This is a genomic window from Segniliparus rotundus DSM 44985 (genome assembly GCF_000092825.1).
GTDB classification, from domain to species: Bacteria; Actinomycetota; Actinomycetes; order Mycobacteriales; family Mycobacteriaceae; genus Segniliparus; species Segniliparus rotundus.
On the sequence record NC_014168.1, the window covers coordinates 1,908,515 to 1,966,185 of the forward strand.

Annotated in this window: 52 protein-coding genes and 1 tRNA gene (1 of these 53 cut by a window edge); 29 read left to right on the forward strand and 24 right to left on the reverse strand. The window is 66.1% G+C overall.

The annotated features are described in order from the left end of the window. Positions 1-869 carry the 3' portion of a homoserine O-acetyltransferase MetX gene (gene metX, locus SROT_RS09445; RefSeq protein WP_013138801.1) on the forward strand. 274 nt of this gene lie to the left of the window's left edge, so the window shows 869 of its 1,143 coding nt (coding positions 275-1,143); its start codon lies off the left edge, out of view; its stop codon occupies positions 867-869. Here metX and SROT_RS09450 read toward each other — a convergent pair. Further along, positions 866-1,204, reverse strand: a complete 339-nt coding sequence (locus SROT_RS09450; protein ID WP_013138802.1) for a DUF3017 domain-containing protein — start codon at positions 1,202-1,204, stop codon at positions 866-868. The two genes, metX and SROT_RS09450, sit on opposite strands and share 4 nt — an antisense overlap. Beyond that, positions 1,201-2,061, reverse strand: coding sequence for a bifunctional methylenetetrahydrofolate dehydrogenase/methenyltetrahydrofolate cyclohydrolase (locus SROT_RS09455; protein WP_013138803.1), 861 nt, complete (start codon positions 2,059-2,061; stop codon positions 1,201-1,203). Before SROT_RS09455 ends, SROT_RS09450 begins: the two co-directional genes overlap by 4 nt. Positions 2,062-2,112: 51 nt before the next feature. Between SROT_RS09455 and SROT_RS09460 the strand changes: the two genes are divergently transcribed. Then, on the forward strand, positions 2,113-2,577 hold the full coding sequence (locus SROT_RS09460) for a tRNA (cytidine(34)-2'-O)-methyltransferase (protein WP_013138804.1): 465 nt from the start codon (positions 2,113-2,115) through the stop codon (positions 2,575-2,577). A 3-nt stretch (positions 2,578-2,580) separates the two neighbouring features. Here the strand turns inward: SROT_RS09460 and SROT_RS09465 are convergent, their stop codons facing one another. Further along, complete coding sequence (locus tag SROT_RS09465) at positions 2,581-3,999, reverse strand: aldehyde dehydrogenase family protein (RefSeq protein WP_013138805.1); 1,419 nt, start codon at positions 3,997-3,999, stop codon at positions 2,581-2,583. Positions 4,000-4,591: 592 nt separating this feature from the next. Here SROT_RS09465 and SROT_RS09470 point away from each other — a divergent pair. From SROT_RS09470 to SROT_RS09485, 4 genes are read left to right on the forward strand one after another with little or no spacing between them, the layout of a single operon-like run. Beyond that, positions 4,592-6,061 carry a DUF4185 domain-containing protein gene (locus tag SROT_RS09470; protein ID WP_013138806.1) on the forward strand — a complete coding sequence of 490 codons (1,470 nt, stop codon included), beginning with the start codon at positions 4,592-4,594 and terminating at the stop codon, positions 6,059-6,061. 31 nt (positions 6,062-6,092) lie between these two features. After that, positions 6,093-6,587: a hypothetical protein gene (locus SROT_RS09475; RefSeq protein ID WP_013138807.1), complete on the forward strand. Its 495-nt coding sequence runs from the start codon at positions 6,093-6,095 to the stop codon at positions 6,585-6,587. Positions 6,588-6,607: 20 nt separating this feature from the next. Next, on the forward strand, positions 6,608-7,111 hold the full coding sequence (locus SROT_RS09480; protein WP_013138808.1) for a hypothetical protein: 504 nt from the start codon (positions 6,608-6,610) through the stop codon (positions 7,109-7,111). Further along, on the forward strand, positions 7,108-7,401 hold the full coding sequence (locus tag SROT_RS09485; RefSeq protein WP_245535280.1) for a hypothetical protein: 294 nt from the start codon (positions 7,108-7,110) through the stop codon (positions 7,399-7,401). Before SROT_RS09480 ends, SROT_RS09485 begins: the two co-directional genes overlap by 4 nt. A gap of 855 nt (positions 7,402-8,256) precedes the next feature. Here SROT_RS09485 and SROT_RS09490 read toward each other — a convergent pair. Both SROT_RS09490 and SROT_RS09495 read right to left on the reverse strand, forming a co-directional pair. After that, a tRNA-Gly gene (locus SROT_RS09490) sits at positions 8,257-8,330 on the reverse strand. Positions 8,331-8,428: 98 nt separating this feature from the next. After that, positions 8,429-8,893, reverse strand: a complete 465-nt coding sequence (locus SROT_RS09495; protein ID WP_013138811.1) for a ribose-5-phosphate isomerase — start codon at positions 8,891-8,893, stop codon at positions 8,429-8,431. Positions 8,894-9,090: 197 nt separating this feature from the next. On the opposite strand from SROT_RS09495, the gene SROT_RS09500 reads away from it, so the two are divergent. Then, positions 9,091-10,179, forward strand: a complete 1,089-nt coding sequence (locus tag SROT_RS09500) for a M48 family metallopeptidase (protein ID WP_148223580.1) — start codon at positions 9,091-9,093, stop codon at positions 10,177-10,179. Here SROT_RS09500 and SROT_RS09505 read toward each other — a convergent pair. After that, positions 10,176-10,826 carry a mycothiol-dependent nitroreductase Rv2466c family protein gene (locus SROT_RS09505; protein ID WP_013138813.1) on the reverse strand — a complete coding sequence of 217 codons (651 nt, stop codon included), beginning with the start codon at positions 10,824-10,826 and terminating at the stop codon, positions 10,176-10,178. The genes SROT_RS09500 and SROT_RS09505 overlap by 4 nt on opposite strands. 203 nt (positions 10,827-11,029) lie before the next feature. Here SROT_RS09505 and pepN point away from each other — a divergent pair, with 203 nt between their 5' ends. The 7 genes from pepN (at position 11,030) to SROT_RS09540 (ending at position 19,355) form a co-directional block, all read left to right on the forward strand. Then, positions 11,030-13,603 carry an aminopeptidase N gene (gene pepN, locus SROT_RS09510; protein WP_013138814.1) on the forward strand — a complete coding sequence of 858 codons (2,574 nt, stop codon included), beginning with the start codon at positions 11,030-11,032 and terminating at the stop codon, positions 13,601-13,603. A 26-nt stretch (positions 13,604-13,629) separates the two neighbouring features. Then, complete coding sequence (locus SROT_RS09515) at positions 13,630-15,312, forward strand: sulfatase-like hydrolase/transferase (protein WP_013138815.1); 1,683 nt, start codon at positions 13,630-13,632, stop codon at positions 15,310-15,312. Positions 15,313-15,418: 106 nt separating this feature from the next. Next, entirely contained in the window at positions 15,419-15,751 is a 333-nt protein-coding gene (locus tag SROT_RS09520; RefSeq protein ID WP_013138816.1) for a type VII secretion target, read from the forward strand. Further along, positions 15,748-17,451: a hypothetical protein gene (locus tag SROT_RS15680; RefSeq protein ID WP_013138817.1), complete on the forward strand. Its 1,704-nt coding sequence runs from the start codon at positions 15,748-15,750 to the stop codon at positions 17,449-17,451. Before SROT_RS09520 ends, SROT_RS15680 begins: the two co-directional genes overlap by 4 nt. Then, entirely contained in the window at positions 17,448-18,050 is a 603-nt protein-coding gene (locus tag SROT_RS09530; RefSeq protein ID WP_013138818.1) for a hypothetical protein, read from the forward strand. The genes SROT_RS15680 and SROT_RS09530 overlap by 4 nt, the downstream gene beginning before the upstream one ends. Before the next feature lie 103 nt (positions 18,051-18,153). After that, a complete protein-coding gene (locus tag SROT_RS09535) occupies positions 18,154-18,702 on the forward strand; it encodes a hypothetical protein (protein WP_041407153.1) in 549 nt (182 codons plus the stop codon). A gap of 44 nt (positions 18,703-18,746) precedes the next feature. After that, positions 18,747-19,355 (forward strand): hypothetical protein, encoded by a 609-nt coding sequence (locus SROT_RS09540; protein WP_013138820.1) that lies wholly within the window; start codon positions 18,747-18,749, stop codon positions 19,353-19,355. Positions 19,356-19,454: 99 nt separating this feature from the next. Here the strand turns inward: SROT_RS09540 and metE are convergent, their stop codons facing one another. From metE to SROT_RS09560, 4 genes are all read right to left on the reverse strand, one after another. Beyond that, on the reverse strand, positions 19,455-21,767 hold the full coding sequence (gene metE / locus SROT_RS09545; RefSeq protein ID WP_013138821.1) for a 5-methyltetrahydropteroyltriglutamate--homocysteine S-methyltransferase: 2,313 nt from the start codon (positions 21,765-21,767) through the stop codon (positions 19,455-19,457). Between the two features lie 84 nt (positions 21,768-21,851). Continuing rightward, on the reverse strand, positions 21,852-22,730 hold the full coding sequence (locus tag SROT_RS09550) for a 3-hydroxybutyryl-CoA dehydrogenase (RefSeq protein ID WP_013138822.1): 879 nt from the start codon (positions 22,728-22,730) through the stop codon (positions 21,852-21,854). A gap of 97 nt (positions 22,731-22,827) precedes the next feature. Beyond that, positions 22,828-24,114, reverse strand: coding sequence for an isocitrate lyase (gene aceA, locus SROT_RS09555; protein ID WP_041407877.1), 1,287 nt, complete (start codon positions 24,112-24,114; stop codon positions 22,828-22,830). A gap of 389 nt (positions 24,115-24,503) precedes the next feature. After that, positions 24,504-25,190, reverse strand: coding sequence for a hypothetical protein (locus SROT_RS09560; RefSeq protein ID WP_013138824.1), 687 nt, complete (start codon positions 25,188-25,190; stop codon positions 24,504-24,506). Between the two features lie 73 nt (positions 25,191-25,263). On the opposite strand from SROT_RS09560, the gene ramB reads away from it, so the two are divergent. After that, positions 25,264-26,679 carry an acetate metabolism transcriptional regulator RamB gene (gene ramB / locus SROT_RS09565; RefSeq protein ID WP_013138825.1) on the forward strand — a complete coding sequence of 472 codons (1,416 nt, stop codon included), beginning with the start codon at positions 25,264-25,266 and terminating at the stop codon, positions 26,677-26,679. A gap of 714 nt (positions 26,680-27,393) precedes the next feature. Here the strand turns inward: ramB and SROT_RS09570 are convergent. Further along, complete coding sequence (locus SROT_RS09570; protein ID WP_148223408.1) at positions 27,394-28,980, reverse strand: hypothetical protein; 1,587 nt, start codon at positions 28,978-28,980, stop codon at positions 27,394-27,396. Positions 28,981-29,081: 101 nt separating this feature from the next. Here SROT_RS09570 and SROT_RS09575 point away from each other — a divergent pair, with 101 nt between their 5' ends. After that, entirely contained in the window at positions 29,082-30,215 is a 1,134-nt protein-coding gene (locus SROT_RS09575; protein ID WP_041407155.1) for a hypothetical protein, read from the forward strand. 395 nt (positions 30,216-30,610) lie between these two features. Here the strand turns inward: SROT_RS09575 and hemQ are convergent, their stop codons facing one another. From hemQ to hemE, 3 genes are read right to left on the reverse strand one after another with little or no spacing between them, the layout of a single operon-like run. Continuing rightward, positions 30,611-31,309: a hydrogen peroxide-dependent heme synthase gene (gene hemQ, locus SROT_RS09580; protein ID WP_013138828.1), complete on the reverse strand. Its 699-nt coding sequence runs from the start codon at positions 31,307-31,309 to the stop codon at positions 30,611-30,613. 27 nt (positions 31,310-31,336) lie between these two features. Then, entirely contained in the window at positions 31,337-32,689 is a 1,353-nt protein-coding gene (hemG, locus tag SROT_RS09585; protein ID WP_013138829.1) for a protoporphyrinogen oxidase, read from the reverse strand. After that, positions 32,686-33,774, reverse strand: a complete 1,089-nt coding sequence (hemE, locus tag SROT_RS09590; RefSeq protein ID WP_013138830.1) for a uroporphyrinogen decarboxylase — start codon at positions 33,772-33,774, stop codon at positions 32,686-32,688. The genes hemG and hemE overlap by 4 nt, the downstream gene beginning before the upstream one ends. 64 nt (positions 33,775-33,838) lie before the next feature. On the opposite strand from hemE, the gene SROT_RS09595 reads away from it, so the two are divergent. Together SROT_RS09595 and SROT_RS09600 are read left to right on the forward strand one after the other, a co-directional pair. Continuing rightward, positions 33,839-34,423 (forward strand): DUF3000 domain-containing protein, encoded by a 585-nt coding sequence (locus SROT_RS09595; protein ID WP_148223409.1) that lies wholly within the window; start codon positions 33,839-33,841, stop codon positions 34,421-34,423. Beyond that, positions 34,420-35,832, forward strand: coding sequence for an HRDC domain-containing protein (locus SROT_RS09600; RefSeq protein ID WP_013138832.1), 1,413 nt, complete (start codon positions 34,420-34,422; stop codon positions 35,830-35,832). Before SROT_RS09595 ends, SROT_RS09600 begins: the two co-directional genes overlap by 4 nt. Before the next feature lie 258 nt (positions 35,833-36,090). Here the strand turns inward: SROT_RS09600 and aroB are convergent, their stop codons facing one another. From aroB to SROT_RS09620, 4 genes are all read right to left on the reverse strand, one after another. Then, positions 36,091-37,203: a 3-dehydroquinate synthase gene (gene aroB, locus SROT_RS09605; protein WP_013138833.1), complete on the reverse strand. Its 1,113-nt coding sequence runs from the start codon at positions 37,201-37,203 to the stop codon at positions 36,091-36,093. Continuing rightward, positions 37,200-37,733 carry a shikimate kinase gene (locus SROT_RS09610; RefSeq protein WP_013138834.1) on the reverse strand — a complete coding sequence of 178 codons (534 nt, stop codon included), beginning with the start codon at positions 37,731-37,733 and terminating at the stop codon, positions 37,200-37,202. The genes aroB and SROT_RS09610 overlap by 4 nt, the downstream gene beginning before the upstream one ends. 14 nt (positions 37,734-37,747) lie before the next feature. Then, positions 37,748-38,950, reverse strand: coding sequence for a chorismate synthase (gene aroC / locus SROT_RS09615; protein WP_049773425.1), 1,203 nt, complete (start codon positions 38,948-38,950; stop codon positions 37,748-37,750). A gap of 74 nt (positions 38,951-39,024) precedes the next feature. Beyond that, positions 39,025-39,612: a prepilin peptidase gene (locus SROT_RS09620; RefSeq protein WP_013138836.1), complete on the reverse strand. Its 588-nt coding sequence runs from the start codon at positions 39,610-39,612 to the stop codon at positions 39,025-39,027. Between the two features lie 89 nt (positions 39,613-39,701). On the opposite strand from SROT_RS09620, the gene SROT_RS09625 reads away from it, so the two are divergent. Genes SROT_RS09625 through SROT_RS09640 form a run of 4 tightly spaced genes read left to right on the forward strand, consistent with a single transcriptional unit; the run spans position 39,702 to position 43,508 of the window. Continuing rightward, the gene (locus tag SROT_RS09625) at positions 39,702-40,517 is read left to right on the forward strand and encodes a crotonase/enoyl-CoA hydratase family protein (RefSeq protein WP_013138837.1); all 816 of its coding nucleotides are present in this window, start codon (positions 39,702-39,704) and stop codon (positions 40,515-40,517) included. Continuing rightward, positions 40,511-41,389 (forward strand): carbohydrate ABC transporter permease, encoded by an 879-nt coding sequence (locus SROT_RS09630; RefSeq protein ID WP_013138838.1) that lies wholly within the window; start codon positions 40,511-40,513, stop codon positions 41,387-41,389. Before SROT_RS09625 ends, SROT_RS09630 begins: the two co-directional genes overlap by 7 nt. After that, positions 41,376-42,203, forward strand: coding sequence for a carbohydrate ABC transporter permease (locus SROT_RS09635; protein WP_013138839.1), 828 nt, complete (start codon positions 41,376-41,378; stop codon positions 42,201-42,203). Before SROT_RS09630 ends, SROT_RS09635 begins: the two co-directional genes overlap by 14 nt. A 30-nt stretch (positions 42,204-42,233) precedes the next feature. Next, positions 42,234-43,508, forward strand: coding sequence for an ABC transporter substrate-binding protein (locus SROT_RS09640; protein WP_013138840.1), 1,275 nt, complete (start codon positions 42,234-42,236; stop codon positions 43,506-43,508). 77 nt (positions 43,509-43,585) lie between these two features. On the opposite strand, the gene SROT_RS09645 is transcribed toward SROT_RS09640, so the two are convergent. From SROT_RS09645 to SROT_RS09670, 6 genes are all read right to left on the reverse strand, one after another. Next, on the reverse strand, positions 43,586-45,058 hold the full coding sequence (locus SROT_RS09645; protein ID WP_148223583.1) for an amino acid permease: 1,473 nt from the start codon (positions 45,056-45,058) through the stop codon (positions 43,586-43,588). Positions 45,059-45,223: 165 nt separating this feature from the next. Beyond that, entirely contained in the window at positions 45,224-46,816 is a 1,593-nt protein-coding gene (locus SROT_RS09650; RefSeq protein WP_013138842.1) for an amino acid permease, read from the reverse strand. Positions 46,817-46,933: 117 nt separating this feature from the next. Then, entirely contained in the window at positions 46,934-47,749 is an 816-nt protein-coding gene (locus SROT_RS09655) for a serine/threonine-protein kinase (RefSeq protein WP_245535282.1), read from the reverse strand. A gap of 55 nt (positions 47,750-47,804) precedes the next feature. Further along, positions 47,805-48,110, reverse strand: coding sequence for a putative quinol monooxygenase (locus tag SROT_RS09660; protein WP_013138844.1), 306 nt, complete (start codon positions 48,108-48,110; stop codon positions 47,805-47,807). A gap of 90 nt (positions 48,111-48,200) precedes the next feature. Beyond that, positions 48,201-49,562, reverse strand: coding sequence for an L-lysine 6-transaminase (gene lat / locus SROT_RS09665; protein ID WP_013138845.1), 1,362 nt, complete (start codon positions 49,560-49,562; stop codon positions 48,201-48,203). Positions 49,563-49,650: 88 nt separating this feature from the next. After that, a complete protein-coding gene (locus SROT_RS09670) occupies positions 49,651-50,148 on the reverse strand; it encodes an Lrp/AsnC family transcriptional regulator (RefSeq protein WP_013138846.1) in 498 nt (165 codons plus the stop codon). 16 nt (positions 50,149-50,164) lie between these two features. Here SROT_RS09670 and hglS point away from each other — a divergent pair, with 16 nt between their 5' ends. The 7 genes from hglS (at position 50,165) to SROT_RS09705 (ending at position 57,622) form a co-directional block, all read left to right on the forward strand. Next, positions 50,165-51,490, forward strand: a complete 1,326-nt coding sequence (hglS, locus tag SROT_RS09675; RefSeq protein WP_013138847.1) for a 2-oxoadipate dioxygenase/decarboxylase — start codon at positions 50,165-50,167, stop codon at positions 51,488-51,490. Further along, on the forward strand, positions 51,487-53,043 hold the full coding sequence (gene amaB / locus SROT_RS09680) for an L-piperidine-6-carboxylate dehydrogenase (protein ID WP_013138848.1): 1,557 nt from the start codon (positions 51,487-51,489) through the stop codon (positions 53,041-53,043). The genes hglS and amaB overlap by 4 nt, the downstream gene beginning before the upstream one ends. A 56-nt stretch (positions 53,044-53,099) precedes the next feature. Beyond that, positions 53,100-54,065, forward strand: a complete 966-nt coding sequence (locus tag SROT_RS09685) for a hypothetical protein (RefSeq protein ID WP_148223410.1) — start codon at positions 53,100-53,102, stop codon at positions 54,063-54,065. A 133-nt stretch (positions 54,066-54,198) separates the two neighbouring features. Next, positions 54,199-54,615, forward strand: coding sequence for a YraN family protein (locus SROT_RS09690; RefSeq protein WP_013138850.1), 417 nt, complete (start codon positions 54,199-54,201; stop codon positions 54,613-54,615). Then, the gene (locus tag SROT_RS09695; protein ID WP_013138851.1) at positions 54,615-56,123 is read left to right on the forward strand and encodes a YifB family Mg chelatase-like AAA ATPase; all 1,509 of its coding nucleotides are present in this window, start codon (positions 54,615-54,617) and stop codon (positions 56,121-56,123) included. The genes SROT_RS09690 and SROT_RS09695 overlap by 1 nt, the downstream gene beginning before the upstream one ends. Continuing rightward, a complete protein-coding gene (locus SROT_RS09700) occupies positions 56,120-56,740 on the forward strand; it encodes a DNA-processing protein DprA (protein WP_049773340.1) in 621 nt (206 codons plus the stop codon). Before SROT_RS09695 ends, SROT_RS09700 begins: the two co-directional genes overlap by 4 nt. Positions 56,741-57,106: 366 nt before the next feature. After that, positions 57,107-57,622 (forward strand): hypothetical protein, encoded by a 516-nt coding sequence (locus SROT_RS09705; RefSeq protein WP_013138852.1) that lies wholly within the window; start codon positions 57,107-57,109, stop codon positions 57,620-57,622. The last annotated feature ends 49 nt before the right edge of the window (positions 57,623-57,671 follow it).

Below are 57,671 nucleotides of genomic sequence, written 5' to 3' on the forward strand. Positions count from 1 at the left end.
CAGGAGCTGTGCTCGACACCCGGCGCTGGTGCGTCATCGCCGCCAACGTGCTCGGCGGGTGCTGCGGTTCAACCGGGCCGTCGTCTCCTGGCCCGGACGGCAAGGCGTGGGGCTCGCGTTTCCCCCGGATCACCGTCCGCGACCAGGTGCGCGCCGAAGCCGCCCTCGCCGACGCCCTCGGCGTGCGACGGTTCGCCAGCGTCATCGGCGGCTCGATGGGCGGCGCGCGGGCGCTCGAATGGATCGTCGGCTATCCCCGGCGCACCGCCAGCGGGCTCGTCCTCGCTGTCGGCGCGCGGGCCTCAGCAGACCAAATCGGCACACAGACCGCGCAAATCCAAGCGATTCAGGCCGATCCCGACTGGCACGGCGGGGACTACCACAGCACAGGCCGAGCCCCCCTCGCGGGCATGGGGATCGCGCGCCGGTTCGCGCATCTGACCTACCGATCCGAAGCAGAGCTGGACGAACGGTTCGGCAACGAGGCGCAAAGCGGCGAGGAGCCCCTGTGGCGAGGGCGGTACGCCATCACCAGCTACCTCGACCATCAAGCGCGCAAACTCGCCACGCGGTTCGACCCCGGCAGCTACGTCGCGCTGTCCGACTCGCTCAACCACCACGATGTGGGCCGGGGGCGGGGCGGGATCGAAGCGGCGCTCGGCGGCTGCGACGTGCCGACTGTGGTGGCCGGGATCGACAGCGACCGGCTCTACCCGCTGCACCAGCAAGAGGAAATCGCCAAACACCTCGCGGGCTCCTCCCCGTTGCGCGTGATCCACTCCAAATACGGCCATGACGGTTTCCTGGTCGAAGCCGAAGCGGTGGGCGAAGTGATCGAAGAGACGCTGGCCCGCGCCGAGCGCGGCTAATTCCGCCCGGTGCCCAGCGGGTTGATCGTCCACGACACCCAGAGAATTGCCGCGCCGACCAGGGCGAGCACCGCGACGTCGAAGACGCGGCTGCGCACCGCGAGCAGACCGGCCCGGTTCGTCGGCAGCACAGCCCGCAAGACCGCGGCGACGATCACGGCGAAGCCGATCACGGCTCCGCCGCGCCGCCATCGGTCGATTTCCACAAGCACAGCCGCCACGAGCAGCAAGAGCACCACCGCGGCAAAAGGCGCTTGGTTGAGCGCCTGGCGCATCCGCAACGCCTTGCGGTGCCCCTCGGCCCCTGCGTGGCGCCCGTGCGCGTCGTCGGTCACAACGACTGCCCTGTCTGGCGTTCGGCGAGCTCCACCACGTTCGCGAGCAGCATGGCCCGTGTGAGCAGCCCGACCCCGCCCGGATTCGGCGACACCGCCCCTGCGACCTCGCGCACATCCGGGCTCACATCCCCGACCAGTCCGTGCGCCGTGCGGGTGAGGCCGACGTCGATGACGACCGCGCCCGGCCGGACCATGTCTTTGGTGATGAAGCCGGGGCTCCCGACCCCGGCCACCACGATGTCGGCTCGGCGCAGATGCTCGGCGAGGTCTTTCGTTTTGCTGTGGCAGACCGTGACCGTCGCGTTGTGGGGCGGGCGGGACAACAGGACCGACAGCGGGCGTCCCACGGTCACTCCCCTGCCAACGATCACCACGTCCGCCCCGGCCAAGGGGGTGTGCGACGCGGCGAGCAGGCGCACGATCCCCTTGGGCGTGCAGGCCTGCGGCGCGGGGATGCCGAGCGCGAGACGGCCGAGGCTCGTAGGATGCAAACCGTCCGCGTCTTTGTCCGGGTCGATGCGCTCCAGCGCGGCGCTCTCGTCCAGGTGGCCCGGCAGAGGCAGTTGCACGATGTAACCGGTGCAGCCCTGATCGGCGTTGAGTTCGTCGATCACCGCGGCCACTTGGCCGAACGTCGCGTCCGATGGCAGCTCCCGCGCGATAGAGCTGATCCCGAGCGCCGCGCAGTCAGCGTGCTTGCCCCGCACATAGGCGTGACTGCCCGGATCGTCGCCGACGATGACCGTGCCGAGGCCCGGAATCACACCATTTTGAGTGAGGTACGCAACACGTTTGGACAGATCGTCCATGATCTGATCGCGAACGGACCGGACATCAAGCACAATCGCAGTCATGCACCTAGTGTCTCAGACCGCCGTCGTACGACCGTCCAACAGGGGGTCGGCATGTTCCGAGTGATGCTCTTCGAGCCGAGGATCGCGGGCAACACCGGCAGCCTCATCAGAGTTTCCGCAGCGACCGGCTGCGAGCTGCACCTCGTCGAACCCTTGGGCTTCGGCCTCTCAGAACCGAAACTGCGCCGGGCCGGCTTGGATTACCACGACCTCGCGCATGTGGTCGTGCATCCTGGGTTCGACGAAGCTTTGGCGGCCGTGCCGGACGCGCGGATCTTCGCCTTCACCGTCGCCGGCTCAACCCGCCACGACAACATCGCCTACCAAGCGGGGGACGTGCTGCTGTTCGGCCCCGAGCCGACCGGGCTGCCCGCAGAGGTGGCGCACCACCCCAGGGTGTCGGACCGGGCGCGTATCCCCATGTTGGCTGGCAGGAGGTCGTTGAACCTGGCGAACGCCGCGACGATCGCGGTGTACGAGGCCTGGCGCCAGCACGGTTTCGCGGGCGGTTCCTGACCCCTAACGGAGCATCACGCGCACGAGCTGGCGTTTGGCGCGAGTGAACGGCGGGTAGAGCAACGGCAGATCCGGCCAGGTCTTCAAGGACAACACCGCGCGCAAATGGCTGAAAGCGCGGAAGGCGAACTCGCCCTTGGCGAGGCCGTACCCGCTCGCCCCGACGCCGCCGAACGGCAGCATCGGCATGCCGAAATGGAAGACCGCGCAATTCACCACCGCTGCTCCGGAGCTCGTCTCGGCCATCACCTGCTCCTGCACTGTTTTGGACTCGCTGAAGATGTTGACCGCGAGCGGGTGCGCCCGCTCGCGCACGAACGCCGTCGCCTCAGCGAGGGACCCGACGGACAGCACCGGCAGGATCGGCCCGAAGATCTCCTCGTTCATGAGCGGCGAACTCGGTTCGGGGTTCACGATGACGGCAGGTTCGACCCGGAGGCTCTCCAGGTCCACCGCTCCTTCCAGGACGCGCTCGCCGCCGCTGGACTCCAACAGCCGGGCGATGTGCTCTGCGTGTTTGCGGTTGACGACCCGGACGTCGCGGCCCGCGTCCGTTCGTTGCTTTTTGAACTCGGCGACGAGTTTGCGCACGAACTCGTCCGCCACCGGCTTCTCCACCAGCACGTAGTCCGGGGCGATGCAGGTCTGTCCGACGTTGATGAGCTTGGTGGAGACGATGCGCCGCGCCGCCACGTCCAGATTCGCGTCTTTCGCGACGATCGTCGGGCACTTCCCGCCGAGCTCAAGGGTCACCGGAGTGAGGTGCTCCGCGGCGGCCGCGGCGACGATTTTGCCGACTCGCCCGCTCCCGGTGAACATGATGTAGTCCACCTTCTGCCCGATCAGCGCCTGCGTTTCCTCCGGGCCGCCTTCGACCACACGGACCGCGTCCTTGTCGAGATAGCGCGGCACAAGCTCCGCGAGGACCCGGGACGAGGCGGGCGTCATCTCAGAAGGCTTCACAACCACGGTGTTGCCTGCGGCGAGCGCCCCGATCAGCGGGCCGAGCGACAGGTTGATCGGATAGTTCCACGGGCCGACGACCATGACCACGCCACGAGGCGTGGGCGCGTAGCGCGCTTTGCCGAGCGCCTTGAACGAGAGCGGCAGAGCGACTTTCGTCGGCTTCACCCATCGGCGCAGGCGCTTGCGCGTGAACGCGATTTCCATAGTGACCGCCTGGATCTCGACCATCCAGGTGTAGAACGCGTCCCGGCCCAAGTCTTGTTCGACTGCGTCCGCAATGGCCTTTTCGTTCTCGACGAGCAAGCGCTCCAAGGCGTCCAGCTGGCGCAACCGCCAGTCGACGCTCTTGGTGCGCCCGGAATCGAACGTGGCGCGCAGGTCCGCGACGACGCTTTTCGAACTGCGCGCGGAGAGCGTTTCTTGGATGTGGCCATTCGTGCGGACAGTCGCAGTCATATCGTCCCTTTCATGCTGGTCGGCAAGGAGTGATCCAGCGCTGTAGCGCATAGCACATGTATAGTCTACGCCACATTTTCGGCAATCAGCTCAGGTCGGACACATCTGGCAGGGCGAAAGCGTGGCAGGAAAACGAAGGCTGGGGAACGAGAGGGGACCTGCGCCGAGCGCTTAACAGACGCCCGGGAAACATGGGAGCGGATGACGGGAATCGAACCCGCGTCATCAGTGTGGAAGACTGCGGCTCATTGCTGATGAAAAATAACCGAGCATGTGTTTTCTCTGCAGAGAACACACAACTGCAGCCTCTGTTGTCGCCAAGAGAGCGAGCTTCAACAGCGACGGGTTGCCTGAACCTCCCGCGACCGTCACGACCTGGTCGTCAGAACGCAAAAACCGCCCCGACTTGCGTGGGGGCGATGACAGTAGGTGACAGTAAAAGCCAGCCGCCCGCCCTGGGGCCGTGATCGTGCGGCACTCCCGCGAAAACCGGGGATGAAGCGTCGGAGACCTCGCTCTCAAAGCCGGGGGCGCAACCTTTTCCGCCCACGAAGCCGAGACGAACCCCCTCACCGCCAACGCGGGCGACCTCATGAAGATCACCGACACGCTGCATTTCGACCTCGATGCAGTGCTCACCGGCCAACGCCAGGACAACCCTGCCGAAGAACTGGACGACAGCCACGCCGAGACACAGGAGTATCCTGTTCCCGCGCAGACGGAGGAACGAATGGGACAACCGCTGAACGCCGACCAAGAGGTGATGCTGGCGTACGCCGAGCAGACAGAGCAGATGGCGCTCATGCTCGACGGCACCATCGCGTTCGACCCGAGCGTGTTCCAGGGCATGATGATGACCGCCCTCGGCCCGGTCGGAGCCCCGTTCGCCGCAGCGTTCACAGCCGCGATCACCAACCAGCACATCAACGCCCACGAGGTCGCAGCGGCCTTGCACGCGCACGCCCAAGCCACCCGCGAATCCGCCCTGCACTACCAGACCACAGAAGAACTCAACGCCGCCGAACTCGCCGCCGACAAAGACCTCGCTGAAGAACTCGGCGACCAACTCGACAGCGTCAAGAGCGAAGCGGCCCTCCCTGCCTTCCTCAAAGACCAGCTCGACCCCCTGGAACCAGGCCAGACGCAATTCGTGGGCGACATCGCCTCCACCCGTCATGAATTAGAGAAGGCAGGGATCAAAGGCGCGGACCTCGGCATACCCGCCAAACTCGCGGACGGCACCCCCATCATGCTCTTCGGAGATTCCAACAAGCCAGGCGAGACGGCCGGGTACAACGGCGGGATCGTCGCTGCGAAAGTCGAGAACACGCCTGAAGGAGTAAAAGTCACAGCCATCGAGGGATGGGGACCGGGGCAGCTTTTAGCCGACCACCAACTCGCGCCCGAGCACCAATACTACCCAAGCGGGGTTATCACCCTCTCGGACGGACGACAGTTCCTCAACGTCGCCAACGTGTATGTGGGTGACAACCCGGACGGCTCTCCCCTCTTCGAGCCGCAGTATTCCCACCTGGTGCAGATCGGTGGTGCGGATGGAAACTGGCCGACCGTCAGCGCGGACACCCCTTCCGGAAACTTCCTCACCTACGCGACGGGAATGCAGTTGGATGACCATGTGTGGGTAGCTGCGACGGAGAACACCAACGGCCCGATCAGCCTCTACAACATTCCCGTTGACGAGATCACGGACATGGGCAGTTGGTCGCAGTACCAAGTGGGAGATCCGATCACCAACGACGGGGGCGCTACACCGAACATGATCCGCGTCGGAGATCAGTACGCCCTCTCCTACATGGGCGACGGCGGTCTTCACGTCATGCTTGCTGACAACCCCGGAGATTTCGCCGGGGTGCAAGCCCAACTCGTGGACTTGGAACACAACGACTATCCCAAACCACCCGGATTCGGCCAAGCATACGGCGGCTACATCCTCCCCGACTCCCAGCCAGACGACCTGCGCTTCGCAGTCAGCTACTGGGACACAGAGGGCAAGGGCAGCGAGCCCTACGGGGTTGGGGAATGGCGGTACCGCCCGCAGTGAACATACAGCTAATAGAGCTAGGATCGACCCCATGAGGACTTTGCCGAAAGCCTTGATCGCCGCTGCCGCCGTGTTCGCGGCAGCACAGCAAATCGCGTTAGCCAAGCCAGCCGCACCCGACTTCGGGCAATACGCACAGGAAAGCGCGGACGACTACACCCTGTGCTCGGGCGCGGACCACGGGCCAAAGCATTGCGTCGTCGCTTTCAAATCCTCGGATGACACCAGCGGCTACCTCTGCTACATGATCCCCTCGACCACCTCAGCTCGGTGCGTGAACATAACCGGCCCCACGGTCGAGGGCCGGGTCCAATCGACGGGATCTTCGCAAGTATCCAACTCGTCGGCTGAACGCGACGGGACCGCAGAGGCGGTGCAGGAATTGCAACCGCTACACAAACTCGTCATCGAAGGCTCCCCCGAAAACCATCTCGCGTGCGGCGCGGGCGAGGATGGTTCTGTCGCGTGTCAGAACGCGACTGGGCACGGGTTCGTTCTCTCCCACGACAGCGCACGGACCTGGTGATACCAGAGACAGAGCCCACGATGGCTAAGACCAAAAAAGTCCTCCCGTGGGTGTTTGGGATCGCCATCGGCATTCTGATTTCCATCCTCGCCATCGGCGCGTTTACCTGGTACTCGTTCGAGCAGTCCGCGAAACCGGACCACGACGCAGCGCGGGCTGAGGAACTCGCGAAAAAGTACGGCGGGATCGTCCTGCCGTCAAGCGCGACTGTCGTCCAAGCCACGACACGGGAGGACTTCCAAGGCGGACAGGACTCCGTGATTATCACCAGAATTCCCCAACAGGATGTCGAAGCGTTCGCCAAAAACTCCAAAATCGAGTCCTGGACAAGCGCGGCGCCGAGCAGTGTCGACGCGGACTGCACAGGCATGGCCCACTCCTGGGAGGGGTACGTCATGACCAACAAAAACGGTGGCAAATGCCTCCTCGACCACGCCTTCAACGGCTACAGCGAACGGAAACTCGCCCTCCAACCCCAACCAGACGGCACCGCCCTCGTCTTCATCGCCGTCGCCAATCCGTGACCCAGCATATGCAATCGGCCAAATTTCCCGCTGTGTCGTGGGCGGCTGCGACGTGGAGCGCGCCAATTATCACAGCGGTTTGCGAAATCCTGTATTCGATCATCGGCTACTTCCTCCCCCACGAAGCCGCCAGCCAACGCCCCGCGCTCATCATGAACTTCTCGGTCATGGCGTGCGCAGCGCTGCTGCTGCCCCTGATATGGAGAACCCCCCGATGGCGCGGAGCGGCCATAGGCCGCCTCATCGTGCCAGTCGTGCTCGCCGTGCTGAGAGAGAACGTGACATTTTGAACGACAAGACCAAACCCGAGAACAACGCGCCAGCGGACAGCCCCGTCAGCTTCCTCTCATGCCTGCTCGCCAGCGGAATTCTCATCCTCTAGGATTCACCCTCGAATCAAAATTCGGGTTCATCCTCCTTGCCTCGCTCGGAGTGGGCGTCTACATGTTCAGGGCAGATGAGCGATGGCGTAACACCGGAAGAGGGGTCATGGCGGCTTCACTGGCCGGCATGGTCTTCTGCTTCGGCTGGCCGGTCTTCTCCATCAGCATCCCCGCCGCGTTCTTATCAATTCTGCACCACTGAGACGGTTCCAGCTATAGCGGTTGCGCTCTGCGCTCTCAAGAGCGCTGAGCGCGCCATCACGCCACCCAGCACCAACAGCACCGCCGCAAAATCTCAGGATCAGCAGCAGGACGACCCCGAGCCGAAGCGTCTTAGCCCCAGATAGGGGTGGATTGCTCCGGGCCAGCCGCTTCGCCCCGCTCCGCTTTGGAGAAATGCTCGCTGGCGAGGGGGTAGAGCACCACGTGGACGGCGCGTTGCATCTGCGTCATCCCGACCAGAACCGACGCGGTCCTTGCTCATGACCTGAACGCGCCGCCTGCTGCCGTCCTCGTCCGGGGGAAGCTCGCGACCCCTCACCCACATGAGATCTGAGTCAGGCTTGTAGAAAAAACACTCGCCTTTGAGCCGTCGAGGTTTCGGGCGTTCCGCCTTCGTTCTGCCTGCAATTCCCACTCATCCCGATTGTCGCGACGCCCCGACGGCCTATGGCGGCGGCACCTAACGGCAACCAGCGGAAACGCTAGACGGAGCAAAATGGGCTGAACTGGTATCACTTTCGTCGTGAACTGGGATTTCCTTGGAGCGGATGACGGGAATCGAACCCGCGTCATCAGTTTGGAAGACTGAGGCTCTACCATTGAGCTACATCCGCGACAGCCCGCTCGGGGCAGGCCATGTCGATACTACAGACAACGTCAAATCAGCGTAGGCCTCGTGAAGTTCGATCGGCCAAGTCCGAGCGTTCGGGAGCTACGCCTTCTCCAACTCGCCAGTGCGCTCGTAATGGGCCAGTTGGTCGATGCGCCTCTGGTGGCGGGGCTCGCCGGACCATTGCGCGGCGAGGAAGGCGTCCACGATGGCCAATGCTTCCTCTTCGGTGTGCATACGCCCGCCGATGCCGATGAGCTGGGCGTTGTTGTGCTCGCGGGCGAGCTGGGCGGTCTGGGGGCTCCACGCGAGCGCGCAACGCGCGCCCGGCACTTTGTTCGCGGCGATCTGCTCGCCATTGCCGCTGCCGCCGAAGACGACCCCCAAGCTGCCGGGGTCGGCAACGACCTGTTGGGCGGTGTCGACGCAGAACGACGGGTAGTCGTCCTGCGGGTCGTACTCGTACGCGCCACAGTCGAAGACCTCGTAGCCTTTGTCGAGGAGGTGGCGTTTCACAACGCTTTTGAGCTCAAAACCGGCATGGTCGCCGCCGAGGTAGATACGCACCGATCCAGTCTTGCAGACATCGGACGGCAGCGGGCGGGCACCCCCGAGGACACTGCTCCGACCCCGGCGGCGCAATTTCAGCTGAACCATATGTTCCGCTGCTAGGCTCCTGCGCTGTGACGGACTTTTCACACAGCGGCGGCTCGGGCCACCACCCTCGCTTCGCCCAACCGCAGACGTACCAGCACCCTGACGCCATGCGCCCGGCGCACCAGCAGCGATTCACGATCCCGCGCCACCCCGGCGAGATCCCCTTGCTCGTCATCACGATCTTGTTCGTGCTGTTCGTGTTCGTGTTGGTCTTGGTCCTCGCCGTGTTCGCCTATCTGGGGGTGCAAGACAAGGCAGCGGTGGACCACGGCATGATCGTCATCGCCCATCCGCGGCTCACGGAGCGGCTGGGGGCGGTCGCCCCGTTCTTCTTCATCATGCTCACACCGCTGCTCGTGCTGTTCGGCCGAGGCGTGCTCTGGGGCATTCGGCGCTCGCAAGCCGTCGAGATCACACCGACGCAATTCCCGCAGGCGTATCAGATGGTGGTGCACGCCGCGCAGCACTACGGGCTGAAGAAAATCCCCGAGGCCTATGTCATGTCCGGCAACGGGTCGATCAACGCGAACGCCTCAGGCCACGGCTTCCGCCGGTTCATCACCGTCTACAGCGACCTGTTCGAAGTGGGCGGCGAGGCCCGCGACCCGGACGCGCTCGCCTTTGTCATCGGACACGAGTGCGGCCACATCGCGGCCGGGCACACAAGCTACTGGCGGATGCTGGTCTTCCAAATCGCGCAGTACTTCCCGCCCCTGCAGATGGCGCTTTCCCGAGCGCAGGAGTACACCGCCGACAACCACGGCTACAGCGTCTACCCGCAAGGCGCCATGGGCACCATGCGTCTGCTGTCGGGCGGCAAATACCTCAACCACCAGGTTGATGTGGACGCCTACGCCGACCGCGCGGCGAGGGACCGCGGGTTCTTCGTGTGGTTCGTGAACTTCCTCGCGAGCCACCCGATTGGGACGTGGCGCGCTTGGGCGCTGCGCGACCGTTCGAAAGCGGGCAAGCTGTTCTTCGCGCCGAAATTCGTCCCCGGCGTGGTTGCGCCGAGATCCCCGCAACCAGCCACGCCACCGCCAGGAGCCATCCCGTCGGTGCCGTTCGGCCGTGTTGCGGCTTCCGTCGCCACGTCGCACGAAAGCACGGCGCAACCGCGACACGGCGACGTCCGCCCGGAGCCGACAGGCCAATGGGCGCCGCCGCACGGCCAAGGCCCGACCCCGCCCGCTTAGAAATCGAACTGCGGCCCTTCGGTCCGGCTGCGCTTGAGCTCGTAGAAGTACGGGTAGTTCGCGAGCGCCACCGCGCCGTCCCACACCGCCCCGGCCTCCTCGCCCTTGGGGACGCGCGAGAGCACGGGGCCGAAGAACGCGACGCCGTTGATGTGGATCGTCGGCGTTCCGACGTCGGGCCCCACCTTGTCCATGCCCGCATGATGGCTGGCACGTATTGCCTCGTCGTGCGGACCGGATCCGAACGGCTCCGTGTTCGCCGCGTCGATCAGCTCGGCGGGCAAACCGACCTCGGCGAGCGCCGCTGGAATGAGGTCGCGTTGTTCGGGGCGCGGGGCGTCCTCGGGGCGGTTCTGATGGATACGCGAGCCGATCGCGGTGTAGAGCGGGGAAACGATCTGCTCGCCGAACTTCTCGCGAGCCGCCTCGATGACGCGGACGGCGGGAAGCGTCTTCGGCATCCGCTCGCGGTAGAAGTCGGACAGGCCTTCCCTGCCTTCGTTGAGGACGTACAGGCTCATGATGTGGAACTTCACTTCGACGTCGCGGACCTTCTCGACTTCGAGGATCCACCGGGACGTGAGCCAGCACCACGGGCACGCCGGGTCGAACCAAAACTCGATCAGGTCTTTCTTGTTCTCTGGCACGGGGCTCCTCCTGGTGTTCTCTGTGACGCTGTTCTCGGTGACAGTTTTCTTGATCGGCCATTTTCCAGTGGCGCTGTGCGCGCCCGGCCGATGCGCGATACCACATCGGCAACTTTTTCTACAACGCCACTGCCTCGGCGCGCATTCCCACCCGGTCAGTAGTCTGTCAGCAACCGACCGGCGACCCCAGGAGGCGACGAAACGTGGCGAAGGCAAACCTCACCCGCACAAAGGCCCAGGAGCGCGCCGCGCTGCTGGAAACCGAGCACTACCTGATCGAACTGGACCTCACCGGCGCGAGCGAGACGACGTTCGAGTCGAAGACGACCGTGGCGTTCCGATCCAAAAACCCGGGAGCTGAGACGTTCATCGAGCTGATCGCGGAGGAAGTGCGCTCGGCCACGCTGAACGGCGCCGCCGTGGACGTGAGCGCCTACTCGCAGGACAAAGGCCTCGTCCTCTCGAACCTCGCCGAGCACAACGAACTCGTCGTGGACGCCGTCTGCCGGTACTCGCGCAGCGGCCAAGGCCTGCACCGCTTCGTCGACCCCGCCGACAACAGCGTCTACTTGTACACGCAGTTCGAGACCGCGGACGCGAAGCGCATGTTCGCCTGCTTCGACCAACCGGACCTCAAAGCAGTCTTCGAGCTCAAGGTCAAAGCCCCGGCCGAATGGGAAGTCGTCTCGAACGCCGAGCTGGCGAGTGTCGAAGAGGACGGCGCGCTGCGCGTTTTCGCGCCCACCAAGCGGCTTTCCACCTATCTCGTCGCGCTGGTCGCCGGGCCCTACGCGAAATGGACGGACAGCTACGAGGACGAGCACGGCACGATCCCGCTCGGCGTGTACTGCCGTTCCTCGCTCGCCGAGTCCATGGACGTCGAGCGGGTCGTCGAGCAGACCAAGCAAGGCTTCGGTTTCTACCACAAGCACTTCGGCTTCCCGTACCCGTTCGGCAAGTACGACCAGCTGTTCGTGCCGGAGTTCAACGCGGGCGCGATGGAGAACGCGGGCTGCGTCACCTTCACCGAGGAATACGTGTTCCGGTCCAAAGTGACCCAGGCGGCCTACGAGCGCCGCTGCGAGACGATCCTGCACGAGATGGCGCATATGTGGTTCGGCGACCTGGTGACCATGCGCTGGTGGGACGACCTGTGGCTCAACGAGTCTTTCGCGACCTTCGCCTCGGTGCTCTGCCAGGCGGAGGCGACGGAGTACGCGGACGCGTGGACCACTTTCGCCTCTGCCGAGAAGGCGTGGGCGTACCGCCAGGACAACCTGCCCTCCACGCACCCGATCGCCGCCGACATCCCGGATGTGGAGGCCGTGGAGGTGAACTTCGACGGCATCACCTACGCGAAAGGCGCGAGCGTGCTCAAACAGCTCTTCGCCTATGTCGGACGCGAGCCCTTCCTCGCGGGGCTGCGCGAGTACTTCCAAACCCACGCCTACGGCAACGCCGAGTTCAAAGACCTCGTCGCGTCTCTGGAGAAGTCGAGCGGACGCGACCTGTCCGGCTGGGGCGGGCAGTGGCTGAAGACCACCGGGATCAACCCCATCGGCCCTTCGTTCGAACTCGACGGAGAGGGGCGCTACGCCTCGTTCGCGGTCGAGCAGGGCGGCGCCGCCCCCGGCGCGGGCGAGACCCGCACGCACCGGCTCGCAGTCGGCGTCTACGGAGACGAGGACGGCCGGCTCGTGCGCGCCAAGCGGGTCGAACTCGACGTGGAAGGCGCGCGCGCCGAGGTCGCCGAACTCGCCGGAGCCCCCGCCGGAAAGCTCGTGCTGGTGAACGACGACGATCTCACCTACTGCTCCTTGCGCCTGGACCCCCGGTCGCTGGAGACGCTCAAAACGCGGATCGCCGACATCGCCGAACCGCTGCCCCGCGCCCTTGCCTGGTCCGCGGCGTGGGAAATGACGCGCGACGCCCGGATGAAAGCCCGTGACTTCCTGGTCCTCGTCGAGCAGGGCGTCGCGGCGGAGACCGATGTCGGCGTGCAGTCGAGGCTGCTGCAACAGGCGTTGGTCGCAGTCAACTCGTACGCCGATCCGCAGTGGGCGAAGGACGAGGGCTACGCGCGCCTGGCCCAGCTCGCGTTGCGCTGCGCGCAAGGCGCGCCCGCCGGCTCGGACAGCCAGCTCGCCTTCGTGAACGCGCTCACGAGCAGCGTGCTCGGACCCGACGAGGCCCGCGCGACGCGGATCCTCATCAGCGGCTCGGACCCGTCCAGCGTGGGACTTCCCGGTCTTGTCGTGGACACCGACCTGCGCTGGCGCCTGACGATCTCGCTCGCCGCCGCCGGAGAAGTGGACTCCGATGGGACCGACTCCCCCATCATCGACGCGGCACAAGCGAACGACAAGACCTCGAAGGGCGCGCAACAAGCGGCACAAGCCCGAGCCGCCCGACCGCAGCCCGAAGTGAAGGCGCAGACGTGGGAGCGCATCATGCGCGAAGACGACCTCGCGAACACGACGTTGCGCGCGCTGATCGCCGGATTCGCCTTCCCCGGCCAGCAGGAGCTGTTGGAGGACTACACCACCCGGTACTTCGAGGAAATCCCGTCCGTGTGGGAGGAGCGCACCGGCGAAGTCGGCCGGACCATCGCAGCGGGGCTGTACCCGTCCTGGTCGATCAGCGACGCGTCAGTCGGCCTCGCCGACGAGTTCCTGAGCAGGTCGGATCTCTCACCAGGTCTGCGCAGGCTTGTCCTGGAAGGCCAGGACGGGGTGCGCCGGTCGCTTCGGGCGAGCGTATTCGACGCCGAGGCATAGCAGCACACCGCACTAGGCTGGTCGGTATGGCTGAGATCAACCGCCGCGACCTTTTGATCGGCGGCGCCGCCGTCAGCGCCGCCGCTGCCGGGCTCGGGACGTTCGAGCTGATGCGAGCGCCCGGAGCCGACACGGCCAAACCGAACATCCTCGTCCTGGTCTGCGACCAGCTGCGCGCACCGCAGTGGTTCCCCGAGCAGCACGACCTCGACGCGCTCCTGCCGAACATGGCGAAGCTGCGCGCGGCCGGAGTCTCATTCGAGTCGCATTACAGCGCATCCAACATGTGCACCCCCTCGCGAGGGGTGATGACCACCGGGCTGTATTCGCACCAGACTGGTTGCCTCTACACCTTCGGCGGACCGAAACAGCAGCCGCTCGGCGACAGCGCGGGGCATGCGCTGACCGACGAGTCCACGCTCTCGCCGAAATTCCCGACTTGGGGCTCCATGCTCCGCGAACAGGGCTATCGGACCTGGTGGTGGGGGAAATGGCATCTCGGAGCCAAAGCCGACGCGAGACCCGGAGCCTTGGAGGAACATGGTTTTTCCGGCGGCACGTGTCCTTCCCCGAACGGAGCGCCGCACCAAGGCCTCGACACCGACGGCGCGATCGTCGACCAATTCGCCGGATGGTTCGAAGCCGAAGCGGGCAAAGGACCCTGGTGCACCACTGTTTCGCTGGTCAACCCGCACGATATCTGCTACTGGCCCAAATGGCAGGAGCCAGCGGGGGTGCCGCGGCGCTTCACCGCTCCGGCGCCGAACTTCGAGACCCCCGACGACCTCGTCGCCCACGGCAAACCTGCCCTGCAACGCGACTACCAGCAGTTCATGCACACCATGCTGGGCCCGATCCCCGCTCGCGGCGAGGAGGCCGACCAGGCGTGGGCCCGGCAGCTGGACGTGTATCTTTGGCTGCAACAGCAGGTGGACTCCCAGATCGGGCGGGTGCTCGACACACTGGCAAGCCGCCCCGCCATCGAACGCGACACCATCGTCGTCTTCACCGCCGACCACGGCGAATACGGCGGTTCGCACGGCCTTGGCGGCAAAGGAGCGGCGGCGTACGACGAGGCGATCCGCGTCCCGCTCTGCATCCGCGACCCCAGCGGACGCCTCGTCCCAGAGCGGGGCGGCACACGCGGCCACCTCACGAGCAGCGTCGACCTCGCTCCGCTCGTGCTCACCCTTGGCGCGGGCGGGAGCCAATGGCGCGGCGACCCACGCTACGCGCATCTGCGAGACAGGGCGGACATCGCCGCCATAGCCCGCGATCCCGCCGCACGAGGACGGCCGTGGATCGCGCACGTCACCGACGACCTGAACATCGAAGAATTCGGCGCCGTTCTGCCCACCGCCGCCCCCGGGCACATCATGGCGGTGCGCACCCGCGCGGCAAAACTGGCCGTGTACTCGCGCTGGCGGACCGGCACGATGGACATCGACCCCCAAGCTCCGAACGAGCGCGAGTACTACGACTACGCCACCGATGAGGGCAGACAGGAGATCGTCAACCAAGCTGGCCAGAACAGTCCCGGCGAGGAAGCGCTGCACGCCCTGCTGATCGGAGAAGTCATCCCCGAAGTCCACGCCCGGCTGCCTGGACGGCTCGCCGCGGCCCGCGAGGAAGGCCTTGCCGACTTGCTCGCCATGCAAACCGCCCGCAAACAGCTGGCCCAAAAAGCTCTCGGCGGCGCTATCAGGTAGATTCAGATTCTGCTGTCGGCGGGCAACAGCACCTCTGCCCCGTGCGGGCAGCTGCGCAATAGGGAGAGCGGTGGCATGGGGACAGAGGTGGAATGCGGAGGTTGTCATGGGTGACGGGGCCCTCACCGTCGTGCCGCAAGATCTGCGTGACGCGGCGGCGCTGCTCAGTTCGTTCAGCCCGACGCTCAAAGAACTCGCGCAGCAGCTCGAAGCAGCGTCGGAAAGCGCCCCAGACGTCGGCAACGTCGCCGCGGCGGCGCAATACCAACATGGCGACTGGGCGTGCGCGCAAACCAGGTTCGAGGATCTGCGCGCGACCGCGGAAAAGCAGCACGACGAGACAGCGAACAAACTCAACGAATCCGCAGAGCACTACGAGAGCAACGACACCACGAACGCCCAGAACCTGACCTTGCATCCCCGCGAGGGCGGGCGATGAGCACAGTCTGGTCTGCGTTCGGGCTCGACGACCCGAAACAAACATGCGACCGGGTGCTGCGATCCAATCCGGCCACATTGCAGGACCGGATCGTGCTCTACAAAGGCGCGAGCCAGACACTCGCCGCCGTCGCAGACGGCATTCAGGAAGCCATCGGCAAACTCGACGGCTGGGCGGGCGGCGGGGCTGACGCCGCGCGGAACTACTTGCACCGCGAGCTTGAACAACGCAAAGAGCAGTCGCAGCAGTGCCAGACGGCGAGCGACTCCTACCGGCGCGTGTTGTCCGCGTTCCTCGAAGCGCAGAAAAAACTGCATGAGATCAAGCAGAAAGCAGAGCAGATCGACGGCATTTTCGACTCGGTCTGCAATGCTCTCGAACCGTTCGTCGACGGCGCGGGGCGGATCATCCACGGCGTGGAGGAAAAAGCGCACGGCTTCCTCGGTTTCGTGGAGCACATTCCAGTCGTCGGCAGCGTTGTGAAAGGCATCGAGCACATCGTGGAGCGGGTGAACGAAGCGGTGGTCTCCGCAGTGAAGAAGATCCCTGGGAGCACGCAGGTGTCGAGCTTCGTCAACTCGCTCGAACACTCGCAGAACAAGCTGCAAACCCTAATGGATTTCATCGAACCGCTCCGGCCTGACGCAGTGGGGCTGAATATGGCTGCGAACGACGTCCTCGAAGAATACGAGCAGGTCCTGCGCGCCGAATCCGGTGTTCTGACCGGCCTGCACGGCGTGGTGGACAAGCAAGCCGGTCCCGCTGACCGCCCTGGGGACGCGGAAATGCGGCGCGGCGCGCTGTTCTACAGCGTGTACGGACATGAACCCCAAACTCCTGAGGAGCTGCTCATGGCGTCCGCGCTCGACCCGAACGGCAGCGACAAGAACGACTCCGACCCCGAATCGCATATCGTGGTCATGCGGATCAAACCCGTGCCCGGAGCCGGGGTCGTTTACGGCGACGCGTTCATCCCGCAACCTCAAGTGCTGAACCCTGGTTCATTCCATGGAACTGCCCCTGGCGAGCTGCCTGGGGTGCCCCACAACTACGGAGACAATCGAAAATTCAACAAGAACGCCGCCCCTGATGAATCACGCATGAGCTGGTACATCGACTACGAACACGGCATTGTGGTGGCGAGGCAGAATGTCACCCACGCAAAAGATGGCGAAGCAGCCTCTGGCAACCCGCATGTGGGGGTGGAGCAGTCAGCGGACGGTCGCGTGCGGCTGCGCGTCGAAGGCACGGACGCGCTCGCGAACCCTGCGGGCGAGGCTGTCCACGGCTCGGTGAAGGCCGACCTGATCGTCGACCCGCACGGGGGGCAGGGCTTGGCTTCAGTCGGCGGACGGGTTTCGCAGTATCCGTCCTTCGAGATGTACCAAATGCAAAACGGCGGACCCCCAGCTACCCTCTTACAGCAAAAAGCTGACACGCAGCCACTTGGCACACCAGAATCCTGGGGCATGGGGCCTTTTATCGGCCTGAGCATGTACGGCAACGTCAACGCCAACGACCCCAACGTGCTCCAACAGTGGTACGACCACTACCATCCGGCGCAGGCCCAACCCAATCCGAACGGCGGCATCATCCTCGCCCCCGATCTGCAGTTCCAGCAGCACCCACTCCCCGACACCCCGTACCCGACCTTTGAGGACGGCCACCTCAATATTCCAGAAGCAACTCAGGTCCGATGATGAAAAGACAATGCTGGCTCAGGGGAAGCATCGCCGCACTCCTCGCGACAAGCACTCTCTCCGGCTGCGGCGTCTGGCCCTTCAACAAGGTCTTCCACGGCATCATCGAAGAAGGCAGCACCGTCACCAACACCTCACTCGGCATCACCTACACCATCCCCAAAGGCTACTACCAAGACAAACACGAAGCCACCACCATCAAACTTGTCATCTTGAACCAGCACGAAAACGGCCCCCACCAGCCAGGAAAAAGACCTTGGATCTATATCCAACGTGTCGATGAAGAACGCGAGAACTCAACCGAGCAGCCACTTGACGATGCCAAAAACCTCGCATTATCTTGGGTGGGCTATAAGGAGAATGCAGCTTCCAACATTCGTCAGAGCTCCTGGGACGGGCCGAACCTGCCCGGCGGGGAATACGCCTACGACTCCGTCAACGCCGACGGCAAACCCGAGAGCTGCGCAGTCGCAGTCGTCGGCTACCCCGGAAACCGCATACAGATCAACAGTATGGGCGGCAACGGGCGGCCCATCTACCTGCCCGAAGTCCGGGATGTCGCCCTCTCCGCGAAACCCATCGGTCCTCCCCACACATGAGCACGCCGACCTTCGAAGACAGCCACCTCAATATTCCCGAAGCGACCCAGGTCCGATAATGAAAACACACCGTTGGCTCCGAGGAAGCATCGCCGCAGTCCTCGTGACAAGCACTCTCTCCGGCTGCGGCGTCTGGCCGTTCAATCAGGTCTTCCACGGCATCATCGAAGAAGGCAGCACCGTCACCAACACCTCACTCGGCATCACCTACACCATCCCCAAAGGCTTCTACCAAGACAAATACGAAGCCACCACCATCAAAAGCGTCGCCCTGTGGCAGCGCGGACGAGGCCCTGACCACCCCGAAAAAGATCCGATGATCGATATGCAGCAGGTCAATTGGCCCGGTGTCGCAGATTCCACCGCTCCCCCTGTCGAAGACGCCAAAAGGCTAGCATGGGTGAGCAAAGAGGACACACTCACCAACGTCCACCAACTCTCCTGGGACGGCCCCAACCTCCCCGGCGGACTGTACTCCTACGAGAGCACAGCGCCAGACGGTCGGCATTGGAGCGGGGTGATCGCCGTTGTCGGCCACCCTGGACACCGCGTGCAGATCCAGGCACTTAACGGTCATGGCGGCCCCGCCTACCTGCCCGAAGTCCGGGATGTGGCCCTCTCCGCGAAACCCATCGGAGCTCCCCAGACATGAACGCGCCAGCTCCGAGACGACCGCGCAGTTCGCGGCGTTGCCTCATGACGATCCTCGCCGTAGCGGCGCTGGCTGGCTGCGGCGCTCAGTCGGACGAGGAATCCCATGGCGTCATCGAAGGCGGCAGCACTGTCACGAACCGTGACTTCGTCTCCCCCAACGTCGGCATCTCCTACACCATTCCCCACGGCTACTACCAGGACAAATACTTGGCGACCAAGGTTTCCGTCGCGAACCTGTGGCAACACGAGAACACGGAAAACAACAAGAACCGTCCCTACATCAGCATACGGAAAATAGAACAGCCTCTCAACAAGGAGCCCACATGGTACCCCGGAGATTGGAGACCCAACGTGCCCTTCATACCCCCGCTTGAGGACGCCAAGCATCAAGCTTTGGTATGGGTCGGCGGCAAAGAAGAGGCCGCCACCAATGTCCGCCAACTCTCCTGGGACGGGCCGAACCTCCCCGGCGGCGAATACGCCTACAAGTTCATCGACGCCAACGGCAATCGCCAAAACGTCGCCGTCGCCGTCGTCGGCAATTTTTACGACCGCATCATGGTCGAAGGGCTCAGCGCCAATGGACTCCCTGCTGATCTGCCCGACGTCCACACCGTCGCCGTCTCCGTGAAGCTCCTCCAAAAGACATGAGCATCCCGGCCTGTCCCCGGCCAGCGGGAAGTTGAGGCACAGCCTGGCTTGCGGTCTTCGCAGTCCCGATCACGCTGCTCACAGCGGGTGGCGCAAAGGTCAGGCTTGGCCTAGTGCCGCCGAGCGGCGACGGTGGCGACGCGCCGCAGCCACCATGTTGCGCAAAGAGGGCTGGAGCTGCCAGTAGTGCCGCGTCTTCAGGCCGCCGTCGGGGTTCACCCAGAGCCGGTCGAATTCCACGAATTTGAGCGCCTCGGCGATCCGTTCGTCCAACTCGTCAATGTCCGGTATGCGCGCCGAACGGCTCTCGTACACGCCGGGGCCCACATCGCGAGTCAAACCGCCGTTGCGCAGCTGTTGCAGCACCCAGGAGATCGAACGGGTCGCGACCAGCGCGGTGACGTCGCAGTCCATCTGCTCGAACGCCTCGACCACGAGGCCGAGGCTGGAGTACTCCAGATGGGTGTGGATCTGCGTCGCCGGGCGCGCGCCGGCGGTGGCGAGCCGGAACGCCGCGACCGCCCAATCCAGATATTTGCGCCTGCCCTGGGCCCGCAACGGGAGCAGCTCGCGGATCGCGGGCTCGTCCACCTGGATGATCCCGATTCCGGCCTGCTCAAGGTCCTCGATCTCGTCGCGCACGACGAGGGCGATCTGATCGGCGATCTGCTGCTGGGGCAGGTCTTCGCGCGCGAAGGACCGGGCCAGCATCGTCACCGGACCAGTGAGCACGCCCTTGACCGGCTTGGATGTGAACGACTGGGCATGGGTGATCCACTCGACGGTCATCGGCTTGCGCCGGGACACGTCGCCGTAGATGATCGGCGGGCGCACCGAGCGAGTGCCGTACACCTGGACCCAACCGTGACGCGTGGTCGCGAAGCCTTCCAGAAGCTCTGCGAAGTACTGGACCATGTCGTTGCGCTCGACCTCGCCGTGGACGAGGACGTCCAGGCCGATGTCCTCTTGCAAACGGATGATCCGCTCGATCTCGTCCCGCACCAACGCGCGGTACTCCTCCCAGGACAGGCGTCCTTCGCCGAGCTCGTACCGGGCACGGCGGATGTGCGGGGTCTGCGGGAAAGACCCGAGGGTGGTGGTCGGCGCTTTCGGCAGCTGGAAGCGCTCCTCTTGGAGCGCGCGGCGCTCCTCGTAGGGCGGGCGGACGCGGTCCTCGTCCTTGACGGCCGCGACGCGGTCGCGCACCGCCTGGTTCACATGGGGCTTCGCGGGGGAAGTTCTGCTCCAACTCGCCGGGGCGCCCTCTCGCAGCGCCTTGGTCAGCGCGACGACCTCGCCGACTTTCTGTTTCGCGAACGCGAGCCTGCCGTCGAGCTCCTCCGGCAAATCGTATTCGGCGAGCACGTCGTACGGGACGTGCAGCAAGGTGGTCGACGTGGAGACCACGATGTCGGGGACGACGTTCTTGAGCTCGGTCAAATAGCCCAAGGTGTCGAGACGGTCGTTGCGCCAAATGTTGCGCCCGCTCACCACACCGGCGTAGAGACGCTTGCGGCGCAGTCCGGGCAGGGCGGCAAGTTCCTCCGGCGGGATCGGCGCGGCCACCAGGTCAAGGCTGATCGCTTCCACATTGGACGACGCGAGCACCGGCAAAGCGTCGCCCAAATGCCCGTATTGTCCGGTGACGAGCATCCTCGGCCGGGCGGCAAGGCTCGGCGAGGAGAGCTTCGCGTAGGCCTCGCCGAGGAGCTCTAAGTCGAACTCGCCCCGGTCGGAGGTGAAAGCAGGCTCGTCGAACTGCACGCACTTCGCGCCTTGTTTCGCGAGCCGCTCCAAAAGGTCGAGGTAGGCGGGCAGCAGGTCAGAGAGTCGGTCGACCGGGCGGAAGTCCGCCCCTGCCTCGGGCGCGCGTTTCGACAAGAGCAGCAAGGACACCGGCCCGAGGACGACCGGACGCAGCTCCACCCCCCTGGTTTTCGCCCGCGCGTGCTCCGCCAGCAGCTCGTCGGCGTAGGACGACACCGCGAAGGCCGTGTCCTCGCTGATCTCGGGTTGGCGGTAGTGGTAGTTGGTGCCGAAGAGCTTGACCAGCTCCAGCGGCGGGAAATCCGCCCGGCCCCGGCACATTGTGAAATAAAAGTCGAGGTCGTCGAGCTCCGCGCGCAACGGCACATACCGAGGGCTCACCGCGCCGAAAAGCACGGCCGAGTCGAGGATGTGGTCGTAGAAGGAGAACGTGTTCCCGGGGACCTGCTCGAGCCCCATGGCGGCGAGTTCCTGCCAGGTCTCATCGCGCAGCTTCAGGCCAACAGCCTTGAGCTCGTCTTTCGTCACAGGGCCGTGGAAGTATCCTTCCAACGCGCGTTTGAGCTCGCGGCGCGGCCCTATTCGCGGATATCCGAGAATGCTCGACCCGTATTCCGTCTCGACAGGCGCCGACGCCGGGCTCATCGGAACGTTCCTTCCACGACGCCCAGCGCCATGCGTCCCCGCACTGCCGGAAGTTTCGACACGACTCGGGTCATGGCGCGCGCCTCAGCGGTTGTTGTTCGTGTACTGGTAGAAGCCGTGGCCGACTTTCTTGCCGAGACGGCCGGCCTCGACCATGCGCAGCAGCAGCGGCGGCGGCGAGTACAGCGACTGTTTGAACTCCGCGTACATGGAGTCGGCGATCGCCTTCGTGGTGTCGAGGCCGATGAGGTCGGTGAGTTTGAGCGGCCCCATCGGGTGGGCGCAGCCGAGCACCATGGTCTTGTCGATGTCTTCGACGGTCGCGAAACCCGACTCCACCATGCGGATGGCGGAGAGCAGGAACGGGACCAACAAGGCGTTGGCGATGAAACCGGCGCGGTCGGCGGAACGGACCACCTGTTTGCCGAGCACGTCGCGGGCGAACAGCTCTGCCCGCTGCGACACCTCGGGGGAAGTCATGAGCGTGGTCACGAGCTCGACCAACGGGAGCACCGGGACCGGGTTGAAGAAATGCATGCCGAGCACCCGATTGGACTGCTTGGCGGCCATGCCCAGCTTCATGATGGGGATGGAGGAGGTGTTCGAGGCGAGCACAGCGTTCGGGTCGGTGACCACGGCGTCGAGCTCTTTGAAGATTTCGGTCTTGACTTTCTCGTCCTCAAGGACTGCTTCGACCACGAGCTGGCGGTCGGCGAAGTCGCCGAGGTCAGAGGTGAAGCGCAATCGCCACGCGGCTTGCTCGCGCTCGCGCTCGGTGACTTTGCCGCTGGAGACCCCCCGGTCCAAGGAGCGCAGAATACGGGCTCGGCCAGCGGCGAGCAGCTCCCGTGTCGGCTCGTAGACCAACACGTCGGTGTGCGCCCTGGCGCACACTTCCGCGATCCCGGCGCCCATCTGCCCTGCGCCGATGACACCAACTCGAGAGATGCTGTCGCTCGTCAAAATCTGCTCCTCACCATCGAGGTTTTTCTCTCTCGATGAGCCTACCCCGATGCCCCTGGCGCTCGGCCAGGGGCATCGGGGCCGCTCGACTGTTCGTTTAGTGGAACTGGCCCTCTTCGGTGCTGCCCTTCAGAGCAGTGGTCGAAGAGGTCGGGTCGACCGTGGTCGCGACCAGGTCGAAGTAACCGGCGCCAACCTCACGCTGGTGCTTGGTGGAGGTGTAGCCCTGAGGCTCCGAGGCGAACTCCTGCTCCTGCAGTTCGACGTAGGCAGTCATGTCGCCCTCGGTGTAGCCCTTCGCGAGGTGGAAGGCGCTGTAGTTGAGGGCGTGGAAGCCCGCGAGGGTGATGAACTGGAACTTGAAGCCCATCGCGCCCAGCTCGCGCTGGAACTTGGCGATGGTGGAGTCGTCCAGGTGCTGCTTCCAGTTGAAGGACGGGGAGCAGTTGTAGGCCAGCAGCTGGTCCGGGTGCTCCTTCTTGACGCCTTCGGCGAAGGTCCGGGCGAGCTCGAGGTCGGGCTTGCCGGTCTCCATCCAAATCAGGTCGGAGTACGGGGCGTAGGCGATGGCCCGCGCGATGCAGGGCTCGACGCCGTTCTTGATGTAGTAGTAGCCCTCCGCGGAACGCTCTCCGGTGACGAACGGCTTGTCGCGCTCGTCCACGTCGCTCGTGATGAGCGTCGCGGCCTCGGCGTCAGTCCGGGCGACGACGACGGTCGGCACGTTCGACACGTCGGCCGCCAAGCGCGCCGAGGTCAGGGTGCGGATGTGCTGCTGGGTCGGCAGGAGCACCTTGCCGCCGAGGTGGCCGCACTTCTTCTCCGAGGCGAGCTGGTCCTCCCAGTGGGTGCCGGCGGCGCCGGCGGCGATGAAGGCTTTTTGCAGCTCGAACACGTTCAGGGCGCCGCCGAAGCCGGCCTCGCCGTCCGCGACGATCGGCGCGAGCCAGTTCTCAACAGACTTCTTGCCCTCTTGGCGGTCGATCTGGTCCGCGCGGATCAGCGCGTTGTTGATGCGGCGCACCAGGTTCGGAGCGGAGTTGGCCGGGTAGAGGCTCTGGTCCGGGTAGGTGTGCCCGGAAAGGTTGGCGTCGCCCGCGACCTGCCAGCCGGAAAGGTAGATGGCCTTGAGCCCGCCCTTGATGTACTGGACGGCCTGGTTGCCGGAAAGAGCGCCGAGCGAGTGGACGTAATCCTCGTTGTGAATGAGGTTCCACAGGGTCTCCGCGCCGCGCCGCGCGAGGGTGTACTCCTCGATGACGCTGCCTTGCAGCGCGCTCACCTGCTCTGCGGTGTACGTCCGGGTGATGTTCTTCCACCGCGGGTTGGTGTCCCAGTCTTTCTGGATCTGCTCAGCGGTGGGCGGCGTGCCTGCCGTGCTGATGTTGGCGCCCATAATGCCTCCTTGGCTGACGATTGAGGGGTAAGCCTGCCGCGGCTTTGTCGGCGCTTTCGCACCTCCTTCGCTTCGGCGACCTTTAGCATGGCACTGCCATCGGCGCAGGTCAAGTTGCCGAAAACTGCAAATCTCCGCTACTTTTTCACACAATTTTGCTAATCTTGCGAATCGATCTCTGCGAAATTTGCCCGGCGGCTTCTAAAAAGTACGCTTGTACTGTGATTTGTCCGGGGAAGGCCTCCAGGGGCCGCCCGGACAATCGGCCCGCGACACGGCCCGGCCAGACCGGCCGCCACGGTCCGGCTCTCGAAAATGTGGGAAACATCACGAGGGGATCTGCGTCTTTTCTTGCGGCCCCACGCCCCCGGCTTCGGCTATTTGCGCGGGCGAGCCTTCTCGATCTTGGCTATTTGGCGCTTGTAGACATCGGAGCCCGCGGCGAGGATCGCGTCGGAGGACACTGCGGCGGGGTCCAAGTCCCGAGACCCTGCGAGCACGCCCACCACCACATCGTTCAAGGCGCCGTAGAAGCACACCGCGACACGCGTTTGCTGGAAAGCGCCAAGGGTGAAAACCACCGTGAGCTTCACCCCGGCCGCGGTGGTCGCCGCGGTCGCGGGCGGGGCCAACCGCTCGGCCGCCAAGTCCAGCACGACCGCCCCCGAGGTCACCCGCACTTTCTTGCACGCGTCGACATGCGCAGGGATGTCACTGATACGGGGCCCCCGTGGCGCCACCTCGTCGGCCAGCAGGATTTGCGGACCCCACAGGGTGACCGCCGAGGCTTCGGGCCCCAAATAGGACATGAGCCAGTTCAGCTCCGTGCCGCAGGAGGGCGGGTCGAGTTGCGCCCCGCCGTTGAACATCCAATCGCGCACCGTGGTCACGATGCCGAGAGCTTGCTCCACCGAGCCAGGCTCCAAGTTGTACCCCTCGGGCGACTCCTCCGCCGTGAGCAGAAGACCTTGCGGGCCCGGATCTGCCGAAGCAGGCGAAATGGCGCTGGCTGCTGACCCAATCGCCAAGACGCTTGCGACAAGCAGTGACCTGATAGTGACCATATTGTGACTCATCGTAGCAAAACTTGCCCGCCGCTCCGGGTCTGTCGCGGGCGCTCGCGCTTATTCTGGTCTCGTGGTGAAGACATATGCGGGGCCCCGCCTGCGGCAGCTGCGGGTAGAACGCGGGCTGTCGCAGGTCGCGCTGGCCGCCGACCTCGCCATCTCGCCGAGCTACCTCAACCAGATCGAACACGACGTTCGCCCGCTCACAGTCCCCTTGCTGGTCCGTCTCTCCGAGACGTTGGGCGTGGACGCGGAATTCTTCACCGCCCAGGAAGAGGCGCGGCTGGTCGCGGAGATCCGCGAAGTCGCGATGGACACCGGGATCGACATCGGCGCGCATCCCGAAGCAGTCACCCAAGTCGTCTCCGCCCACCCGAAGTTCGCCCGGGCCATGCTGCAGCTCTACCACCGTTACCGCGAACTCGCCGACCAGTTCGCGGCGCTCGGGGAACTGCGGACCGGCGAAGCTCTGCCCGCCTCGGCGAGCATGCCGCACGAAGAAGTGCAGCAATACTTCTACGAGCGGCAGAACTACCTGGACTCGCTCGACCGCGCTGCGGAGGACGTGACCCGGCGGATGCGCATGAACGGCGGCGAGCTGCACACGGAGATTCCGACCCTGCTGCGCTCCTCGCACGGTGTGCGCATCGTGGAACGGGTGGACCTTCCCGACCGGGTCTCGCACCAATACGACCCCGCGACCCGCTCGCTGTCCATCGCGAACCGGCTGTCCCCCGGCCAACGGATCTTCAAACTCGCCACCGAGCTCGCGTTCCTCGAACACGGCGAGCTGATCGATGAGTTGACCGCGGAGGGAGACTTCTCCAGCGAGGACTCCGTCCGCCTCGCCCGAATGGCCCTGGCCAAGTATTACGCGGCAGCCATCGTCCTGCCGTATCGGCAGTTCCACGAAGTCGCCGAGGAATTCCGCTACGACATCGAGCGGCTCTCGGCGTATTTCGCCGTCTCCTACGAGACGATCTGCCACCGGCTCTCCACCATGCAACGGGCGAACCCGCGCGGCGTGCCGTTCTCCTTCGTCCGGGTGGACCGGGCGGGCAACATGTCCAAACGCCAGTCGGCCACCGGCTTTCACTTCTCCTCCTCGGGCGGCACCTGCCCGTTGTGGAACGTCTACGAGACATTCGCCTCGCCCGGCAAAATCCTCACCCAGCTCGCGCAGATGCCCGACGGGCGCAGCTACCTTTGGATGGCCCGCACGGTGGAGCGGCGCGCGGCGCGCTACGGCCAGCCCGGCAAAACCTTCGGCATCGGGCTCGGCTGCGAAACCCGCCACGCCCACCGGCTCGTCTACGCTGACGGCCTCGACCTCGCCAGCCCCGCCAACGCCACCCCGATCGGCAGCGGCTGCCGGGTCTGTGAACGGGAAAGCTGCCCGCAGCGGGCCTTCCCGCCGCTCGGCAGAAAGCTCGACCTCGACGAGCACCGCTCGACCATCACCCCTTACGCGGTCGAGCCCCGCTGAGGCACGCGGATCAAAACGTCCACGTCCGCTGCTGCGAAATCACAAACCCGTGATCAGGACCGCCATCGCCTTTGATAAGACAGGCAGTGAGATCATCCTGCCCCTCCACACAAGTGATATTCCCAAATACTATCTTCTTGTCTGGAGGCAGAACATTGCCGGGCGGAACCTTGCCGAGGCACCCCCACCCTTCTCTCTGAATATTTCCATGAGCATCCCAGCCCGCAGAGAGATGCGGGGATTTGCAAGGCGCATTGTCGGGCGGGGGAGGCTCAGCGCTTCCTGGGCCAGGAGGTGGTATTCCAGGGATTGCTCCAGCGCAAGTGATACCAATGGACGATGTCAGTTCTTTTTTGTACCCGAATCCGCATAAGAACTTCTGGCTCGGCGGTCGGAAGAACACGAACTTGGATTTGTATTGCTGGTTTAACAGATACTGTTTGCCGTCCACCTCGGTAAATCGGCCCAGGTCCGGGAACGGTCCTGGCGGCGATCCCGTCGAAACGGCGCTCGGCGGCATGGTCGAAGCCGTGCTCATCGGAATACCCGCAATTGCACTGGCCGAAGTGGTGGTCGGCGCTGAGCTCATCAGCTGGGATTGGCTGGGCTCTGGATATGAGTGTCTTTGCGCGCACCCCCCGAGGGCGAGCACCGCAGCACAAGCCACAACACGACGGACCCAGATTCCGCGAGCCATCACCACACCGTCCTTCATCAGTGCCCAACCTGCACAGTTGATGTGTATGTTTGGGGAGAGTAGTTACTAATAGGTTTGTCTTTCTCGAGATTATTCGGATCATTCGGGTCCGGCACTACAAGTTGGGGCCAGCCGCTCGTGCGGACTGTGATCCGATCCGAGCCGTCCGGATTGGTGCTCATATCGGTGATCGAAGCCCCATAGGCCATAGGCGCGCGATATGTCGCCCCTTCTGGGGATCCCGCCGGAACCGGCGGAGACGGGGCGTTGACCACTCCGGCGATCAGCTGGGGCTGCCCTTTGAAGAGGTCTTCCGGGCGGTCTGCGACATACATCCGCACTCCCTCGCCGTTCTTCGCGTCAATGACGGCCCACTTGCCGCTCGGCAAGCGAGTGACCTGGTTCTCCCGGTCGCCGCCACCGGCATGTCCAGGGGCGCTCGGGGTGATCGGCTGCTCGGAGCCAGGGACCCTGTGCATGGAGTTCATCCATTTGTTCGGCGGGTCGCCCGGCTGGATCGGGTCCGACTTCCACACAGCCCTCGGCGACCCGTCGCTATTGCCCACATTGCCGACCGCGATCATGCAACGGGACTGGGGATCGTAGGCGAAACTCCCTTGGGAGATGTGCGAGTCAGGATTTCCAGACTCCTTGAGCGGCCCCAAAGGCTTCGGGTTCTTCGGGTCGCTCATGTCGAAGATCATCGTGTCAAGCCCCGCGTACTCCGCGACGCCGTCATCTGGCCCACCAGTCGGGAAGCTCATCGCGACCAAGGGGGTTTTGCCGTCCGGGCCGTAGTTCGCGCCGGTCGGCAATGCGCGCGGGTCAGAGCCGTCCGGATTTTTGGGGCCGCCCGGATTCGGGAACTGCACTGGCTGGCCATCCACCAAGGCCCCCATCGGCTCACTGCACCCCGGCGGAAGCGGCGGCGCCGCGTCCCCGGTGACCGTATGGCCCCAACCTGGGATTGTGACGTTCAAATCGGAGGGCGGATGATTGTCTTCGGGTTTGCTCCGTCCCGGTATGTCCCCGTTCTGCGTCACGACGATTGGCACTTCTTTCCCCTCGCCGTCCTTGACTGTCGGCTGCTCCTTCCAGAATTCCCGCTCGATCTCCCCGACTGCCTTGTTCAGCAGATCGGCGCCAGCCTTGTCCGCTGTGTCCCAGGCGTCCACCGCCTTGTGGATCAGGAATTGGGCGAGCTTGGCCGCCGCGAGGAAGGCCATGCTCAATCGCTCGATCAGATTGGTCGGCTCGACCTCCCAGTTGTCTTTGACTTTCAAGCCGATGGCTTCGGCTGCGTGAACCTCCTGGAGCACCGCTTTCGTCGCGGAGACCAAGCCATTGGCAGCCTGATCCAGCGACTGCCTGACTGCGTGGAATCGATCCACCTCCGCGTGCAGGCCCGCCAACTTCTTGGCGGTCTTCTCACGCTGCGCGTCTGCCGCCGCGCCTTGGAAATTCTGATCGATCGTCTTCTGCGCCGCCTCGATATGGGCGGACTGCTCCTGCAGTGCGCGGATGAGATCGCCCATCTCACGCTGCATCGCCTGCTCGAACTCGCCCGGCTTCATATGCTCAAGCTGCGACCTCGTCGGCCTCATGCTCTCCAACCCCTTCCAGCGCCGGGCAATCGCAACAATGTGCCCAGGGTAGCACCCGCGCTACGCTGTCTGTCCATGACGACCGATGCCCGGAGCTCCTGGTGAACGGTGACGGCTGGCATGCCGACTCGCGCAAGTGGGGCTATTACGAGGAAGAAGACGACGAGGACCATTTCGTCCAGCGCGCCGCCCCTCTGCCCTCGAGCCATGGCGACAGCGCCATGCCCCCTGCGCCAAAACAGGAGCCAGCCCGCCCTCACGCCAGCGCGGCGCTCGACCCTGCCGAGGCGGTCTCGGCAGCACAGCGGATGGCCGGGGACCTCGCGGCCCAGTCCAGCTCGTACCCAGGCATCTCGTGGGCGGTCAGCGTGCTTGAAGAAGCGGGGCAGGCGATCTTCTACGCGACGAGCAACGAGGGCGCGGGCTATCTGCCGCCGGGGCTTCGCTGGGACACCCGGCTCCAGCACGTCTTCGGGCCAGCTGTGCCGAGGACGCAGCTCCCGCTCTGGCTCGGCCTTGCGAATCCGGCCCGCACGGTAGCCGACCATTACTTTTTCCTCCGAGGTGTGCGGCCTGGGCTGCGGCTGCACGCGATCATCAGCACCCAACCTCCAGGCGAAGCCGTCGCCGCGATGCTGAGCAAGCTCGGCGCCACGAGCCTCCCGCCGACTGGCGCCGGGCCCGGAAGCCGTCCCGCACGTGCCGTGCATCGCTTGCACGCGGTGTCCGACGGAAATTGCGACGCGCTCATCGAAGCAATCCCCGTCCGTCAACTCTGGTCCGCAGGGCTGGATCTCGCAGAAGACGCGGCGCGGCGGCACGGGTACCGCAGACTGGAACCACAACTGGCAGCCGCGCTCGACGGCTTGCGCTCGGGCAGGGCGCACCCGGCCCAAGCAGACCACGCATGGCGGCGACTGTGGCAACTGACAGCCCAAGCGCAAGCCAGCCGCGTCCAGGACGCGCAACTTGGCCCGATCGAACCCGGATCGGGCAATCTCACCTTCCAGCAGGCGATCAGACTCGGCGCCGGTTTCGCCTATGCCGAGCCGTTCTTCACAGCCCGGACCACGGCAATCCTCTATCCCCTCTTGCGTTGCCGCATCTTCGACGAGCCGCTCGGCGAAGAGCAGCTCGCAGAAATGGCCTACGAGCACGCCTGCCTCGCTGACGATGTAGCGCCAGCCTGTGCCGTGCTCGCACGGCACAGCGCCACTGGCGAAGACGACTTGTGAACAACGAAAGCCTGATTTAGATTGGCGGCATCGGTCATATCGACAGAGGAGGCGGAGGATGAGCCGACCAGCTGGCTTGAGCGGCAGCGGGAAGATGTCCATCGAAGACCCCGCAGCCGTGCGCGGCGAGGCAGATCCAAGACTCGGGGCAGGCGATTGCCGCAACGGGCGCAAAGGTTGGTCTGGCGCAGCAAGCGGGCCGTGCTCTTCCCGGCGCCGATGTCGCCAAAGCCTGCTGCCGCCTGGAAGCGGATATCAAGAACCTCCTCGAATACCACGGGCGCTGGCCGGTGGAAGTCGGCGGGGACGTCCTCGCCGCCGTCGATGAGATCGGCCGCCAAGACGACGAGAACTCCGGTCATCTCAACATTCCCGTCTGACCGGGCTCTGGCGAGCTACGGCAAGGCTTGGGCCAGGGACGCGAAGGTGGTCTTGGGGCCGGTGTAGAACGGCACCTCCTCCCGCACATGGGTCCGTGCTTCGGTGGCCCGCAGGTCGCGCATCAGGTCGACGATCCTGTGCAGTTCGTCGGCTTCGAAGGCGAGCACCCACTCGTAGTCGCCGAGCGCGAAACTCGCGACGGTGTTGGCGCGCACGTCTTGATAGACGCGGGCGGCTTGGCCGTGCTCGGCGAGCATGGCGCGGCGTTCCTCGTCAGGCAGCAAATACCATTCGTACGAACGCACGAAGGGGTACACGCAGAGGTAGCCGCGCGCGGGTTCGCCTTTCATGAACGCCGGAACATGGGATTTGTTGAATTCCGCCGGCCGGTGCAGGGCCGCGGCGCTCCACACCGCGTCACTCGCCCTTCCGAGCGCCGTCGCGCGCCGAAACCCCTGATAAGCGGCTTGCAGAGACTCGACCCGCTCCGCATGCGTCCACAGCATGAAGTCCGCGTCCGCCCGCAGGCCGGAGACGTCGTACACGCCCCGCAGCTCGACGCCTTCTTGCGCCCGCTCCTCGAAAAACTCCAGCGCCTCAGCCCCGATTTTCTCCCGGTTCTCGTCGAGCTCCCCGGGGCGGACCCGGAACACGGAGAAGAAAAGGTACCGGATGGAGGAGTTCAGGGCCGCGTAGTCGAGTCGTTCTGCCATAACCGCCACTGTACGCGCCGCGCTCGGTCACTTTTCGAGGACATTTGCAACCTGTTCCGCCGCCGAGACAGCCGTGGCTGCGCACGCGCCGAGCCCGACTCCGCGGAGAAAGTTCCCGGCGATGGCCAGGCGCCCGGAGCTGGCCGCGCTGATCGCCGCGACCTTGCGGCCATGCTGGGGCGCGTACTGCGGCAGGGCCTGCGGGTAGCGTTCGACAACCCAGTCGAGCGGGGAGAGGCGTTTGTGGAAAAGACGGGTGAAATCCGAAGCCGCCCACGCGAGCAGCTGTTCGTCGGGCACATGGGACAGGTCCTCGCCGCACCGCCCGAACGAGGCCCGCAAGACGGGAGCGCCGAGGTGCGCCCATTTGTTCCCTGAAATCGTGAGCGCTTTCGCGCCGAGCCCCTCCCCTGACGCGACGAGCACTCCTGAGACGCCGTCGCAGTCGCCGAACGGCTCGGACCGGACGGCCACCACCACCGGGGAGGCCGTGGTTATCGACGCGGCGGCTTCCGCGGCGGAGTCGTCCACGCCGGCCAGCAGTCCGCTCAGGGCCGGGGCGCCAACGGCGAGCACCACGGCGTCGAATCCGCCGAACGGCTCGACCTGGAAACCCGAGCCTTCGGGGGCAATGGCGTTGACTGGCTGGCCGAGCAGCAGGTTTTCGGTGCCAATGGCGCTTTGCAGCGCTTGCACGAACACCTGGAGACCACCGCGGAAACTCCGGAACATCGGCCCTTGCGCGGTGCCCATGCCCGAGCGCGCAGCCTCGACAGCTCGGTTCAAACTCACCTGCTGCGCCTCCGCTGCCGCTTGCTCGTCCAGCCGCGCCGCGAGCTGGGGCAGGCCCGAACGGACCCCGATGGTCCACGAGTCCCCCGCGTAGATGCCGGAGAGAAGGGGATCGACCAGCCGCGACCGGACGTTCGCGCCGTGGACCGGCTCCACCAGCTCGCCGATGCTCATGTCGGCGCCGACCTCCCAATCCGTCGGCCGGTCCTGACGGATCAAGTCGAGGTCGTCGGCGCGCAGCAGCGTGGTGTCGACGTCGGGGCCGGGCAGGCCGAAATACGTCCCGGTCGGCAGCGGGTGTCTGCTGCCTGCGGCGAAGACGCTCGGCCGGGCCCCGCTCGATGACACGATCTGATCGGACAGGCCAAGCTCGTCCGCAAGACGGAACATGTCCGAGGCGTTCGCGAGGAAGGACTCCGCCCCGCCGTCCAACGGCTGACCGGCGAGCTCCACGCCGCGCAGGCAGCCTCCGGCCCGTTCGGAGCCGTCGATCACGACGATCTTCGCGTCCGATCCGAACCGCTTGCGCAGCTCATACGCGGCGACCAACCCGGTGACGCCCGCCCCGACAACAGCGATGGCGGTCATGCGCTGGGTGCGGTCTCATGCACGATGTCGACCACGGCGGTGAGCGCGTCGGGGTCGGTCTCCGGCAGCACGCCGTGGCCGAGGTTGAAGATGTGTCCGGCGGCGCCCGCGGCGAGCGCCGCGTCGGCGTCGGCGAGCACCCGCCTGGTCTGCGCCTCAAGCGCGGGCCGAGGCGCCAAAAGCAGCGCGGGGTCCAAGTTGCCTTGCAGCACCAGGCCTGAGCCGACTGCCCGAGCGGCGTCGACGAGGGGTGTGCGCCAGTCCACCCCGATCACTCGGGCTCCGCAGCCCGCCGTGGCCCCGAGAAGGTGGCCCGTGTTCACGCCGAAGTGGATGCCGGGCACGCCGAAGTCGGCGATCTCGGCGAACACCCGGCGGGTGTGCGGCAGGACATGGCGCTCGTAATCGGCCAAAGACAACGCCCCTGCCCAGGAATCGAAGACTTGCACCGCGTCCACGCCAGCGGCCAGCTGGACCCTGAGGAACGAGACGGTGAGGTCGGCGAGTTTCGAGAGCAACGCGGCGAAGACGTCCGGGGCTCCGGTCATCAGCGCCTTGGTCTTGGCGTGGTTTTTGCTCGGGCCGCCTTCCACCAGGTACGAAGCAAGGGTGAACGGCGCCCCGGCGAAGCCGATGAGCGGCGTGTGCCCCAATGCCGCGACCAGGGCCTTCACTGCCTTGGCCACCGGTTCCAGCCCCTCGGTCGAAGCGGGCGGCAACGCGTCGACGTCCGCCTGGCTCCCCACGGGCGCGTCCAGCACCGGGCCGACGCCAGGTTTGATGGTCACCCCCACGCCCGCTGTTTTCAACGGCACGACGATGTCGGAGAACAAAATCGCGGCGTCCACCCCGTGCCTGCGCAGCGGCTGGAGGGTGATCTCGCAGACCAGCTCCGGGTCGAGGCACGTCTCCAGCATGTCCCGACCGGCGCGCAACGCGCGGTACTCGGGCAGCGAGCGGCCCGCTTGGCGCATGAACCACACCGGCCTCCTGCTCGGGCGCTTTCCGGCGAGCGCGACAAGAAACGGCGAATCAGGGAGTTCGCGCCTCGGCGCGACGGGACTTCCAGCGGGAGCAGCAGACATCACTGACCACCTTAGCGGTGCGCCTTACCGAACTCGATACCCAGGTCAACTAGTGTGAACCATCGTGAGCGGACCGGCCCAAGGCATTGAGGAACCGCGGGTGTTCCGCGAAGCGGCAGAAGCGATGCGCGAAGCGGCTCATCGGCCCGAGATTTCACTGTCCCCGATCCGAGCCCCCGGCAAGCTCGCCCCGTACAGTTACGCCCTCGGAGCGGAGATCAGCGGAGACCCCGACTCCCCCACTGCGGTCGGAGAGGCGTTCGGCAGGCTGATCTTGCTGTACGACCCGGACGGCGCAGAAGTCTGGCAGTCCGTCTTCCGCCTCGTGGCGTACGTGCAGGCCGAGCTCGACGACGAGATCGCGGGCGACCCCCTGCTGCCCGAGGTGGCGTGGACGTGGCTCACCGAGGCGCTCGCCTCCGAAGAGACCGAGCACGTCGCGCTGGGCGGCACAGTGACCTCGGTCGCCTCCATCCGATACGGCGACATCGCGGGACCGGCGCGCGCCCACCAGCTTGAGCTGCGAGCGTCCTGGACCCCGGTGGGCGATCATTTCGGCGCGCACGTCGAAGCGTTCTGCTCCGTGCTCGAAGCAGCCTCCGGGCTCCCGCCGGTCGGCGTGGCCGAATTACGCCCAGGGCAACGATGAGCGAACCAGCCCGCGGAACTTCCCGGCGCCGAGTCCGAGAGCGCCGCCGCGCGGAGCCCCCGACCGCCGACGAACCGACGGGCGCCCCGATGCTCCTCTCCCCGGCTGAAGGCGTGCCTGCCGTCACCCGGTCGCCCGGTGATATCGCCGCGGCGGCACGGCGGCTTGCGGGCGGACAGGGCCCTTTGGCGGTGGACGCCGAACGGGCCTCCGGTTTCCGGTATTGGCCGAAGGCGTACCTGGTGCAGTTCCGCAGACAGGGCTCGGGGACGGTGCTGTTGGACCCGATCGGGCACCCCGAGGCGCTCGAGCCGTTGGCCGAAGCGGTGAACGGTTTGGAATGGGTGCTCCACGCCGCCGACCAGGACCTGCCGTGCCTGGCCGAATTGGGCCTGCGCCCAGCGAAGCTCTTCGACACCGAGCTCGGGGGGCGGATCGCAGGCTTTGAGCGGGTCGGACTCGCGGCGCTGGTGGAGGCCTTGCTCGGCGTCGGACTCGCCAAAGGGCATGGGGCGGCTGACTGGTCCCAGCGGCCCTTGCCGCCGGAGTGGCTCAACTACGCCGCCCTCGACGTGGAACTGCTCATCCCGATGCGCGAGGCTTTGCTCGCCGTGCTCGCCGAGCAGGGCAAAACGCAGTGGGCGCTCGAAGAGTTCGAACACGTTCGCACACGGCCGCCCAACCCCGCGAACCCGGAGCGCTGGCGGCGGACCGGCCGCATACATGAGGCGAAGGGCCGCCGCGCGCTCGCGGTGGTCCGCGAGCTCTGGCTCGCCAGGGAAGAACTCGCGAAAAAGCGCGACATCGCGCCGGGGCGAGTCCTGCCCGACACGGCGGTCGTCGCCGCGGCGAACAACACCCCCCTGATCGAAAGCCTCCGCGAGGACGCGAAACACGCGGCGGAGCCCTCGGGGCGCTCACAGGCGCTGCTGAAAGCTCTGCCTATTTTTTCGGGGCCGAACCAAATCAAAATGGCCGATTGGTGGCTCGGCGCGATTTTCCGCGGCGCGAACCTGCCAGAGGCAGCGTTGCCCCCCGTGCACCCGAAGCCTGCCACCGGCGACATGTCGGCGCGCAAGGGGCGCAACCCGCTTGAGGTCGCCGCAGCGAAATCTGCGCTGGCCGCCCTTTCGGAGCAGCACAAGACCCCGCAGGAGAATCTCCTTTCCCCGGAGACGGTGCGCAGGCTGTGCGCGTGGTACGCGGAGGACGAAGCGCGGCTGGCCGCTCTGCCGAAGGACGCGCTTGCCCAACAGGTGGACAGCTTTCTCGCCGAGCACGGCGCGCGGCGTTGGCAGCGGGGTGTGACCGCGGCCGGTTTGGCGGCGGCCTTGCTCATCGCCAGGGACGAAGCCGTCCGAGATGCAACCGCCGGGGCGGGCGAAACCGACGGAGAAACCGACGAGTGACTCCGGGCGCCGCGAGGCCAAGGCCGACAGCTTGCGGTTCACCGCCCGTTCGGGAAAACGCATTGGGGCGAAGCCCATGTGCGGCCGAGTCCGGCGGGAGGGATGACTGGCGCCTGTCGCGCGCTCGGCTGGCCCTGGCGGTCAGCGCTGCCCGCAGCCTCCGAGCAGAACTCGGATGAAGCCGAACCTCAGCGACGATTGGCGGGCGACGGCTCGGCGGGCCGCGAACCACACCCGCACGCGCCAAGGCGAGAAGCCTCAATCAGCCGTGTCGCCGCTCCTCCCGCTGGCGACAGCCCCATACGCGGCAGCCAACAGACCAGGGTCCGGCGACTCCAGCCTGCCGGGTTTCCCGAGGCCGTCGAGCACGACGAAGCGGCGCACCCCGCCCCGGTTCTTCTTGTCCGTGCCCATGATCGCGTGGAGCTCCTCAAAAGCGTCCGGGTCATAGGCCGTGGGCAGCCCCAACAGCTCCAACACCCGCTTGTGCCGGTCGGCGGTCTCATCGTCCAACCGCCCGGCGAGCCGGGCGAGCTCGGCAGCGTAGACCAAGCCCACTGAGACTGCCGCGCCATGGCGCCATTGGTAATTCTCCCGGCGCTCGATCGCGTGCCCGAGCGTGTGCCCGTAGTTGAGGATCTCGCGCTCCCAGCTCTCTTTGAAGTCGGCGGCGACCACACGGGCCTTCATGTGAATAGCGCGGACAACAAGCTCTTCGAACTGAGGCGTGGCCGCGTCAAGGGCTGCGACAGGGTTCGCCTCGATGATGTCGAGGATCTTCGGGTCGGCGATGAACCCGGCTTTGACGACCTCCGCCATGCCGCAGACCAGCTCGTTGCGGTTCAACGTCGCGAGGGTGTCGAGGTCGACGACCACCGAGCTCGGGTTGTGGAACACCCCGACGAGGTTTTTGCCCGCGTCGGTGTTGATCCCGGTCTTCCCGCCGACGGCTGCGTCCACCATCGCTTGGACGGTGGTCGGCACTTGCACGACGCTGACGCCGCGCATCCACGTCCCCGCGACGAACCCGGCGAGGTCGCCCGCCGCGCCGCCGCCGTAGCCGATCACCAGGTCCGAGCGGGTGAGGCCGATCTGGCCGAAGACGTCCCAACAGTACCCGGCCACCGCGAGAGACTTGCCGGCCTCGGCGTCGGGCAGTTCCAGGCGGTGCGCCGCTTGCCCTTGCGCTTCGATCGCTTTGCGCAGCTCCTCGGCGGGCTCGGCGAGCGAGGGCTGATGGATCACCGCGACTGTGGACGCAGACTGGGCCTCAGCGAGAATGTCCGCGGTCAGACCACGACCGACGCGCACTGTGTACGGCTCTGCCCCGCCGACTTCGATCACGGTGGGATGTGCGTTCGGGTGGCTCATGCCTGCTCCTGCGTGGTGGGGGCTTTTCGGTTCAACCGCCGTTCCAGCTCACGGACGATGCTGGAGGTCGGGCGGCCTTCGGCGCGCACCCGCAATGTCGCGAGGCTGCGATAGATCGGGGTGCGCTCCGCCAAAAGCTTGCGGTAACGCTCGTCAGAGTTCTCACCGGCGAGGATCGGACGATGCGTCCGCCGCGCGGTGCGGCGCACGCCTTCTGCGGCGCTGATTTGCAACCAGACCACGGTGTGGCCGCGCAACGCCTCTTGGGTTTTCGGCGAGAGCACCGCCCCGCCGCCGAGCGAGACCACGCCGTCATGCTCGGCCAGCGCGGTCGCGACGATGTGCTCCTCCAAGGCGCGGAAAGCGGGTTCGCCTTCCTGCGCGAAGATCTCCGTGATGGACTTGCCCGCTGCCCGCTCGATCTCCGCGTCCGCGTCTAGGACCTTGACTCCGAGCGCACGCGCGAGCCTGCGCCCGATGACCGATTTGCCACAGCCGGGGGCGCCGATCAGCACTGCGAGTGGAGGCATGGATTCCTCTGTCTTCATGAAGCGGGGGCTTGGCGCCGAAGCCGGTCCTGTATGCCCTGAAGATAACCCTGGGTGTTCCTTTTGGTCTCTTCAAGGCTGTCGCCGCCGAATTTCGCCAGCGCGGCGCGGGCGAGCACGAGCGCCACCATCGCCTCGGCGACCACGCCTGCGGCGGGCACCGCGCAGACGTCGGAGCGCTGGTGGATCGCGGCAGCGGCGTCGCCGGTCGCCATATCGACCGTGCGCAACGCCTTGGGCACGGTGGAAATCGGTTTCATCGCCGCCCGGACCCGCACCGGCTCCCCATTGGTCATGCCGCCTTCGAGGCCGCCCGCGCGGTTGCTCGCCCGCGTGACCGAGCCGTCGGACCCGAAAATCTCGTCATGGGCCTCGCTGCCGCGCCTGCGGGCGGTCGCGAAGCCGTCGCCGACCTCCACGCCTTTGATGGCCTGGATACCCATGAGGGCGGCGGCGAGCTGGGAGTCGAGCCGCTCCTCGCCGCTGACGAACGAACCGAGGCCGATCGGCAGGCCGTGCGCGACCACCTCGACGACCCCGCCGAGCGTGTCGCCGTCGCGCTTCGCCGCCTCGATCTCCGCGATCATCGAAGCCTCGGCGGCCGGGTCGTGCGTGCGCACCGGGCTCTCGTCGATCTTCTGCAGGAGGTCCGCGGCGGGGGGCTCGCCCACGTACGGGTCGCTGGCGCCAATGGAAACCACATGCGAGAGCACTTCGACGCCGAAAGCCTGGCGCAATAACGCCTTCGCGATCGCCCCGGCGGCCACCCGGGCCGCAGTCTCACGCGCGCTCGCGCGCTCGAGCACGGGCCGGGCGTCGTCGAAACCGAATTTGAGCATTCCCGCGAAATCCGCGTGGCCGGGCCTGGGGCGGGTCAGCGCTTCCCCTCTGGCGTTGTGGCGCAGCGCTTCGAGGTCCACCGGGTCTGGAGCCATCACTTGCTCCCACTTCGGCCACTCGGTGTTGCCGATCTGCACGGCGATCGGACCGCCGAGAGTGAGGCCGTGCCGGATGCCGGTGAGCAAGATGACTTCGTCTTGTTCGAAGCTCATCCGCGCGCCGCGCCCGTACCCGAGACGACGGCGGGCCAATTGCCCGCCGACATCCTCCGAGGTGACGGCGACACCCGCGACCATCCCTTCGAGGAGGGCGATCAGCGCCCGACCATGTGACTCGCCTGCAGTCGTCCATCGCAACACGTTCTTCATTCTCTCATCCGGCGCAAACGCCGACGACGAGACGCTGGAAATGCGTCAGACGGATTGGCGTTTGGTCATACCACGGCCGGGACAAGCACCACGTAGGCCGCAAGGCACATCGAAGCCCCATGCGCCACCGTGCTCGGCGGCGAACGTTGCCGCCGCATCAGCACAATGACCGCTGCGAGCGCGCTGAACAGGGACGACAGGAGCGCGACAAGCAGCACTGCGGGCGGGCGGACAGCGGCGCACAGCGCGCCGAGGCCGAACGCGAGCTTCACGTCGCCCGCGCCCATCGACGCGGGCGAGACGAGGTGGATCACAAAGTACGCGCCCGAGAAGCACAGCGCGCCGACGCATGCGGGCGAGCCTCGGCCAAGGACGAAGGCACTGGACACAATCGCCGCCGCCCCCGAAGCGGTGAGCATGTTCGGCAATCGCCGCACGGCGAGGTCGCTGACAGCGAGACAGCACAACCACCACGCAGCGGCTGCCGCCGCGAAAGCGGCAGGCCCGCACGCGGGCAGCGGCGCGAAAGCAACCGCGCACCCCGTCTCGCACCACCAGCGCGGCACCGCCCCGCCGAGCAGCTTCGACCCCGCCCGACCGGCGAGCAGACCACCGCAGAGCGCCATCAGAACCAGAATCGCGAACAACGCCATAGAGCAATCTTGCGGCGGGCGAAGCGGCTCCGAGACCAGTTCGGGGAATTTGTGGAATTCGAAGACGAGGCTGTGGATAGACTGGGGCCATGTCCGACAGCGCAGCCTCCTCCCTCGTTCTGACCGAGGTGGACGACCAGAACGTCGCCCATGTGGTCATCAACCGCCCGGAGAGGCACAACGCGATCAATCTGGACGTCCTCAACGGCCTGCGCGCGACGTTCAAAGGCCTCGCCAAAAACCGCGAACTGCGGGCCGTGCTGCTCAGCGGCGCAGGTCCGAGCTTCTCCTCCGGATTCGACACGTCTCTGTTCACCACGTCCTCTCCGGCGACTTCGGCCTACCGCATGCTCGGCACCACCAAGGCCGAGAACTGGTTCCAAGAGCCCATGTACGCGCTGCGCAGACTTCCCGTGCCGGTGATCGCGGTCATCCACGGCAACTGTTTCGGCGGCGGCGTCCAACTGGCGCTCGCGGCCGACTTCCGCTTCGCGCACCCTGAAGCCCAGCTGTCCATTCTTGAAGCGCGCCTGGGCCTGATCCCCGACCTGACTGCCAGCGTGACACTGCCCGAACTCGCCCGGATCGACCAGGTCAAGCGCCTCGCCATGACCGGAAAAGTGATCGGAGCCGCAGAAGCGGCCCAGCTCGGCCTGGTCACAGAGGTGGCTCAGGACCCCAAAGCCGCCGCGCTCGAGCTGGTCGCCGAACTCGCCGCCCGCTCCCCCGACGCGATCGCCGCCGGAAAGTTCCTGTTCCAAAACACCTGGACGCGCGGCCACCGACTGTCCTTGCTGGCCGAACGGGTGACACAGATGCGGCTGCTGTCGGGGAAGAACTTCCGCATCGCCAGCAAAGCTGTCGCCGAGAAAACTGTCCCGAAATTCCTGCCTCGAACGTGGTGAACAGCCACGACGGGCGACGATCCCAACTTGTCGGCTGGCTCTTCGTCTCGCCGAGCGCGATCGGGCTCGGCGCCTTCATGCTGTTCCCGGCCCTCGCAGTGCTGTGGCTCTCCACACAAGACTGGGATCTGATCGGGCCAAGCCGTTTTGTGGGCCTCGGGAACTGGCGGGCCGTGCTCACCGATCCGCAGTTCGGGCATTCCTTGCTGGTGACGATAGGCTTCACCGCTGTGGTGGTGCCCGCGCAAACGGCGCTGGGACTCTGGGTGGCGACCCTGCTCACCAAAGGACTGCGCGGTTCCTCGGTGTTTCGGACGGTCCTCGCCGTCCCGTGGGTCTGCGCGCCGCTGGCCCTCGCCCTCATCTGGAAATGGCTCCTCTCCCCCGCAGACGGCGCGATCAACGCCCTCACGGGTTCGCACGCCGAATGGCTCACCGACCCGAAACTCGCATTTCCCGCGGTGGCGGCGGTGAGCGTGTGGTCGCAGACCGGCTACGTGGCCTTGTTCTTCGTGGCGGGGCTTTACGCCATCCCCGAGGAGCTCGGGCAGGCCGCCTGCCTCGACGGGGCGAGCTCGCGCCAGCGGTTTTGGCGGATCACCCTCCCCCTGCTGCGGCCCACGCTGGTCTTCGTGTCGTTGACCGGGGTGATCAACGCGGTGCAGGTCTTCGACCTCGTCTACGGGCTGACTCGTGGCGGCCCGAACGGGAGCACCGACCTCGTCGCGCACCGGCTGTACTCGGAGGCGTTCGAAGTGGCGCGGCCCGGCAGGGCCGCTGTGATGGCCGTCGTGCTGGCGCTCGGGCTGATGCTGATCGCTGTGGCCACCCGGCGGGTCGCGGAAAGCAGGGCGGCGTATGCGCTCCGGTAGCCGCCCGGGCGAGGCCGCGCGGGCGTATCTGATCCTCGGCTTGGCTTCGCTGCTGGTCCTCGCCCCGTACGCGTTGTCGGTGCTCACTTCGTTCACAACGCCGCAGCAGTATTTCACGCGGCCCCCGCTGGCCCTTCCCGATCCGCCGACCGCCGAGAACTACCTGGCGCTCGGCCAAGCCGGGTTCGGGCGAGCCGCGCTCGTCACCGCATTGGTCGTCGCGTTCCTGTTGCTGGGGCAGATCGTCTTCTCCGCGATGGCCGCCTTCGCCTTCGCGCATCTGCGGTTCCGCGGCCGCGACGCCCTGTTCTGGGCATACCTCGCCACGCTGATGGTCCCGCCGGTCACCGCAGTCGTGCCCTGGTATCTCATCATGGGCGCGCTCGGGCTGCGCGGCACATTCTGGGCGCTCGTGCTGCCCTACGTCCTCGGCTCCCCCTATGCGGTGTATTTGCTGCGGGAGCACTTCCGGCAGATCCCCGAGGAGCTCATCACCGCGGCGCGGCTCGACGGCGCGAGCACCTTCGACGTTTTCTACCATGTGATCATGCCGGTTTCCCGGCCGGTCCTCGCCACGTTGGCGCTCATCACCGTGGTCGCGAACTGGAACAGCTTCCTGTGGCCGCTGATCGCGACTGCCGGCCCGAAATGGCAGGTGCTGTCCGTGGCGACGGCGAATTTGCAGTCCCGCGAGGCCGGGAACTGGACCTTGGTGACCGCGGCGACCACTGTCGCGATCCTGCCGCTGTTGGTTTGCTTCCTCCTGGCGGGGCGGGGCCTTGTCCGCTCCATCGCGTTGACAGGTTTGAAGTGATGGCGGGCTTGACATGATGGCAGGGTGCTCGTGGTGAAGCAGTCGACAAAAGGGGCGATCGCCTTTGTGGCGGCGTTCGCGCTGCTCATCGTCGCGGCAATGTGGCTGGGCCGCGAACAGGCCGACGGGCGCACTGTTGTCACCGTGCGGCTGTGGGACAAGGCAGTCGCCGCCGCCTACCGAACATCTCTCGACGAGTTCGAGCGCAGACACCCGCAGATCCATGTGGATGTGCGAGTGGTGGCCTATGCGAACTACGCGATCAAGTTGCGCACCGACGTCGCCGGGGACGGCGCGGACGACCTGTTCTGGGTGGACGGGACGTATTTCGGCGACTACGCGCAGGCGGGCAAGCTCCGGTCGGTGGACGACGCTCTGGGGCCGGGCGCGAAAACCGCCTGGGCGCCCGCCGTGGTCGAACAGTTCAGCCGAGACGGCACGCTGTGGGCCGTCCCCCAGCTCTGGGACCCCGGCGTCGTCTTGTACTACAACAAAACCCTGCTCGCCAAAGCGGGCGTCAGCGCGCAGGATCTCGCCGCCGCGCGTTGGGACCCCGACCCGGCGCGCGATTCGTTCCTGCCGCTCGTGCAGAAGCTCGCCGAACGAAGCTCGTGGGGTTTCGGCGCGTTCGAAGACTTGCAGAGCACCATCTTGCCGTTCATCGGGTCAGCGGGCGGGCAACTGCAAGACGGCGAGCGGTTCGTCCTGGAAAACCCCAAGACGCAGACCGCGCTGCAGTACGTTGTGGACCTCATCAATCGATGGCATGTCGCGCCCTCGGCGGGCGACACGAACATCAACCCTGGTTTCACACTGGAGCAGTTCTTGCACGGCAAGCTGGCAATTTTCGAGTCGGGGCCCTATAACCTCGCGACAATCCACCAGAACGCGGACTTCCCTTGGGGTCTGACCGCCGCGCCAGCCGGTCCCGCCGGACGGGCGACCGTCGCCAACGGCGTTTCGGTCGCCCTGAACGCGCGCTCGCCGCATCCGGAAGCCGCCCGCGAGGTGTTGGCCTGGTTGGGCTCCGCCGAGGCGAACGCCGCGCTCGGCGAAAGCGGCGCGGCGGTTCCGGCCGTCACCCTGGCGACCGGCAGTTGGACCAAGCACTGGCAGGACCTCGGGGTGGACACGGAGCCGTTTTTCGCCGTGCCCGCCCGGATCCCCTCCCCGCGCGGCGCGCGCTTTGCCGCCGCCGCGCAAGCGGGCAAACCGATCCTGGACGAGATGTTCTCCGGGCGCCTCGCGGTGCCGGAAGCAGCCCGCCGCTACGACGCGACGGCCAATGAGGTCATCAGCTCCTGAGCCCCGGTCGCGGCAAACGCCGTGCCCCACGGCCGGCCTCCTAGCCCGAGCCCGCCGGAGCACGTGCAGGCGAAAACCTAGTCCTCGTCCCGCAGGCGGTCCTTGAGCGGGAGATGCTTAGGGTCGAGCGGCAGGTTCGCGACCACGGGGAAATTGCCGGTGTAGCCCACCCGCTCCTGCGCGATCGCGTGCACCCGGTCGCGCAACAGGAACCAACCGAGGATCAAAAGCGGCAGCAGCACGACGAAGAAAGTGGCCACCGTGATCGTGCCCTCGTATCTCCTGATGAACACCGTCTCGGTCTCTTTCGGCAGGGCCATGAGCACGAGGACGAGCACAAGGAAGACGAGGGTGGCGTACCCGGTGTAGGGGGCCCCGAACATCTTGAAGTCCGGCCGCACAGCCAATCCCTGCTTGCTCAGTTTGTAGAACTTCAACTGGCACAGGACGATCGAGGCCCAACTGGCCAGGATGCCGATGGAAGCCATCTCGGTGGCGATGCTGAACACTTCGGCCGCGTCTTCGATCAGGTAGTTCAGGATCACGCCGACCAAAGCGACGCTGCTGGTGAGCAGGATGCCCGGATACGGCACGCCTCGGGTGTTGATGCCGGTCATGAACGACGGCGCGCTGCCGTTCATCGCCATCGAGCGGATGATGCGGCCTGTGGAGTACAGCCCCGCGTTCAGGCTCGACATCGCGGAGGTGATGACCACGGCGTTCATCACGTCGCCCGCGTGCGGCACGCCAAGGGTGGAGAAGAAAGTGACGAACGGGCTGCCGCCGCCGTACTGGGCGTAGGGCACGAGGAGGCCGAGCAGCACCAAGGAGCCGACATAAAAGACCGCCACCCGCACAATGACCGAGTTGATGGCCTTCGGCATGACCTTCTCCGGGTCTTTCGCCTCGCCCGCCGCGGTGCCGACCATCTCCGATCCCGCGTACGCGAAGACAACAGTGGACAGCACGAGGAGCAACGGGATCACGCCCCTGGGGAACCAGCCGCCGGAACTGCTCACCATGCCCAAACCGGGCGTCCAATGGCTTTGTCCGTCAGCCGTGCCGAGTTTGACGCCCCACAGGACCACGATGAGTCCGACCGTGAGGAACGCGGTGAGCGCGATGACCTTGACGAGCGCCGCCCAGAACTCCATCTCGCCGAACCACTTCACCGAGATCATGTTCACCGTGAGCACGACGGCGAGCGCCGCCAACGCCCACACCCATGACGGCACCTCGGAGGTCGGCACCCAGACGCTGATGTACTGCGCGACGGCGCTGGTGTCGCCGATGCCGGTCATGGCCCAGTTCAAAAAGAACATCCAGCCGACCGCGTACGCGGCTTTCTCGCCCAAGAACTCGCGCGAGTACGACACGAACGAGCCCGACGAGGGCCGGTGCAGCACCAGCTCGCCCAAGGCGCGCAGGATGAAAAAGAGGAAGATCCCACAGAGGCCGTACGCGAGGAACAGGCCGGGGCCACGCTCGTGCAGGCGCAGCCCGGAGCCGAGGAAAAGCCCCGTGCCGATCGCGCCGCCGATGGCGATCATCTGGATCTGCCGGTTGCCGAGCCCTTTGTGATAGCCCTGTTCCTCTTGGGCCAAAAAGGAGTTGTCCGGCGTTCCCTGATCGATAGGTGCGGTCAAATCTCTCTTTTCCTCGCGTCTCTCTTCTGCGCACACGCCTGCAGCCCAGGCGTCCCGCCGAGCTTAGTCTTAGGCCTGCGGATCTTTGAACGGCAGGTTCTGCGGGTCCAAGGGCAAGTTCGCGACGACGGGGAACTTGCCGGTGTACCCCATCCGTTCCTGCGCGATGGCGTGCACCCGGTCCCGCAGCAAGAACCATCCGGCGACAAGGATCGGCACAAACACGAAGAAGAACGCGCCGACCGTGATCGTGCCCTCGTATTTCTTGATGAAGTCGGTCTCGCCCGATTTCGGCAAACCCATGATGACCACGACCGCGGCGAGGAACACGAGCGTGGCGTAGTTGCTGTACGGGGCCCAGGGCATGCGGAACGACGGACGCACAGCCAGGCCTTGTTTGGCGAGTTTGAAGAATTGGAGTTGGCAGACGACAATCGAGGCCCAGCCGCCCATGACGCCGATCGACGCCATCTCGATCGCGATGCTGAACACTTCTTTGGCGTCTTGCAGCAGGTAGTTGAGCAGCACGCCGACCACCGTGAAAAAGCACGTCAGGAGGATGCCCGGGTAAGGAACGCCGCTGGAGTTCATCTTTGAGAGGCGTTCGGGCGCGCTGCCGTTCATGGCCATCGAGCGGATGATGCGGCCTGTGGAGTACAGCCCCGCGTTCAGGCTCGACATCGCGGAGGTGATGACCACGGCGTTCATCACGTCGCCCGCCCATGGGGCTCCGAGGCTGGAGAAGAATGTGACGAACGGGCTGCCGCTGCCGTAGTTCAGGTAGGGCACCAGCAGCGCCAAAAGCGCCACCGAGCCCATGTAGAAGAAGACGATCCGGAACAGCACCGCGTTGATGGCCTTCGGCATGACATGCTCCGGGTCCTTGGCCTCGCCCGCCGCCGTGCCGACCAGCTCCACCGCCGAGTAGGCGAAGACCACGCTGGAGAGCACCACGAAAAGCGAGAAGTACCCGTGCGGGAACCAACCGCCTGGGGTGTTCGCGACCATGGCGACGCCGGTGTGCCATTCGGCGACCGCGGCCGCGGGCTCGCCTGGCGGCGTGTAGGCGGTCAAGTGCAGCCCCCAGACGAGCACGACCACGCCGACGACAAGAAACGTCACGAGGGCGATGACTTTGACCAGCGCCGCCCAGAACTCCATCTCGCCGAACCACTTCACCGAGATCATGTTCACCGAGAGCACGATGACCAGCGCCAAGAGCGCCCACACCCATCCTGGGACGACGTCGGTTTTCACCCACCGCCCGATATAGCCCGCGATGGCGCTGGTGTCCGCTATCGACGTCATGGCCCAGTTCAAAAAGACCATCCAGCCGACCGCGTACGCGGCTTTCTCGCCCAAGAACTCGCGCGAGTACGACACGAACGAGCCCGACGAGGGCCGGTGCAGCACCAGCTCGCCCAAGGCGCGCAGGATGAAAAAGACGAACAAGCCGCACAGGCCGTACGCGAGGAACAGGCCCGGGCCCGCGCTGTGCAGTTTGAGGCCCGCCCCCATGAACAGTCCCGTGCCGATCGCGCCGCCAATGCCGATCATCTGGATCTGCCGGTTGCCGAGCCCTTTGTGATAGCCCTCGTCTTCTTTGGCCAAGTACGCATCCGCCGGAACTGCGGTATTCGTGTTATCCGTTGGTACGGTCAAACGCTGTGTCCTTACGTTCGAGACGAATGAAAGTGCTTTGACGATATCGTGTCGTGTGACCCGCGCCCAACCTTGTGTGTTAATACCATGTTACATGTCACAAGAGATCGTGCCATATCACCCGACAGCGCGGTACTGCAGGACTCTGAGGAGCACGTCGGCGAACTCCCCGCAGCTCCGGTAGCGCGCCCCAGGGGCTTTGGCGAGGGCCTTGTGCAACACCGAGTCCACAGCGGGCGGCAGCCACGGCGCGCGCTGGCGGGCGCTCGGCGGCGCCGATTTCAGGTGCGCGCCCGCCACCGCCCATGTGGTTCCCTTCGGGAACGGCGGCTTCCCGGTCAACAGCTCCATCGCGCTCGCCGCGAGGGCGTACTGATCCGTGGCCGGGCCGATGGGGCCGTAATCCCCGCGCCGCGCGGTGAGCAGCTCGGGCGCGGCGTACGGCAGCGAGGCGAGGCGGTTCGCGTGGCCCGCTCCGTCGACGATCTCCTCGGCGCAGCCGAAGTCGCTCAGATACACCGTGAAGTCCGGGCTCAGGGCGACCAACAGGTTGGCGGGCTTGACGTCCAAATGCACGACACGATGGGCGTGGGCGCCCTCCAACGCCGACGCGGTTTGGCGGAGCAAAATCTCGAACCTGCCCAAATCCGGGATCTCTGCGCGTTTGGGGATCAGCGCCGAGGCGCTGTGCTGCGCGACCACGGGGAAGCTGAGCCACAAGGTGCGCAGCGTCTCGCCCAGCTCGGTCGGCACCAGGATGTTGGGATGTTCCAAGTTGCGCGTCACCACGTACTCGTGCGCGAACTGATCGCGCTCGGCGGGAATGCCCGCGTACGCGGGGAAGAGGATCTTGAGCGCTTCGAACCGTTGGGTCAGCGGCTCGCGCACGGCGTAGACCTCGGCGCGTCCGCCCCGGCCCAGGAACGACACCACCTGTCGGGAGGCGAACCAATCGCCCGGAGCGAGCAGCCTGCCGTCAGGCTTTTGCTCAAACAGAGGACTTCTCGGGGTCTCCCGCCTCCACAGGGTTCAGGATCTGAACGACTGACCGGGTGAGCGCCGCCTCGAAGAGCGGGCCCAGTTTCTGCAGCACCGGCCCCCCAAGGTGCGCGTCCAACGCCTCTCGGCTCGACCAACGCTCCACGAACACGAACACCTCGTCGTTCTCATTAAGGCTGTAGAGCTCGCAGCCATGCTCCGGGTGCGTGGCCTCGACCGCGTCGACGAGCGCGGATCGGACCTCGTCGCGACGATCCGGCTTCGGCGTGAGGACGGCGACCACGACAACACTCATGGATGTATGTTAACCCCATGTCCGCAGCCCTCGCCGCTGGAGCTGCTTTTCGGCCCCTGCTTCGCCATCGCCGTGACCGCAACAGGAGTCTCACCCGTTCGCACCTGTCCTGACCCGGCTCAACGCCCGGTCCAGGGCGCAGAGCGCGAGGCCGAGCTCCTCTGCGGCGACCGTGAGGGCCGGGCGCAAGCGAATGCCCCGCTCCCCCGTGCCGACTATGGCAACCTGCTCCTTCGCAAAGAGATCCGCCACAACGGCGTCGCGGATCGACGCGCTCGGCAAGTCGATCGCGCACATCAGGCCCTTGCCGCGCGGGTTCTCGACCATGCCTGGGTGACGCTGCGCGAGGTCGACGAGGCCGCAGAGCAGGACTTCGCCGAGGCGGGCGGCGCGCTCCACCAAATTTTCCGCCTCGATGACTTCGTAGATCCGCCGGGCGCGCACCATGTCCGTGAGATTGCCGCCCCAAGTCGAGTTGATCCGGGAGGAGACTCGGGTCGCGTTCGTCTTGAGCTCTTCGACCCTGCGTCCTGCCATGATGCCGCAGACCTGGGTCTTCTTGCCGAAAGCAACGATGTCCGGCTCAAGGCCCAGCCCAAGGTGCGCCCATATCGTCCCCGTCATCCCGACGCCGGTTTGCACCTCGTCCACGACGAAAAGCGCGTCGTGCTCGTGGCAGAGATCCTGCGCCGCGCGCAAGAACTGCGGGCGCATATGCCGGTCGCCGCCCTCGCCTTGGACTGGCTCGCAGAGAAAGCACGCGATGTCGTGGGGGTGCGCGGCGAAGGCCGCCCGCATCTGGGCCAGCGCGCGCTCCTCAGCCGCCGGGACGTCGTCAAGGCCGGTGTGCGGGGTCTCGATCCGGGGCCAGTCGAACGTGGGGAAACGGTCCGTTTTGGCCGGGTCGGTGTTCGTGAGCGATATCGTGTAGCCGCTGCGGCCGTGGAACGCCCCGGTCAGATGCAGCACTTTGGCGCCGAGCGGCTTCCCGTCCGGGCCGAACCTGCCTTCGGCCTCATTGCGCTGGCTCTTCCAGTCGAAAGCCACTTTCAAGGCGTTCTCCACCGCCAGCGCGCCGCCGTCGATGAAGAAGAGCCTCGGCAGCTCCGCGATGCCGAGAACCCTGCGGAAGACCTCGACGAACCGGGCCTGCTGCGTGGTGTAGACATCTGAGTTCGACGGCTTGTTGACCGCCGCGCGCCCCAGTTCGGCGAGGAATTCCCCGTCCTCGGCGAGCGCGGGGTGGTTCATGCCGAGCGCGTTGGAGGCGAAGAAGCCGAACATGTCCAGGTAGCTTGTGCGGTCCCGTTGGTCCACGAGCCAGCTGCCCCGTGATCGCTCAAGGTCGAGGACGAACGGAAAACCGTCGACCAACTGGGACTTCGCCAAGGATTCGAGCACGTCTCCTGGCGCGACGATGGAAGCTGCTGCGGGCAGGAAGGTCGCGGTCATGCAACCATCCTAGCAAAATCTTTATGATTTTTGTACGCAAATACTGCAAATATTTCTTTTTCTTTGCTTTTGTGCGATAATATTTCCGCTAGACGTTCTGCGCGTTGTCGTAGAATGTCTGCAAGACGATGGTGCTCCGGGTGCTCACCGCGGCCGTGGCGCGGATCTGCTGGAGCAGGCGCTCCAACTCCCTCGGCGAGCTGGTGCGGACAAAAAGGACGTAACTCTCCTCGCCCGCCACGGAGTAACAGGCCTCAACCCCTGGGACGCCTCTGAGCAACGCAGGGACGGTGTCGGGAGCGGAAGGATCGAAAGGCGTGATGGCGACGAAAGCGGCGAGCGGGCGGCCGAGCGCCTCGTGGTCGACGGCGGCGGTGTACCGGGCGATCACACCTTTCGCTTCGAGCCTGCGCACACGGGATTGGACGGCGGAAACCGAAAGCCCGGTCGCCTTGGCCAATTCGGCGAGCGTCGCGCGGCCATCGGCCACAAGCTCGCGCACCAAGAGCCGGTCCAACTCGTCGATACGGGCAGGTTCGGGCGACGACGCAGGCGCCGCGCCGTCGGGGAGAGACTCAAAGACCATGAAGGAAGGGTAGGAGATGGTCGCACGCCACGCATTGCGGGCCCGTTTCGCCGAACGCCTCTCCGCGCATTACAGCGTCGAAGTGCCCGCCTACACGACACTGGTGGACGTCACGGAGCAAGTGAACCAAGACTATTGCGGAACTGCGCCTTCACGCGAGCGCGTCGGGGCGGAGCGGCACGGCGCGATACGCGTCGGCACGCCCGAGGAGCTTGCGCAAGTCTGCCGGATCTTTGCTGGATTCGGCATGTTCCCGGTCGGGTTCTACGACTTGCGCGACGCGAAGCCGACCCCTGTGCCGGTGGTCTCCACCGCATTCCGCCCGACGAGCCCCGCCGAACTCGAGCGCAACCCGTTCCGGGTGTTCACCTCGATGCTCGCGGTGCGCGATCCGGCGTTCTTCAACGACGACCTGCGCCCGCGCCTGGAAGCGTTCCTCGCCCGCCGCCAGCTCTTCCCCCCGCGCCTCCTCGAGCTCGCCGACCGCGCCGCGCAAGACGACGGCCTGCCCCCGGAGGCCGCCGAAGAGTTCGTGCTCCTCGCCGCGAAAGCGTTCGCCCTCTCCCCCGAGCCGATCGACGGCCCGTGGTACCGCGAGCTCGAGGCGGTCTCCGCCGTGGCCGCCGACATCGGCGGCGTCACCTCGACGCACATCAACCACCTCACCCCCCGAGTCCTCGACATCGACGAGCTCTACCGCCGCCTCGCGGCCCTGGGGCTGAAGATGATCGACGAGATCCAAGGCCCGCCGCGCTGGCCAGGACCAGACGTGCTCCTACGGCAAACCTCCTTCCGCGCCCTGGACGAGCCGAGGTCCTTCCGCGAAGCGGACGGGACGATCCGCCCCGGGAGCCTGCGGGTGCGCTTCGGCGAAGTGGAGGCGCGCGGCGTCGCGCTCACCAAAGCCGGGCGGGAGCGCTACGACCAAGCTTTGGCCGCCGCCGACGCGCTGCGCGCCGCCGAGGGCATAACCGGACAACAGGCCGCGGCACGGGTGTGGCCGGACTTCTTCCCGATGACCGAGGCCGCGTTGGCCGAGCAGGGGCTCGGCTTCTTCACCTACACCGCGGACAACAAAGGAGGCGTGCGCGCTGCGCCCATCCTCTACGAGGACTTCCTGCCGCGCAGCGCCGCCGGCATCTTCCAGTCCAACGTCGACGAGGAGGCCGACACGCCCCCGAGGCCGCCGCAAGCAGACTACGACCAGGACTGGCTCTCTGGGGCGCTCGGCCATGAGATCCTCGACCCCGACGCGCTGTACCGCGCCCAAGAACACGCCTCCCGCGCCGACGCGGCCCGAAAGCTCGGACTCGCACCCGACCAGATAGGAAGAACGCTATGACCGAGAACCCGATCCAACCCAGCCTGCGCCGGCTCCTCGCCGAAGCGCTCGCCGAACTGCGCATCGACCAAGGGGCCTGGACGGGCGAAGGCCCCGATTCGCTCGCTGTGCGCACGCCGATCACCGGCGGCGAGCTGCTGCGCCTGAAGGCCGATGACGGACAAGGGGTTGCGGCTTCGGTCGCGGCGGCCCATACAGCGTTCCTCGCGTGGCGCGAGGTGCCCGCCCCCGCCCGCGGCGCCGTGGTGCGCCGTCTCGGGGAGCTTCTGCGCGAACACAAAACCGCGTTGGCCGCGCTCGTCACCCTGGAAGCCGGAAAGATCACCACCGAGGCGCTCGGCGAGGCGCAAGAGATGATCGACGTCTGCGAGTTCGCGGTCGGGCTCTCCCGCCAGCTCTACGGCAAAACCATCGCCTCCGAGCGCCCAGGGCACGCGCTGCGCGAGACATGGCACCCGCTCGGGGTGGTCGGCGTGATCTCCGCGTTCAACTTCCCCGTGGCCGTGTGGGCGTGGAACACCGCCCTCGCCTTGGTCTGCGGCGACACCGTGGTGTGGAAGCCGTCCGAGCTCACCCCGCTCACCGCCGTCGCCTGCCATGGGCTCCTGCGCCGAGCGCTCGAGGACACCGGCAACGACCCGAACACCCATCAGCTCGTGCTCGGCGGCCCAGGCGCCGGCGAAGCGCTGCTTGACGACCCGAGGGTCGCCCTGGTGTCCGCCACTGGCTCCACACGCATGGGCCGCGAGGTCGCCCCGAGGGTCGCCGCCCGCTTCGGGCGAAGCCTTTTGGAGCTCGGCGGGAACAACGCGGCTGTCGTCGCCCCGAGCGCGGACCTGGACTTGGCGCTGCGCGGCGTGGTCTTCGCCGCGGCGGGGACTGCCGGGCAGCGCTGCACCACGCTGCGCAGGCTCATCGTCCACGAGAGCGTCGTGGAGGAACTCGTCCCCCGGCTTGTCAGCGCGTATCAGGGCCTGAGAATAGGCAACCCGCTCTCGGAGGGCGTGCTCGTCGGGCCTCTCATCCACCGCGGCGCCTACGAAGGCATGGCGAAGGCCCTGGAGCAGGCGCAGCACGAGGGCGGCAAAGTCCTCGTCGGCGGGGAACGCGCCCCGACCCCTCCCGGCTGCGCCGCCGACGGGCCGGGCGAGTCCTATTACGTCTCCCCCGCGATCGTGCGGATGCCCGGCCACACCGCGGTGGTCGCGCAAGAAACCTTCGCGCCGATCCTGTACGTGCTCGCCTACGCCGAGCTGGACGAGGCCATCGCGCTCAACAACGCCGTGCCGCAGGGCCTCTCTTCCGCGATTTTCACCAACGACGTCCGGGAAGCGGAGCGGTTCCTGTCGGCCTCCGGCTCGGACTGCGGCATCGCGAACGTCAACATCGGCACCTCCGGGGCAGAGATCGGCGGCGCCTTCGGCGGCGAGAAAGAGACCGGCGGCGGACGTGAGTCCGGGTCGGACTCGTGGAAGGCGTACATGCGCCGCTGCACCGCAACAGTGAATTACTCGGCCGAGCTGCCGCTCGCGCAGGGCGTGGACTTCAGCTAGCGCCCGTGCCCGGCCTTTCGCCGTCGCATGGATTCCCGACTGGTTACACTCGACCCGTGTGGCGAAACGAGACACGACGGCTCGTGCTCGTGCTCGTGCTCGTCGCACTCGCCCTGCTGGTCTCGCACTGCGGCAAAGCCAAAAACCAAACCCTGGACGCTGCGAACTCGTTGGATTGGCGCACAGCGGACGCCTGCGCAGGCGTCCAGGCCCAGGACGTCGCGCCGTTCGCGAACGGGGCGGTCAGCCAGCAGCGAGAAGCCAGCCCCAAGCGGACTGGCTGTGTTTTCGTCGACGCCGCCGGGGCCGACCGGTTCTCGGGCGCGCTCGTCTACATCGGATACGACCCCAGAGATCTCACGCTGCTGACGCAGCGCCAAGGCCCGCCGCCCGCGCGGGCGTGGCAGCGCCAAATCAAACTCGACGGGAGCACCGCCCTCGTGGTCGCCGAAACCGCCGACAACTGCCAAGTCATCCTGCCGCTCTCGGGCGAGCAGGACGGCTGGGGCGTGCGCTTCGAGCTGGCCCCGAACCGGCCAGCGCCAGAGGCGCAAGCCTGCGCGGCGCACCTGCCTGTGCTCGAAAAAGCAGTCCGGGGGCTGCCCGATCTGCTGCGCGCCCCGGACTCGCCCGCGACAGCGCCGAGCGTCGGCCCGGCTTCCCAAGGTCTCGCCGAATCCTGCGCCCAATTCCGGTCCGTGGGCGCACGGGCGAGCGCGATGACGCTGCCGCTGCTCGACGCCGCTGGCAAAGCGCTCAGCCCGGATTCCGCCAAAGCCATGCGCATCAGCAAGGACGCCGCTGCCGAAGGGCTCTTGGACTCGGCAATCGCCACTCGTCGTCTCGCGGCCCGGCCGATTCCCGCCCAACTGCGCACAGAGCTCAACCTTTACGCGCGCAATGCCGATCTTTTCCGGCAAAAGCTGCTCGGCCCACCACAAACCGGCGAAACCTATCTCCGTCTGGCGCTCGCAGTGCAGGTGAACCAGGCGAAGGCGCTCACCTTCTGTCCAGCCGAGTAGCCCCCGAGGGGCCTGTGGACGATCAGAAAATTATCCACAGTTCTCGCTTTCCCCGGAAAAACCCCGCATCCTGTCGGAGATCCCCGGTTCCCTGATGTCACGAGCGCTGCTCGGGCACAGAGAGGAACCAGGTATGACGAAACGACTCAACTCCGCGCAGCGGATCACCCGTTGCCGGACGCATCCGGCCGCGAGGCGGCCGCAGCTGGCCGATCAGGCGTTGCTGCTGTCCTGCGGACTGTTGCGCGCGAACGGCATGGCCGTCATCGAAGCGGACTGGCGCTCGCGCGACCACCGGATCGGCGTTGTTGCGAGGGACGGCGGCGCGCTCTGCTTCATCGCCGTCATCGCACACGGCGCCATCGGCTCCAAACCCACCGAACGGCTCGTGGACCACAGCGCTCGCCTGCGGCTGCGCGCGGCCGCGGGCGAGTGGTTGCGCAACGAGCCCGCGGTCACGACCGCGGGCTCGTTGCGCTTCGACCTGATCTGCGCCGTGATCCGGCATCCAGGCGCGTTTGAGCTGCGCCATCACAAGGGGGTGGCGTGATGGCGATGGGCAGATCGCATTCCGTCGGCGTGATCGGGGTCGAAGGGATCATCATCGAGGTTGAAGCGTACCTCGACCCAGGAGCGGCAGGGGTGTGCCTGGTCGGCCTGCCCGACACCGCCTTGCAAGAATCCCGCGACCGGATCCGGGCTGCGGTGCGCAACAGCGGGGCCGCATGGCCGCAAGGCCGGGTCACCCTCGCACTGTCTCCTGCCACCGTGCGCAAAGTCGGCTCGATGCACGACGCCGCGTTGGCGGTCGCAGTGCTCGTCGCGTCCGGCGGGCTGCCCGCCGACGCGGCGAAACGCGCCGTCGTCCTTGGCGAGCTGGCATTGGACGGCAGACTGCGCCCCGTGCGAGGAGTTCTGCCCGCCGTGCTCGCGGCGAGGCGGGCAGGCTGGTCGGATGTGGTGGTGCCAGAGGCGAACCTGTCCGAGGCGGGCCTGGTCACGGGATTGCGAGTGCACGGAGCCCCGTCGCTCACAGCACTGTGCTCATGGCTGCGCGGGCAGCGCGAGCTGCCCCAGCCCTCACCGAAGCCCCAGCAGACTGCAGATCCAGGTCCCGACCTCGCCGATGTCGTCGGACACGAAGAAGCGCGATTCGCGCTGGAAGTGGCTGCCGCAGGCGCGCACCACCTCATGCTGACCGGACCCCCCGGGGTCGGCAAAACCCTGCTCGCCGCCCGACTGGTCGGGCTCCTGCCCCAGCTCAGCGACGACGAAGCCCTTGAGGTGACCGCCATCCACTCTTTGGCGGGCTCGCTTTCCGAAGAGCATCCGGTCGTGCTTCGTCCGCCGTTCATCGCGCCGCACCACACCACGTCGGTCACCGCCCTCGTCGGCGGCGGCGTGGGCATGGCCACTCCTGGAGCGGTGTCGAAAGCGCACTGCGGCGTGCTGTTCCTCGACGAATGCGCGGAGATGGGCGCGAAATCCCTGGAATCGCTGCGAACACCGCTCGAAGAGGGCGAAGTCCGCATCGCGCGACGCGACGGGGTGGCTCGCTACCCGGCCCGGTTCCAACTGGTCCTGGCGTGCAACCCATGTCCGTGCGCGCCGTCTCGCGACCTTGATTGCGTGTGTCCGCCACAGCTTCGACGGCGCTACCTTGGCAAGCTCTCCGGCCCGCTCATCGACCGAGTCGACCTGAGGGTGCGGCTGCACCAAATATCCGCGGGCATGTTCGAACACGAACGAGGCGAATCATCGCAGACTGTCCGGGCGCGAGTCGCCGAAGCGCGGACTGCGGCCGCGAAGCGATGGCAGAACTACGGGTGGCGCACCAACGCGCAAGTGCCCGGCCCGTTCCTGCGCCAAGAGTTCCCCCTCGACAAACCCGCGTTGCAACCATTGGAGCTTGCGCTGCGCCGCGGCATGGTCAGCGCCCGAGGGGCAGATCGGTGTTTGCGGGTCGCGTGGACGCTCAGCGACCTCGCTGGCAAAGACCGCCCCTGCGTGTCCGAGGTGGCCCAGGCGCTGTCGTTCCGAGACCGGAGCGCGGCATGAGGCGCGACGAACGCGAACTGGCCTGGGCGTACTTGTCCCGAGTCGTGGAACCGCCCTGCCCTGAGCTGATCGAATTCCTCAAAGAGCGGGACGTGGTCGAAGCAGCTCGTCTGATCTCCAAAGACGAGCTTCCCCATGAGCAGAGGAAACTTCGAGAGCTGACCTGCGCGCGCCGAGAGTGCGATTTCGCCCGGCACGACCTCGAAAAAATCACCCAGCTCGGGGGTCGTCTCATCACTGCGGACTCACCCGATTGGCCCGCCTGGCGCTTGCTGGCTTTCGAGCAAGCACGGGCTCGGGACGGCGGCGGACACCACAGGCTCGCGCTCGCCGAACCACTCGCCTTGTGGACGCTCGGCGACATCGACCTCGCGACGGCAACCGGGTTCAGCTGCGCGGTGGTGGGCACACGGGCCAGCACCGGCTACGGGGAGCGGGTCGCTGCGCAATGGTCCTGTGAGATCGCCGAAGCCGGAGGCGCCGTCATCTCTGGCGGCGCGTACGGAGTCGACGCGGCGGCGCATCGCGGAGCGCTCGCCGGAGGCGGCACGACACTCGCTTTGCTCGCGTGCGGCGTGGATGTGCCCTATTCTGCAAGTCCTAAAGGTACCTTCTGAGGCACATTCGTGGCGAAGGACGATTGGAGAACGAAAGTGGCATGTTCACGGCACTTTAGTCCGGACAGGTCGTGCTATCTCGTTGATGCGGTGAAGGCGGTTCGACTGGGCTCGGCGCAGGCTCGACCTCGGCTCCGACTCGGGAGTGCAGAAAATCGTGGGGCGGGGGAGCTTGCGGACATCCTGTAGCGATGCCTTGAGCCCTGGACAGGCGATGAGTGGCCAGTATGCTCATGACCGCCGACGATGACCACGCTCTCATACGGAACAGATCAGTTGTGGGATGACGCTCAACCGCTGTGCGTATCCATGGCATGGTGTAGCCTCGCCTCTGTGCAACGACGGAGTCCTTCGCGAGGGTTTCATATGCGTGAGCTGGCGGAACGCATCACCTTGGCGCATATGACGGATTTGATCGTGTCTTCTCTCGCCGTTTCCTGCCTCATGGGATGCGGAACCGGCTCGGCTGCCCCGACTGCGGTGCCGGTCAGTTCTGCGGAGGGGGTTGCCGGGCAGGTGGTGGAGTTCTCCGTGACCGCAGAGCCTGCGGCGCACGCGGTGATCTCCTGGGGCGTCTACAACAACTCGGAGACTCCTGCGCAGAAGGTTCTGGAGGCGTGCGGCGACACGGGCGGCCCAACGGACAGGCCGCTGCCGTTCCACGCGTCGTGCGCTGCGCAAAAGGGCAGTCAGCTCGCGTCGGTCACCGCCACATGGGTCTCGGCCAGCGGCGATCTGCCGAAACTGCACTGCTCGATCAAAGTGGGCGGAAAGACTCTGACCGAGGCCGACAGCCCTCAGCAAGGCGCGGGAAGCGGCGGGTTCGCTTCCACGAATGTCGCGTGCACGCACCGGCTCGCGTGGAAACTGCCGCCTCGCTGAACCGGAACACACATGAACGCCCACTGAATGGGCACGAGCGTTTCTTGCC

What these genes read in the sequence shown, in the direction of transcription:
- SROT_RS09470 (WP_013138806.1), top strand. Translation starts at nt 4,592, where the DNA reads ATGAAGATCACCGACACGCTGCATTTCGACCTCGATGCAGTGCTCACC.
- SROT_RS09610 (WP_013138834.1), bottom strand. Translation starts at nt 37,733, where the DNA reads ATGCCTCCACTCGCAGTGCTGATCGGCGCCCCCGGCTGTGGCAAATCG.
- SROT_RS09540 (WP_013138820.1), top strand. Translation starts at nt 18,747, where the DNA reads ATGACGATCCTCGCCGTAGCGGCGCTGGCTGGCTGCGGCGCTCAGTCG.
- hemE (WP_013138830.1), bottom strand. Translation starts at nt 33,774, where the DNA reads ATGTCTGCTGCTCCCGCTGGAAGTCCCGTCGCGCCGAGGCGCGAACTC.
- SROT_RS09705 (WP_013138852.1), top strand. Translation starts at nt 57,107, where the DNA reads ATGCGTGAGCTGGCGGAACGCATCACCTTGGCGCATATGACGGATTTG.
- aroB (WP_013138833.1), bottom strand. Translation starts at nt 37,203, where the DNA reads ATGAGCCACCCGAACGCACATCCCACCGTGATCGAAGTCGGCGGGGCA.
- lat (WP_013138845.1), bottom strand. Translation starts at nt 49,562, where the DNA reads ATGACCGCGACCTTCCTGCCCGCAGCAGCTTCCATCGTCGCGCCAGGA.
- SROT_RS09660 (WP_013138844.1), bottom strand. Translation starts at nt 48,110, where the DNA reads ATGAGTGTTGTCGTGGTCGCCGTCCTCACGCCGAAGCCGGATCGTCGC.
- amaB (WP_013138848.1), top strand. Translation starts at nt 51,487, where the DNA reads ATGACCGAGAACCCGATCCAACCCAGCCTGCGCCGGCTCCTCGCCGAA.
- SROT_RS15680 (WP_013138817.1), top strand. Translation starts at nt 15,748, where the DNA reads ATGAGCACAGTCTGGTCTGCGTTCGGGCTCGACGACCCGAAACAAACA.
- SROT_RS09645 (WP_148223583.1), bottom strand. Translation starts at nt 45,058, where the DNA reads ATGATCGCCATCGGCGGCGCGATCGGCACGGGGCTTTTCCTCGGCTCC.
- hemG (WP_013138829.1), bottom strand. Translation starts at nt 32,689, where the DNA reads ATGACCGCCATCGCTGTTGTCGGGGCGGGCGTCACCGGGTTGGTCGCC.
- SROT_RS09625 (WP_013138837.1), top strand. Translation starts at nt 39,702, where the DNA reads ATGTCCGACAGCGCAGCCTCCTCCCTCGTTCTGACCGAGGTGGACGAC.
- SROT_RS09515 (WP_013138815.1), top strand. Translation starts at nt 13,630, where the DNA reads ATGGCTGAGATCAACCGCCGCGACCTTTTGATCGGCGGCGCCGCCGTC.
- hemQ (WP_013138828.1), bottom strand. Translation starts at nt 31,309, where the DNA reads ATGGCAGAACGACTCGACTACGCGGCCCTGAACTCCTCCATCCGGTAC.
- SROT_RS09500 (WP_148223580.1), top strand. Translation starts at nt 9,091, where the DNA reads ATGCGCCCGGCGCACCAGCAGCGATTCACGATCCCGCGCCACCCCGGC.
- SROT_RS09480 (WP_013138808.1), top strand. Translation starts at nt 6,608, where the DNA reads ATGGCTAAGACCAAAAAAGTCCTCCCGTGGGTGTTTGGGATCGCCATC.
- SROT_RS09465 (WP_013138805.1), bottom strand. Translation starts at nt 3,999, where the DNA reads ATGACTGCGACTGTCCGCACGAATGGCCACATCCAAGAAACGCTCTCC.
- SROT_RS09455 (WP_013138803.1), bottom strand. Translation starts at nt 2,061, where the DNA reads ATGACTGCGATTGTGCTTGATGTCCGGTCCGTTCGCGATCAGATCATG.
- SROT_RS09560 (WP_013138824.1), bottom strand. Translation starts at nt 25,190, where the DNA reads ATGGTCACTATCAGGTCACTGCTTGTCGCAAGCGTCTTGGCGATTGGG.
- SROT_RS09570 (WP_148223408.1), bottom strand. Translation starts at nt 28,980, where the DNA reads ATGAGGCCGACGAGGTCGCAGCTTGAGCATATGAAGCCGGGCGAGTTC.
- SROT_RS09690 (WP_013138850.1), top strand. Translation starts at nt 54,199, where the DNA reads ATGACGAAACGACTCAACTCCGCGCAGCGGATCACCCGTTGCCGGACG.
- SROT_RS09530 (WP_013138818.1), top strand. Translation starts at nt 17,448, where the DNA reads ATGATGAAAAGACAATGCTGGCTCAGGGGAAGCATCGCCGCACTCCTC.
- SROT_RS09520 (WP_013138816.1), top strand. Translation starts at nt 15,419, where the DNA reads ATGGGTGACGGGGCCCTCACCGTCGTGCCGCAAGATCTGCGTGACGCG.
- SROT_RS09475 (WP_013138807.1), top strand. Translation starts at nt 6,093, where the DNA reads ATGAGGACTTTGCCGAAAGCCTTGATCGCCGCTGCCGCCGTGTTCGCG.
- SROT_RS09670 (WP_013138846.1), bottom strand. Translation starts at nt 50,148, where the DNA reads ATGGTCTTTGAGTCTCTCCCCGACGGCGCGGCGCCTGCGTCGTCGCCC.
- SROT_RS09460 (WP_013138804.1), top strand. Translation starts at nt 2,113, where the DNA reads ATGTTCCGAGTGATGCTCTTCGAGCCGAGGATCGCGGGCAACACCGGC.
- hglS (WP_013138847.1), top strand. Translation starts at nt 50,165, where the DNA reads ATGGTCGCACGCCACGCATTGCGGGCCCGTTTCGCCGAACGCCTCTCC.
- metE (WP_013138821.1), bottom strand. Translation starts at nt 21,767, where the DNA reads ATGAGCCCGGCGTCGGCGCCTGTCGAGACGGAATACGGGTCGAGCATT.
- SROT_RS09635 (WP_013138839.1), top strand. Translation starts at nt 41,376, where the DNA reads ATGCGCTCCGGTAGCCGCCCGGGCGAGGCCGCGCGGGCGTATCTGATC.
- SROT_RS09600 (WP_013138832.1), top strand. Translation starts at nt 34,420, where the DNA reads ATGAGCGAACCAGCCCGCGGAACTTCCCGGCGCCGAGTCCGAGAGCGC.
- SROT_RS09695 (WP_013138851.1), top strand. Translation starts at nt 54,615, where the DNA reads ATGGCGATGGGCAGATCGCATTCCGTCGGCGTGATCGGGGTCGAAGGG.
- SROT_RS09700 (WP_049773340.1), top strand. Translation starts at nt 56,120, where the DNA reads ATGAGGCGCGACGAACGCGAACTGGCCTGGGCGTACTTGTCCCGAGTC.
- SROT_RS09620 (WP_013138836.1), bottom strand. Translation starts at nt 39,612, where the DNA reads ATGGCGTTGTTCGCGATTCTGGTTCTGATGGCGCTCTGCGGTGGTCTG.